Origin of the sequence: Paenibacillus glucanolyticus, assembly GCF_037333485.1 — a bacterium.
GTDB lineage: Bacteria > Bacillota > Bacilli > Paenibacillales > Paenibacillaceae > Paenibacillus_AQ > Paenibacillus_AQ glucanolyticus.
Map to the genome: position 1 here is coordinate 5,122,844 of NZ_CP147845.1, position 57,671 is coordinate 5,180,514.

The 57,671-nt window shown below is 49.1% G+C and carries 51 protein-coding genes, 1 pseudogene and 1 riboswitch (2 of these 53 running past the window's edge); of the genes and pseudogenes, 21 read left to right on the forward strand and 31 right to left on the reverse strand.

What is annotated here, in order from left to right; genetic code table 11:
* On the reverse strand, positions 1 to 263 hold the start of the coding sequence (locus tag WDY75_RS24100) for a glycosyltransferase family 4 protein (protein WP_063478836.1). 883 nt of this gene lie to the left of the window's left edge; 263 of the gene's 1,146 nt are visible here — the first part of the coding sequence; it begins with the start codon at positions 261 to 263; its stop codon lies beyond the left edge, outside the window.
* Positions 264 to 559: 296 nt separating this feature from the next.
* On the opposite strand from WDY75_RS24100, the gene WDY75_RS24105 reads away from it, so the two are divergent.
* On the forward strand, positions 560 to 1,660 hold the full coding sequence (locus WDY75_RS24105) for a YheC/YheD family protein (RefSeq protein ID WP_063478835.1): 1,101 nt from the start codon (positions 560 to 562) through the stop codon (positions 1,658 to 1,660).
* A gap of 231 nt (positions 1,661 to 1,891) precedes the next feature.
* Here WDY75_RS24105 and WDY75_RS24110 read toward each other — a convergent pair.
* The 7 genes and pseudogenes from WDY75_RS24110 to WDY75_RS24140 all read right to left on the reverse strand — a co-directional run.
* Positions 1,892 to 2,683 (reverse strand): annotated as a pseudogene (locus WDY75_RS24110) (hypothetical protein); the annotation flags it as partial.
* A 104-nt stretch (positions 2,684 to 2,787) separates the two neighbouring features.
* The gene (gene ltrA, locus WDY75_RS24115) at positions 2,788 to 4,545 is read right to left on the reverse strand and encodes a group II intron reverse transcriptase/maturase (RefSeq protein WP_152828223.1); all 1,758 of its coding nucleotides are present in this window, start codon (positions 4,543 to 4,545) and stop codon (positions 2,788 to 2,790) included.
* A 710-nt stretch (positions 4,546 to 5,255) separates the two neighbouring features.
* The gene (locus tag WDY75_RS24120) at positions 5,256 to 7,241 is read right to left on the reverse strand and encodes a DUF5704 domain-containing protein (RefSeq protein ID WP_231888028.1); all 1,986 of its coding nucleotides are present in this window, start codon (positions 7,239 to 7,241) and stop codon (positions 5,256 to 5,258) included.
* 943 nt (positions 7,242 to 8,184) lie between these two features.
* A complete protein-coding gene (locus tag WDY75_RS24125; RefSeq protein ID WP_063478834.1) occupies positions 8,185 to 9,387 on the reverse strand; it encodes an S-layer homology domain-containing protein in 1,203 nt (400 codons plus the stop codon).
* Between the two features lie 341 nt (positions 9,388 to 9,728).
* On the reverse strand, positions 9,729 to 10,127 hold the full coding sequence (locus WDY75_RS24130) for a helix-turn-helix transcriptional regulator (RefSeq protein ID WP_006208704.1): 399 nt from the start codon (positions 10,125 to 10,127) through the stop codon (positions 9,729 to 9,731).
* A 114-nt stretch (positions 10,128 to 10,241) separates the two neighbouring features.
* Positions 10,242 to 10,973, reverse strand: a complete 732-nt coding sequence (locus WDY75_RS24135) for a hypothetical protein (protein ID WP_063478833.1) — start codon at positions 10,971 to 10,973, stop codon at positions 10,242 to 10,244.
* Positions 10,974 to 11,159: 186 nt separating this feature from the next.
* Positions 11,160 to 11,327: a hypothetical protein gene (locus WDY75_RS24140; RefSeq protein ID WP_006208702.1), complete on the reverse strand. Its 168-nt coding sequence runs from the start codon at positions 11,325 to 11,327 to the stop codon at positions 11,160 to 11,162.
* A gap of 221 nt (positions 11,328 to 11,548) precedes the next feature.
* Here WDY75_RS24140 and WDY75_RS24145 point away from each other — a divergent pair, with 221 nt between their 5' ends.
* From WDY75_RS24145 to queF, 6 genes are all read left to right on the forward strand, one after another.
* Entirely contained in the window at positions 11,549 to 12,001 is a 453-nt protein-coding gene (locus tag WDY75_RS24145) for a hypothetical protein (RefSeq protein WP_006208701.1), read from the forward strand.
* A 66-nt stretch (positions 12,002 to 12,067) separates the two neighbouring features.
* Positions 12,068 to 12,772: an AIM24 family protein gene (locus tag WDY75_RS24150; protein ID WP_006208700.1), complete on the forward strand. Its 705-nt coding sequence runs from the start codon at positions 12,068 to 12,070 to the stop codon at positions 12,770 to 12,772.
* A 107-nt stretch (positions 12,773 to 12,879) separates the two neighbouring features.
* Positions 12,880 to 12,911: riboswitch (PreQ1 riboswitch) on the forward strand.
* 131 nt (positions 12,912 to 13,042) lie between these two features.
* Positions 13,043 to 13,720 carry a 7-cyano-7-deazaguanine synthase QueC gene (queC, locus tag WDY75_RS24155; protein ID WP_063478832.1) on the forward strand — a complete coding sequence of 226 codons (678 nt, stop codon included), beginning with the start codon at positions 13,043 to 13,045 and terminating at the stop codon, positions 13,718 to 13,720.
* On the forward strand, positions 13,717 to 14,208 hold the full coding sequence (gene queD, locus WDY75_RS24160) for a 6-carboxytetrahydropterin synthase QueD (RefSeq protein ID WP_063478831.1): 492 nt from the start codon (positions 13,717 to 13,719) through the stop codon (positions 14,206 to 14,208). Before queC ends, queD begins: the two co-directional genes overlap by 4 nt.
* On the forward strand, positions 14,201 to 14,995 hold the full coding sequence (gene queE, locus WDY75_RS24165; RefSeq protein WP_063478830.1) for a 7-carboxy-7-deazaguanine synthase QueE: 795 nt from the start codon (positions 14,201 to 14,203) through the stop codon (positions 14,993 to 14,995). Before queD ends, queE begins: the two co-directional genes overlap by 8 nt.
* Before the next feature lie 63 nt (positions 14,996 to 15,058).
* Positions 15,059 to 15,556: a preQ(1) synthase gene (gene queF, locus WDY75_RS24170; protein WP_036641315.1), complete on the forward strand. Its 498-nt coding sequence runs from the start codon at positions 15,059 to 15,061 to the stop codon at positions 15,554 to 15,556.
* 98 nt (positions 15,557 to 15,654) lie between these two features.
* Here the strand turns inward: queF and WDY75_RS24175 are convergent, their stop codons facing one another.
* The 3 genes from WDY75_RS24175 to WDY75_RS24185 form a co-directional block, all read right to left on the reverse strand.
* Positions 15,655 to 16,566 carry an EcsC family protein gene (locus tag WDY75_RS24175; RefSeq protein ID WP_006208695.1) on the reverse strand — a complete coding sequence of 304 codons (912 nt, stop codon included), beginning with the start codon at positions 16,564 to 16,566 and terminating at the stop codon, positions 15,655 to 15,657.
* 185 nt (positions 16,567 to 16,751) lie between these two features.
* Positions 16,752 to 17,225, reverse strand: coding sequence for a Dps family protein (locus tag WDY75_RS24180; protein WP_063478829.1), 474 nt, complete (start codon positions 17,223 to 17,225; stop codon positions 16,752 to 16,754).
* 203 nt (positions 17,226 to 17,428) lie between these two features.
* Positions 17,429 to 18,877, reverse strand: a complete 1,449-nt coding sequence (locus WDY75_RS24185) for a potassium/proton antiporter (protein ID WP_040680340.1) — start codon at positions 18,875 to 18,877, stop codon at positions 17,429 to 17,431.
* Between the two features lie 180 nt (positions 18,878 to 19,057).
* Between WDY75_RS24185 and WDY75_RS24190 the strand changes: the two genes are divergently transcribed.
* The gene (locus tag WDY75_RS24190) at positions 19,058 to 20,167 is read left to right on the forward strand and encodes a GNAT family N-acetyltransferase (protein WP_063478828.1); all 1,110 of its coding nucleotides are present in this window, start codon (positions 19,058 to 19,060) and stop codon (positions 20,165 to 20,167) included.
* Between the two features lie 219 nt (positions 20,168 to 20,386).
* Here the strand turns inward: WDY75_RS24190 and WDY75_RS24195 are convergent, their stop codons facing one another.
* Together WDY75_RS24195 and WDY75_RS24200 are read right to left on the reverse strand one after the other, a co-directional pair.
* Positions 20,387 to 20,839 carry a hypothetical protein gene (locus WDY75_RS24195; protein WP_156515047.1) on the reverse strand — a complete coding sequence of 151 codons (453 nt, stop codon included), beginning with the start codon at positions 20,837 to 20,839 and terminating at the stop codon, positions 20,387 to 20,389.
* 66 nt (positions 20,840 to 20,905) lie between these two features.
* Complete coding sequence (locus WDY75_RS24200) at positions 20,906 to 21,583, reverse strand: general stress protein (protein WP_063478827.1); 678 nt, start codon at positions 21,581 to 21,583, stop codon at positions 20,906 to 20,908.
* Between the two features lie 236 nt (positions 21,584 to 21,819).
* On the opposite strand from WDY75_RS24200, the gene WDY75_RS24205 reads away from it, so the two are divergent.
* Both WDY75_RS24205 and WDY75_RS24210 read left to right on the forward strand, forming a co-directional pair.
* The gene (locus WDY75_RS24205) at positions 21,820 to 22,773 is read left to right on the forward strand and encodes a class 1 isoprenoid biosynthesis enzyme (RefSeq protein WP_036641303.1); all 954 of its coding nucleotides are present in this window, start codon (positions 21,820 to 21,822) and stop codon (positions 22,771 to 22,773) included.
* 72 nt (positions 22,774 to 22,845) lie between these two features.
* Positions 22,846 to 23,085 carry an NHLP leader peptide family RiPP precursor gene (locus WDY75_RS24210; protein ID WP_006208688.1) on the forward strand — a complete coding sequence of 80 codons (240 nt, stop codon included), beginning with the start codon at positions 22,846 to 22,848 and terminating at the stop codon, positions 23,083 to 23,085.
* A 165-nt stretch (positions 23,086 to 23,250) separates the two neighbouring features.
* On the opposite strand, the gene WDY75_RS24215 is transcribed toward WDY75_RS24210, so the two are convergent.
* The 3 genes from WDY75_RS24215 to WDY75_RS24225 all read right to left on the reverse strand — a co-directional run bounded on the left by WDY75_RS24215 (position 23,251) and on the right by WDY75_RS24225 (position 28,973).
* On the reverse strand, positions 23,251 to 25,140 hold the full coding sequence (locus WDY75_RS24215; RefSeq protein WP_197477101.1) for a sensor histidine kinase: 1,890 nt from the start codon (positions 25,138 to 25,140) through the stop codon (positions 23,251 to 23,253).
* A 267-nt stretch (positions 25,141 to 25,407) separates the two neighbouring features.
* Positions 25,408 to 27,315 carry a sensor histidine kinase gene (locus WDY75_RS24220; RefSeq protein ID WP_063478825.1) on the reverse strand — a complete coding sequence of 636 codons (1,908 nt, stop codon included), beginning with the start codon at positions 27,313 to 27,315 and terminating at the stop codon, positions 25,408 to 25,410.
* Positions 27,316 to 27,515: 200 nt separating this feature from the next.
* A complete protein-coding gene (locus tag WDY75_RS24225) occupies positions 27,516 to 28,973 on the reverse strand; it encodes a SulP family inorganic anion transporter (RefSeq protein ID WP_036641300.1) in 1,458 nt (485 codons plus the stop codon).
* Between the two features lie 333 nt (positions 28,974 to 29,306).
* Between WDY75_RS24225 and WDY75_RS24230 the strand changes: the two genes are divergently transcribed.
* The 4 genes from WDY75_RS24230 to WDY75_RS24245 all read left to right on the forward strand — a co-directional run bounded on the left by WDY75_RS24230 (position 29,307) and on the right by WDY75_RS24245 (position 31,911).
* Positions 29,307 to 30,005, forward strand: a complete 699-nt coding sequence (locus tag WDY75_RS24230) for a hypothetical protein (protein ID WP_006208684.1) — start codon at positions 29,307 to 29,309, stop codon at positions 30,003 to 30,005.
* Between the two features lie 277 nt (positions 30,006 to 30,282).
* Complete coding sequence (locus WDY75_RS24235) at positions 30,283 to 30,459, forward strand: hypothetical protein (RefSeq protein ID WP_006208682.1); 177 nt, start codon at positions 30,283 to 30,285, stop codon at positions 30,457 to 30,459.
* 103 nt (positions 30,460 to 30,562) lie between these two features.
* Positions 30,563 to 30,955, forward strand: a complete 393-nt coding sequence (locus WDY75_RS24240) for a hypothetical protein (protein WP_063478824.1) — start codon at positions 30,563 to 30,565, stop codon at positions 30,953 to 30,955.
* Positions 30,956 to 31,191: 236 nt separating this feature from the next.
* Positions 31,192 to 31,911: a peptidylprolyl isomerase gene (locus tag WDY75_RS24245; protein ID WP_063478823.1), complete on the forward strand. Its 720-nt coding sequence runs from the start codon at positions 31,192 to 31,194 to the stop codon at positions 31,909 to 31,911.
* A gap of 102 nt (positions 31,912 to 32,013) precedes the next feature.
* On the opposite strand, the gene WDY75_RS24250 is transcribed toward WDY75_RS24245, so the two are convergent.
* Complete coding sequence (locus tag WDY75_RS24250) at positions 32,014 to 34,146, reverse strand: class I SAM-dependent methyltransferase (protein WP_063478822.1); 2,133 nt, start codon at positions 34,144 to 34,146, stop codon at positions 32,014 to 32,016.
* A 183-nt stretch (positions 34,147 to 34,329) separates the two neighbouring features.
* Here WDY75_RS24250 and WDY75_RS24255 point away from each other — a divergent pair, with 183 nt between their 5' ends.
* From WDY75_RS24255 to WDY75_RS24265, 3 genes are all read left to right on the forward strand, one after another.
* Positions 34,330 to 35,049, forward strand: coding sequence for a 3-ketoacyl-ACP reductase (locus WDY75_RS24255; protein WP_006208678.1), 720 nt, complete (start codon positions 34,330 to 34,332; stop codon positions 35,047 to 35,049).
* A 251-nt stretch (positions 35,050 to 35,300) separates the two neighbouring features.
* Positions 35,301 to 36,224 (forward strand): AEC family transporter, encoded by a 924-nt coding sequence (locus tag WDY75_RS24260; protein WP_036641293.1) that lies wholly within the window; start codon positions 35,301 to 35,303, stop codon positions 36,222 to 36,224.
* 35 nt (positions 36,225 to 36,259) lie between these two features.
* A complete protein-coding gene (locus WDY75_RS24265; protein ID WP_063478821.1) occupies positions 36,260 to 37,441 on the forward strand; it encodes a MalY/PatB family protein in 1,182 nt (393 codons plus the stop codon).
* 266 nt (positions 37,442 to 37,707) lie between these two features.
* Here the strand turns inward: WDY75_RS24265 and WDY75_RS24270 are convergent, their stop codons facing one another.
* The 8 genes from WDY75_RS24270 to WDY75_RS24305 all read right to left on the reverse strand — a co-directional run bounded on the left by WDY75_RS24270 (position 37,708) and on the right by WDY75_RS24305 (position 46,713).
* Positions 37,708 to 39,627 carry a DUF4855 domain-containing protein gene (locus tag WDY75_RS24270; RefSeq protein WP_063478820.1) on the reverse strand — a complete coding sequence of 640 codons (1,920 nt, stop codon included), beginning with the start codon at positions 39,625 to 39,627 and terminating at the stop codon, positions 37,708 to 37,710.
* A 179-nt stretch (positions 39,628 to 39,806) separates the two neighbouring features.
* Positions 39,807 to 40,493: an N-acetylmannosamine-6-phosphate 2-epimerase gene (locus tag WDY75_RS24275; protein WP_040680339.1), complete on the reverse strand. Its 687-nt coding sequence runs from the start codon at positions 40,491 to 40,493 to the stop codon at positions 39,807 to 39,809.
* A gap of 46 nt (positions 40,494 to 40,539) precedes the next feature.
* Positions 40,540 to 41,373 carry a carbohydrate ABC transporter permease gene (locus WDY75_RS24280; RefSeq protein WP_006208673.1) on the reverse strand — a complete coding sequence of 278 codons (834 nt, stop codon included), beginning with the start codon at positions 41,371 to 41,373 and terminating at the stop codon, positions 40,540 to 40,542.
* The gene (locus WDY75_RS24285) at positions 41,373 to 42,302 is read right to left on the reverse strand and encodes a carbohydrate ABC transporter permease (protein ID WP_063478819.1); all 930 of its coding nucleotides are present in this window, start codon (positions 42,300 to 42,302) and stop codon (positions 41,373 to 41,375) included. Before WDY75_RS24285 ends, WDY75_RS24280 begins: the two co-directional genes overlap by 1 nt.
* 94 nt (positions 42,303 to 42,396) lie before the next feature.
* Positions 42,397 to 43,713: an ABC transporter substrate-binding protein gene (locus tag WDY75_RS24290; protein ID WP_036641285.1), complete on the reverse strand. Its 1,317-nt coding sequence runs from the start codon at positions 43,711 to 43,713 to the stop codon at positions 42,397 to 42,399.
* 252 nt (positions 43,714 to 43,965) lie between these two features.
* The gene (locus tag WDY75_RS24295) at positions 43,966 to 44,928 is read right to left on the reverse strand and encodes an ROK family protein (protein ID WP_338841036.1); all 963 of its coding nucleotides are present in this window, start codon (positions 44,926 to 44,928) and stop codon (positions 43,966 to 43,968) included.
* Between the two features lie 106 nt (positions 44,929 to 45,034).
* A complete protein-coding gene (locus WDY75_RS24300; protein ID WP_006208669.1) occupies positions 45,035 to 45,904 on the reverse strand; it encodes a MurR/RpiR family transcriptional regulator in 870 nt (289 codons plus the stop codon).
* Between the two features lie 281 nt (positions 45,905 to 46,185).
* On the reverse strand, positions 46,186 to 46,713 hold the full coding sequence (locus WDY75_RS24305; RefSeq protein ID WP_063478818.1) for a hypothetical protein: 528 nt from the start codon (positions 46,711 to 46,713) through the stop codon (positions 46,186 to 46,188).
* A 195-nt stretch (positions 46,714 to 46,908) separates the two neighbouring features.
* On the opposite strand from WDY75_RS24305, the gene WDY75_RS24310 reads away from it, so the two are divergent.
* From WDY75_RS24310 to WDY75_RS24325, 4 genes are all read left to right on the forward strand, one after another.
* Positions 46,909 to 47,505 (forward strand): M15 family metallopeptidase, encoded by a 597-nt coding sequence (locus WDY75_RS24310; RefSeq protein ID WP_063478817.1) that lies wholly within the window; start codon positions 46,909 to 46,911, stop codon positions 47,503 to 47,505.
* 177 nt (positions 47,506 to 47,682) lie between these two features.
* Positions 47,683 to 48,069 carry a GntR family transcriptional regulator gene (locus tag WDY75_RS24315; protein WP_006208666.1) on the forward strand — a complete coding sequence of 129 codons (387 nt, stop codon included), beginning with the start codon at positions 47,683 to 47,685 and terminating at the stop codon, positions 48,067 to 48,069.
* On the forward strand, positions 48,059 to 48,937 hold the full coding sequence (locus WDY75_RS24320; protein WP_063478816.1) for an ATP-binding cassette domain-containing protein: 879 nt from the start codon (positions 48,059 to 48,061) through the stop codon (positions 48,935 to 48,937). The genes WDY75_RS24315 and WDY75_RS24320 overlap by 11 nt, the downstream gene beginning before the upstream one ends.
* Positions 48,934 to 49,662, forward strand: a complete 729-nt coding sequence (locus WDY75_RS24325) for a hypothetical protein (protein ID WP_063478815.1) — start codon at positions 48,934 to 48,936, stop codon at positions 49,660 to 49,662. Before WDY75_RS24320 ends, WDY75_RS24325 begins: the two co-directional genes overlap by 4 nt.
* Positions 49,663 to 49,750: 88 nt before the next feature.
* On the opposite strand, the gene mmsB is transcribed toward WDY75_RS24325, so the two are convergent.
* The 6 genes from mmsB to WDY75_RS24355 all read right to left on the reverse strand — a co-directional run.
* The gene (gene mmsB, locus WDY75_RS24330) at positions 49,751 to 50,917 is read right to left on the reverse strand and encodes a multiple monosaccharide ABC transporter permease (RefSeq protein ID WP_036641275.1); all 1,167 of its coding nucleotides are present in this window, start codon (positions 50,915 to 50,917) and stop codon (positions 49,751 to 49,753) included.
* Between the two features lie 2 nt (positions 50,918 to 50,919).
* A complete protein-coding gene (mmsA, locus tag WDY75_RS24335) occupies positions 50,920 to 52,452 on the reverse strand; it encodes a multiple monosaccharide ABC transporter ATP-binding protein (protein WP_063478814.1) in 1,533 nt (510 codons plus the stop codon).
* A 47-nt stretch (positions 52,453 to 52,499) separates the two neighbouring features.
* Entirely contained in the window at positions 52,500 to 53,585 is a 1,086-nt protein-coding gene (chvE, locus tag WDY75_RS24340; protein ID WP_006208662.1) for a multiple monosaccharide ABC transporter substrate-binding protein, read from the reverse strand.
* Between the two features lie 346 nt (positions 53,586 to 53,931).
* Positions 53,932 to 55,146: a response regulator gene (locus tag WDY75_RS24345; RefSeq protein WP_036641232.1), complete on the reverse strand. Its 1,215-nt coding sequence runs from the start codon at positions 55,144 to 55,146 to the stop codon at positions 53,932 to 53,934.
* A complete protein-coding gene (locus tag WDY75_RS24350; protein ID WP_197477100.1) occupies positions 55,143 to 57,086 on the reverse strand; it encodes a sensor histidine kinase in 1,944 nt (647 codons plus the stop codon). The genes WDY75_RS24345 and WDY75_RS24350 overlap by 4 nt, the downstream gene beginning before the upstream one ends.
* Positions 57,067 to 57,671, reverse strand: partial view of a substrate-binding domain-containing protein gene (locus WDY75_RS24355; protein ID WP_006208659.1) — the 3' portion only. It continues 403 nt past the right edge of the window; 605 of the gene's 1,008 nt are visible here — the last part of the coding sequence; its start codon lies beyond the right edge, outside the window; it ends in the stop codon at positions 57,067 to 57,069. The genes WDY75_RS24350 and WDY75_RS24355 overlap by 20 nt, the downstream gene beginning before the upstream one ends.

Consider the following 57,671-nt stretch of genomic DNA (forward strand, 5'->3'; position numbering starts at 1 on the left):
TCGATAATATCCGGTCTCCATTTTTGAAGCCTGCGCAGCAAGGAAGGATAGTAGTTCGCTCCAGACGGAAGTCGATAACACGGTACACCGTTGATCGCGTCCTTGGACGGAAGCCCTTTTCCCAACACTCCGAATATGCGCACATCCATGGCTTCCTGTGCCAAGGGAATGGTCTGCTCCACCACACGCTCCACGGAGCTGCTCCTCCCCGATGGAATAACAAACGACCCCGGCGTCACAACCGCCACCTTCCGCAAACTCATAACTCCACACCCTTCTCACAACTTAGCTATATGAAAAAACCTCTGCTGATTGATTTCAAAGGAGACCCTGGCTCTATAGCCGTCGTGTTTGTATGCTGTCTCCAAAAAGGCGCACTCCTCCGTCATTTGTATGGCCTAATACCTTAACATATACCGGATAAGGGGCTGTTGGTGACTAATATTAATAATAAAGAATAGGCCAACCACGGGCGACACCCGTCCATCCGGGACAATCTTCCTTATGCATACGATGTGGTACAAAGACTACATGATCTATGGTAACAAGGAGGATGACCATGCATCCGGAATTTGTCGGCATTCTGCTCAACAACAACACGTATCGCAGAATTTCCAGCGGGAGAATCGGCACTGAATCACTGGCTAACTATGAAGAAGCCGCTGCCATGTACGGGCTGGTTCCTTGTTTTTTTACCATTCATCATATTTCACGGGATACCGGAAAGGTGACAGGATACATCCCGATTTCATCCGGATACACCAAAGTGCATATTCCCATTCCCCGTGCGATCCATATGCGAGCCATATACAACAGACGTGAACTCAAGCTGATCGATCACCTGATTCAACAAGGAATCTATGTGTTTAACGGGCGCACCCGCTATGGTAAAGACAAGATTCACCATGTGCTGGAGCAGGATCCTGAATTGGCCCACGCCTTGCCCCATACGGTAAAAGCTACTCCTCTCTCGATTCGGTCCATGCTGAGTCAGCACGGTGACCTCGTCTTAAAGCCGTGCAGCGGAAGTGTCGGAGTTGGGATTATGCGGTTAAAAAGGAGCCCTGGACGCACCCATCTGACCTATTCCCGTTCCTTGCCTTCTGCAAGAGGCTGGAGAACGGTAGCGTTGGCTGAAGGGAGACTTCATCCTCTGATATACCAGAGGATCAGGCGCGCGCCCTTTCTAGCGCAGCAGCGAATCCCCCTGGCAGAATACAGGGGACGTCCTTTTGACATCAGGGTCACTGTGCAGCGGGGAGGCAGCGGCGGCTGGGAGATTGCTGGCATGTTCGCCAAAACCTCACCGCCCCAAACCTTTGTCTCCAACATTGCTCAAGGAGGCTCAGCCTATCAGGTGCCTGATATACTGACCCGCTGTATGCCTCATGCACCTGTAGGAGCTACCCTTGAGCGTATCTCCGAATTTTCTCTGCATATCGCCCGCATCCTGTCCTTGTTTATTCCATATGCAGCCGATTTTGGACTGGACATTGGCATCACGGAAGATGAAAGACTCTATTTCATTGAATGCAACGGCTGCGATCAACGGTATGGCTTCCTGGAGGCAGGTATGGGAGAAGCGTGGAAAAACTCATACCGCAATCCGATGGCTTTTGTCCGCTATCTGTATGACAATGCGGGATGGCCCCCGTATTGAAAAAGGGACTGAATGCGATGCCTGTTATGGTCCATTCGCTTCCTATAGGAGGGGGAAATCCTGCAAATTGGATGAGAGCATACAGCCATGCTTCACAGGTCGTTCACCTCAATGCAGCGGTAACCTGTGAAGGGAATGAATTTTCATCAGTGGAACAGCATAAAAACCAGCCGCTGCCCAGAGAAATCGGGCAATGGCTGGTTTTTAGATGTTATTGAAGTGTGGGTTGGATCAGTGAGGAACCTGAGATTTGAAATCTCCTTTACTGGACTGATCCGCATGATAGAATACAACATCCCCGTCTGTCAGGTTGAATCTCTTCCCGTAGGGATCCGTATGTGTATTGCTATACCCTTCGAGCTGCCACTGATTCATGAGTGGGCCATGAATGTATTGCAAATGCGGCTTGGCCGTATTGCCGTTTCGGATCGTCTCCAGGTTGAAATTCACCACAATATACCCTTTTTTCAGGAATATCGCCGATTTCTCATCCAGACGATTCGCCCGTCCGTACGCCGCCAAATCGGTTCCCTTCTTCACGACATATACGTCGGCAGGCAGACTGTATTCACCGTACCAGCGCTGAATGGCAGCGTTGGCACGCTCGGTGTCAACGGAGGCAGGTAAACCTGCCTTGGGCCCGATCAGTGTTCGTATGCCGGAAGGAAGCAGCATCCAATCCAGCCTTCCCACCCAGGTTTTGCTCTTGCTAATTTTCTCCATATACTGCTTCGCATAGGTCGCTGCACTCATCCCCGCCGGGGCACCGCCATGGTTATACAGATAAGCGGCGGTATCCTGCAGTTCGTCTTGCGGAACATGGCGCAGCCTTTCATTCAAAACAACGTACCGCTTCTCCGTATCCTGCGGCGAACCGATGCGAATGAACTTCCGGTTCCCGCTGTGATAATACAAGTCAACCTCCTGGCGTCCGCTGCCATCTTTATTTACATAATAAAAACTCGGTGTGATCGAAATGCCATCTTGGGTGCCAAACATATTGCCCTTGGTCTTCAAATCGAATTATTGGAATAGGTAAGGGTTTGATATTATCTCCACCTTTTCCCCTCCTCCACACCGTGCATGCAATTTTCACCGCACACGGCGTTCCACCTTATATGCTAAAGTTATATGCTCACAAGTTTACATGCTTTGCGATAGAGATTGATTTTATCAATCATAGCGTCGGTAAGTTGTAGGATACTTTTGTAATGTTCAATCGTTTTATCTTCTGTGGCATGTACTAACCTGTGTACATCGCTGTGAATAATGCATAGGTTATTGTACTTATCTGTGCCACCCAGGGATAGAGGTTCGTAGTGATGACAATGAACCTCTTCTGCCTGTAAGAATAAACCCGTGACTTCGCATAATCCCTGAACTCCTGAGTACCTTGAAAGCCGATTGTCGGAATATTCAAGAGTCCTATCCCAGACGTCCGATCGAATTAGTTTCGATAACTCTACTTGGACGTGAAACTTGAGATTTACGTGAATGCTTTCTCTGGCTTCAGCATTATACGGGGTTGATTCCTGGCTGAAGTTTAGTGGTTTACTTTTAGAAATGTCCTGTAAAGGGAAGAGTAGCGTTCCTGCAACCTCCCAAGTTTTATTATTATTTTTATAAAACTTAGAGTATGTTGGAGGCGGCCGTTTTGGTCTTCCGTATCTACTGATGGATTTGAGACGATTGAACATAAATCGACTTTTGCGAAAGGCAATTTCCTGAAAGTCCATGCTTACATGTGATGCGAATTTGAAATAGTTATGTAGGCCAAGGACAAAGCTATTCCATTGTGAGATCGTTTTTGGAGTAGGAGATAGCTTAATTTCAGTGATCAATTTATTTATTCGTTTCTTGATCTGATCCTTCTTCTTATCAGAGATGAAACTATGAGCAACATGCTTTTTGCCTTTAGGAACGGCCTTAAACTTAAAGCCCAAGAAATTGGATGATTTCTTGCGCAGATTTATGACCATTGATTTCTCTGGAGAGACATCTAGTTTAAGTCGTTCTTTAAGGTATTGTTTTACTGCATGGTACCATTTATAGGCGTCTTGTGAGGTTCTGGCAAAGATCTTAAAGTCATCAGCATACCTTACGATAAAGCCCTCTTTGAGTTTTGTCCTCTTCAGGGCGGCATATTTATTTCTTTGTGTGTAAGGATGTTTGGTTTTAAAATTTTCCCATTGCCCTGCAACCCAGTGATCCAAGTCATTAAGTACTATGTTGGATAATAAGGGAGAGAGAATTCCACCTTGCGGTGTACCTTTACGAGGTATTCCTTCCTTTTCAATGGGTGCCTTCAACATTTTTCCTATAATGGCCAGTACTCTCCGGTCTTTAATCCCTATATTCCAAAGTTGTTTAAGAAGCAGTGTATGGTTTACGTTATCAAAGAAGCCTTTTATATCGATATCAACAACAAAGTGGAGTTGGGCGTTGTTAATTAATGTATCGCATCTTGACTTTGCATGATGCGTGCTTCTTAGAGGCCTGAATCCATAACTATGCTTATAAAACTTTGCTTCACAGATAGGTTCTAAAACTTGCTTGACCATTTGCTGTATTAATCTGTCCAGCATACTAGGAATACCTAATGGTCGTTTATCGCCATTGGGTTTCGGGATGAAGACACGTCTGACTAGTTTCGGTTTATAGTGATCAAGTGTTTTACGAATCGTATTGATGAATTCATCCTGACTGTAGCTATTGAAATCATCAATGCTAAATTGATCAGTGCCTTGAGTCTTTGATCCTTTGTTGCTTTTAATCATTCGATAGGCTAGAAGTATATTATTATCAGAAGTAATCAGTTCATATAGCCTGTTAAACGAGCAACCTTCTTTACTTTTAAGGTAAAGAGTATCAAAGATCGATTGCATCCCGTAGTATTCAGCGTATCGCAAATATGTGATGATTGTGGACAACTCCTTGAAAAGTTGTTTCCCACTTTCTTACCTGACCGATCATCTGCAACTTGAGTAATTTAACTTAAATTTATAAGGCTTGGGGCTATCCCTCCGGAATGTTTCCATTCTTTCATAGGTACTGTGCCCCTACTCTCACAAGAGTAAATCATGTTGCCATGAACCATTCCCTTGATAGAGGTTTAACAACGGAGTTGTATAAATGTCTCTTGCTTTCCACGTTCCGATTATTCTAGCTATCCATGCGCGTTTTAGGTGGCGACTATAAGCCTGTAAACCTTATACCCTCTTTGTTAGGTATCCCGAATTTCATAACTTCAAATCTTACTTTTCGGTAGTTTACGCTGCTAGTGCAGCACAATTCTTTCGAATTGTTATACCTCTAGACCCGTACATTCATCGCTTGGTCAGTTACTTGTGTAACATTCTCACCATGACGCGCTTTTCAGCACCCCGACCTATTTCAGACCATATTTCTCAAAGAGAAACTTAGGCCCGATTCAGCCGACTTCACCTAGCTTCAAACAGAGACAAGCTATCTCTTGTTTCTGCTTGTAGGAGTATTAGGTAGGAAGTTTAAGCTCAACATGAAGGCTTTCATTCCTTCCTTCGAATAATCAGTTGTTATTCTTTTTATTTGATAAGAACCCACTCTTTTCATACCATTAGGCACTTATAGAGTAACGTGTCGCACTGAAATGGTAGCCTGTCTTCACTGCTGCATTCTTATATCCCTGCACTGGATGCTTACCCGGTGCGATGGGAAGTGTGTAGGGCATCACATTCCCGCGTACTCCGCCGTCAATGTCGCGCAGTCCTGTCCAGTAGGATACGCCGCTTGGTGCGGCATTCCCCTTTTGCTTGCGGAAGACAGTCTCCCAGTTATAGTCGGCAACATCTGTGATGTGAAAATCATATACGCGCCCGATCACATCAACCGGCTCCATATCGGTAGCCACATGATGGGCCAGATCAAGGTTTGCACCGGGCTGTGTCGTAAAATCGGTCGGGGCGTTCTCCGCAATCGTACGGAAGTATACCTCATAATTCCCTTCATCCACCCAGACCGGCAGGAAAAATTCCGTATCCAACTGCGGTGTCGGGATTGTGATCCAGGTGCCCTTTGGATAAAAGATGCTCTTGTCACTGCTGTAAACATCGAACGGAAAATATACCTGCTTCGATCTTACATACTTGGCATAGTCACGGTCTCCGTATCCGTGAATGTTCCGGTGCTGGCCCGAAGTCGGAATGCGGACCGTAAATGGCCGATCCAGGATGAAGGCCGAGCGGTTCGGATTCGGCGTTGTCTTCTGGTTATGCGCCTGATCATCCGTCACGGAGGCGTAGTTGACGACAGGGGTATGCACGGTGACCGTATTGATGGCGTTGACAGGATATGTTTTATTGGAGCCGCCATTGATATTTCCAGGTATGAGTTCATAATCAATCGTGCCTGTACTCGTGGTATTTGCCTTATTCAACAGCGTACTGCTGATGAGATAATTTTTGCCGTACAGGACATCCCTTTGGATCGTTGTTGCCGGAGGTATTATTCCTGGTGTCGGTGCGGTTCCCTGAGCCCAGCTGTCACTCATGACAGTAGACCCGTTAAACAGGACACGGTCGTTCTTGACCTGATTTTGGCCTACTGCCGATTCGGCTGCCGAAGTAAAATCCGGGGTTGGTACAGAAGGTCTGCTCGAGCCGCCGGAAACGGTCTCCGTACCCAAGTCAACTTCTTCACAGGAAGCAGGCTCCACATGATCGTCCACACTCGCGTTGTGTTCAGATGTAAGAACAGGGGGTGTGTAGCCGGCAGGAGTCAGATTAACCGTACCGCCAGGTAAGGCGTAATTGCTGACGGATGATCTGGCTAGCCTGTAGACTTCCAGATTATCGATTTGCCAATATGAATACGGCCGGGTTATCGTGACTTGTTCTTCTACCGGGACTTCTTCTTCCATCGGTTCGTCCGGCGTACCGGGGTCATTCGGTCCTGTGCTGGGCGTTCCCGGTATGGTCCAGGTTAGAATATAGGTCTTCTTCACGGGAACCGTATAGGTGATTTCCCCGGTCATGTTGGCCCATTGATTCTGGTATAAATAATTGAGTCCAAATACGTTCACGTACAAGGATTCAGAAGTAGGTATCCCGTCCAGCACATCAAACTTCTCGGAGTCCCGATCGTCAGCTTTCACTACCCCGGTTGCCACAGGGTCCATAACCGTATGTGATGATACGGTCCCTTTACTCGCCGTACCAATTTGAATCCCGCAAGTATTAGGTGGACCACCTGGATCTACCCCTCCGTTATTCCCGCAAGAGGAGCCTGTCCCAACCTGGATTGTGGCATCGTCCGATTCATCCAAAGCCTGAGCCGCATCCTTAAAGTGAGCTGTAATCGTAGCTTGTCCTGTTGCCGCCACGGCTGTAACTGCACCTGAAGCGCTGACGGACATGACGCTGCTATCCGAACTTCGCCATGTCAGCTTGTCGTGCCTTTGCAGATTGTATGTACTACCATCTATCTTCGTTAATTTCGCGGTAAGCTGGATCGTACCGGCTGGTGCTACACATGTCGGTCCAGTGATCTCTAAGCTTGATGTTCCATCAGCGAAGGTAGCTCGAAGGAGTTTGTCTTTGTACATATATGTATAGGAATCAAAGTCTACGAAAAATTTCGAGAAGTACCAAACTTGTTTGGCTCCAGGATTAGCCCAATATCGATTATAGGTGTCGTTGTTGAAAGTCTGAGAAAAGTGAATAACTATCACATCTAGATCGCTATTATTATTTTCTACCTTTGCGACTTCTCCCCCGACAGTACTCGGGTCTGTTCTGCCAGCTGTTCCATGAACATCTGGAATTAATGTTCTAAAATCTATTTCTATATTAGATGCTCTTAATTGATCGGATATCGCACTACCACGAATCCATGTACCGCTTAAAGGGTTACCTGGTTCGAGTATTAAAAAGGCTTCCGTACGATTGATTTTTGCCTCTAGTTTGGGATCTGTGCACCCTGGGTATTTAGGCAGTTGACGTCCTTGAATAGTTTCTTTCTCCACACTAACGTTACATCTCGGATCACTGTTGTCCATAATCAATCCTGTGGTACTAGAAGCCTTCCAAAGCTGTCCGTAGCCATTTCCAGCATCGCTCACAGACCATCTATCCCAATAATATACTCCTCCATAATTGGTATTCCCTTGAGACCTCACGTTCAATTTTGTTCCGCTCAAGGTATCCTTCCCAGCCCAAGTCGTTGAACCTGGAGTAAAACCGTTAATTGATCTAATTGGTGTATTGGTTGCTTTATTGACCCATTCAAGTTTTTTAATTACCTTTCCTGCAGGCGCATTTACAGTAATTCTTTGCGTTTCTAATTCATTTTTTGCTGAAAACTTATAACCGCTATAATCATAATCTTTAGAATCTACTATAAATTCATAGCTAACGTCCTGAGTAACATCGTTGGCTGCAAATACTGTTTGTACAATAGGTATATAGCAAGATAGCAAGAATATCAAACAGAGATTAATTAGTATAATATAATACTTCGGGTTCTTCTTTATCATGATTCTAATCTCCTTATCTGATTAGAATCGATCTAGAAAGAGTACTTTGGTAAACCCGTGCTCCAGCCGCTATAGTCTCCACTATAACATTCAAATTACCCCTTGTGCTAAACCCTGTTTTTGGAATAACTAGACCATTTACCTGTCTTTTGGGATCTTTTGATTCAATCGGATAAGGTATATTCAAATTAGAACCATTGGGCTTACCGTTATATCCCAAAATATTTAAACTCAATCGATCAATTGGATATGACTTAGGTTGTTTATTTACTAAATAGTGAGATTTTAAAATAATAACGTAAGCCTGCAAGTCATCTGTAAATACATTAGACTTCGCTCCAAAAACCCAAACCAACTTATCTCTACTTGGTAACAGTTTGCGGTTCGGATCTTTAGGATCATTCCAGTCAATTGCAATAAGCTCATCTACTTGAGCAACAACGGAACCATCCGTTGCACCGAACTGCAACTTAGACATCTTCCATGAATCAATACCAACATTTTTATTGTTATTATCCGGCCCATTAAAAATCTCCGGTGCCACCGAGAAAATATTTGTCTTATGCCAATAAACTTCTGCTGCGGCTACGGCATATTTATCAACGGGAAGTTCCTTGCCATTCTTGACTTGAAGCAATCTCTCAATGACCACGATGGCCTGAGCTCTTGTGGTAGTTCCCTGTGGCGAGATCGCCCCTGGAGCAGTGCCCGATATGATGCCATCTTTGGATGCAAGGTACATCCACTGCTTGTCTTCCACATCCTTGTATCCCAAAGCCTTTACCGCAAGCTTGGACATCTCTTCGCGCGTCATGCGCTGCGTGAGCTGATTGTTGGCAAAATCCCCAGCCTTATATATACCTGCCGACTCGGCCGCTTTAACATACGGAGTATACCAAGAGCCTGAACTTGAGGAACCCAGCTCGATGTCCATGGCTGACACAGCCATTTTTATAAATTCTGCTCTGGAGACCTGATGATTCGGCAGAAACCTTCCGTCCGGATAACCATCAACATAACCGCGTTGGATCGCATCATTAATCGCAGCTTGAGCCCAGTGTCCTTGAATATCCCTGAAATTTTTATTAACAGTCTCTCGGGATTCCGCTTTCTCTTCAACACTGGCATCTGCTTGCGCAGCCTCCACCGGGTTCAAGGCCAAACTTGCTAGTAAGACAGAAATTGCCGTTAATACACTAATCGAGATTTTCTTCATAACGATCCTCCTAAATACAAGTAGTAGAATAAAACCTATGAAATTGCTTCATATCTCCTTCCTACGCCCTTGCTTAGGGACATCAGCCGTCATCTCTCACAATTACACAATAATTACATTTTTGTATTGAGAAGAGAAATTGTAGTTAGTTTATCATAAATCCTGAGGTATTGGTATAATATTCCTATCCTGATTCTGTTCTACTAGATACATTCGCATCTTCGCACGTGACGGCTGATTCGTGTCTCTGGTCATGCCTAGATATGATAAAACCTCGAACGACAGCCACATAAAAATATGTGCTCTCGATCGAGGTTTAATGGTTACACCTAGCGGTGTCGTTACAGATTCGGGGAGGACTCATCCCGGTCCCCTGCCTGAAATTCGGCTTTTTCTGCAGTTTGCTTATATACAGCCGCCAACACTTTCTCATAAGCGCTTTCAAATTCCTCAGGCAGCATTGGCTTGATATCCTCCAATACGGACAGCAGTTTAAATAATGCTTGCACCTCGTCTTCCGTCAATCCAAGCGGGTACATGGCAAAGTGTCCAATAAATGTGTAGCCGCGTCCTCGGCCTTGATGAGTAATGGGAATATGCATGGCACTGAGGGCATCCATATCCCGATAAATGGTTCTCTCACTCGTTCCACAACGTTCGGCAAGCTCTCTAGCCAGGATCCCAGGTCTTGCTTGTACAAGGGTAATGATTCTCATTAGTCGGATCAGTCGGTCTGTCATATGGCATTCTCCCTATCTTTCTAGTAAATTAGACATATATTTCTTGACTGCTAAGTAGTACATTCGACCCTGAAATCATTTTTCCTTTTTTATATAAAGATTCTCAATTACCGGTTAATTTTTAAGTCTAAAGTCCCTTTTGCTGTTCGCATTTCCAGACTGGGATTGCCGATATGTATCCATATACAAACTACTTAGTTTATAAAGGGCCTCTGCCTCCTTCAAATAATCCGCATCCCGAAATCGGGTTGCATATACAAGCATCTCATCTGCCTGTCTACGAATCAGATCTTCCCCTTCAGCCAAATTGCCCTGTTCCAGCTCGCCTCTTGCTTGCTCCAGTATCGATGCATTCTGGTATAACTTCAGGACCTTCTCAACACGATAATCTGGATTTCGATATTTCAATGCCGTATGATTGCTGAATTGAAGCGGGATCGTGCGGGAAGGCTGCAATACGACCTTCTGCTTCAGAACATCTACATAAGTCCATAAAGCGGTAATAATGGGATACACACCGGATGACCGGGAGCCCACGCTTAGTTCTAGAAGCAATTGTTTGGATTTTCCTTCGAATAAAGAGCCTAAAGACAACGAAATATTACGATCATTTAATACCTCACCTTGACACCCATACATATGTACCAATTGGACGCGCTCACCCAACTGAAGATGCAGCTGGACTTCTTCAGCAATATGCTGATTAAAGCCTTTGGACTGCGTTTTTGGCCTTAGGACACCAGCCCTCCACTCGATCAGCAGAAAGACTTGACTAGTGCCGCCAGCTGATACATGGCTGTGGCTCCATGTAAAATCCGAATACAAGCCTGACTGCAACACATCCACCTCTTTCCTCTTCTTCTAATAATGTACCAATACAGATGGACATCTTACTGTCACGGAACATATGTTCTGATTGTGTTTACGACAAAAAAAGACCACAGCCCTATTCGCTGCGGTCTTTTGGATATTTTTTTATTTGTCACTTTTTTGACAAGGAAATCTTTTACTCTTCGTGAAATGGAGATTCTATCACCCTATTGCTGCTGCTCTGGAGAGGGAAACCGACTTGATGTCCCCCATATCGCCTCCCGCACGTTGAATCGGGGCATAGGTTACTTTATCGATTAACAAACCGTTGCCTACCGGCTTTCCGTTCACTGTAATCATAATTTTTTTCACGTTATTGTCATTCATCATGATCGTCTTCTCCTTTTTATCTGTTCATTCATTTATGAAAAATCTCGTATGGGATCACTTCATTGCGCTTGCCTGAATTCATTACCCTCCATAAGAACAAGTTAAACAGCTCAGCCGGCGGATAGATTCACATCTGCCACGAAAGTGGGTAATATATTAATAGAAACCTGTCGGAATCTGATTCGTATTTACTATAATTAATCGAATGGTGGTGATCCCTCATGCGCAAGCCGACAAAATCCAAGCTGATCCGACTTTCACTCTTGCTGCTGGTGGCAGGGATCTCGTTGCCAGCCGGAGGCAAAACAGTCAGCGCCAATTATTTCAACAATCTGTATGATAATATCCAGCAATTCTCCGGACTGCCTGAAGAAATCAATCAGCTCAAGAACAACTATAACCAGGCTTTGCAAGAACTTGATAAAGCAAGAATCGCGTCCGAGCAGCTGCAGCAGCAAAATGTAAATCTGGCAGAACAGAACTCCAATCTTTCGGAGCAGAATCAGCAATTGACCCAAATGGTAGGTCAGCTGCAAGAGGCGGAAGCCGCGCGCAAAAGGGGAGCCGAACGCTTGAAGACGGTAGCCATAACCGCCGTGGCCTTAGCTGCCGGATACTTTGTTATCATACGTGTCCTTCGATTCGGTATGCGCCGGACAAACCGCTTGAAATAGGACAAGCTCCATATCTCTTACACCATCCATATCCTATAGACCATACAGAACAAAGGAGGCGCGGCCTTGATTATCCGAATGGAAGATGCAGCGGGCAGCGGAGCCGGACAAGCGGTGACCTTCTCCCTGACTGACGGAGACACAGTCCATGTTCTGCATCCTGAGCAGATCGTTGCCTATCGTGGTCCCTCCTCCGGGCGCAGCGATCGTCTGATGAATGTGAAGGGTATCTATCGCAAGAAAAAATGGATTCGTGCCGACATTGCCGGTCCAAGCCAATTCACGGCAGCACTTCCCCCTGGCTTTAACATGCATGAGATTCAGCTGGAAGGTGAACAGGACATGCTTTATGATTTTCGGCATGTTTTCTTTTATACCAAACAAGTTACGATGCAGACACGGATACTAAAGATCAAGAACATGCTGGTAACGCGGGATGCCATTAAGATGAAGTTTTCCGGAAATGGCAGCATCGGCATCTTGACCCAGGGTCCTGTCTGCAAAGTCAAGCTGCATCCCACCGAACCGTTGTACGTAGACGCCGGGAGCATCATCGCATATCCCGAAGCAGCTAAGCTGGACCTGACCGTTTACGGCAATCATCTGGCAAGCCAGCATATGAACTACCATTGGAAGCTGACCGGTGACGGGTATGTCTTGTTTCAGGCGGGACGCCAGAATCAGCGGCTCGTTAACGAACTTAACGACGAAGGAATAATTAAGCGGTTTTTACGGGAAGCAATTCCCTTCGGCGGAGTGTTTATCAAATAATCAGGCCGTGCTATAATGGAAGGCGTAGTTAGAGCCGCAGGATATTCAACCAGAAGCGGTCGCAAGGACAACAGAAGACAATCCATGCCCCGTTAACGGTGTATGGGAGAGGTTCGTGAACTCCCTCTATAAAAAACTATCGTGTCTTATTCGGTGTAAACCCTAAGAATAAGGCTTGTTTTTTTACGGATTCAGTTCAATGAACTTCTCTTTCTTCTACGGGATCAGCCTTCGGCTGCTCTTAATTTATGAAGGATGAGAGGTTTTTTTATGCTTAAAAATGAAAAAGCGGTTGTTGTTTTCAGCGGTGGCCAAGACAGCACCACCTGCCTGTTCTGGGGGAAGGAACGCTTTGCCGAAGTCGAGACTGTAACCTTTGATTATGGCCAACGCCATAAACTCGAAATAGAATGTGCTGCACAGATTGCCAAGGAGCAAGGCGTGAAGCAGACGGTGCTCGATATGAGCCTGCTCAATCAGCTGGCACCCAACGCGCTGACACGGAGCGATATTGAAATCGCAGAAGGTGACGGCTTGCCGACCACTTTTGTGGATGGACGGAACCTGTTGTTCCTCAGCTTTGCCGCTGTGCTTGCCAAGGGCGCCGGAGCCAAACATCTGATCACAGGCGTGTGTGAGACGGATTTCAGCGGTTATCCCGATTGCCGGGACAGCTTTATTAAATCACTCAACGTTACACTGAACTTAGCCATGGACTACCCGTTTGTCATTCATACGCCGCTGATGTGGCTCGACAAATCGGAAACCTGGGAGCTTGCCGACCAGATGAACGCACTGGAATACGTTCGTGACCACACGTTAACCTGCTACAACGGCATCAAGGGAGACGGCTGCGGGGAATGCCCTGCATGCAAATTAAGAAAAGCCGGTCTCGACAACTATATGTTGCGCCGTAACCGTGTATCTGAAGGGGGGCGCCTGGTATGAGCCGCGAGCCCGGGACTTTCCGCATTGTAGAGCACCTGCAGAAGCTTGGAGAAGACATCGATGCCGGAAGCCTGCGTTACCACCGGAAGCGGGTGCTTGTCTCGAAAGAGTTTACCTTTGATGCTGCCCATCATCTGCATTGTTATGAAGGAAAGTGCAAGAACCTGCACGGCCACACGTACAAAGTGGTCTTTGGTATCAGCGGTATTCCCAATGAAGTCGGTATTACCGTGGACTTTGGCGACATTAAAGATTGCTGGAAAACGGATATCGAACCTTATCTGGATCACCGTTACTTAAACGAGACCCTACCGCCAATGAACACAACAGCGGAAAACATGGTGGTCTGGCTGTTTGAAAAAATGGAGGACGCCCTCCGCAGCAAAGAGTCGCACGAGCAACAAGGCACACGAACCGAATTCGTTCGCCTGTTCGAGACGCCGACCAGCTACGCCGAGGTCAGACGGGAGTGGATGATCCATGAATGATCAGCATGTTACAACCGCGAACGATCCGGGCCGCGGCTCCGCCGCCGCCGCAACGGTGGACCGGCCGATTCCCGTCATGGAAATCTTCGGTCCCACCGTTCAAGGTGAAGGCATGGTCGTAGGCCGCAAGACGATGTTCGTACGTACGGCAGGCTGCGACTATCGCTGCTCCTGGTGCGATTCCGCCTTTACGTGGGACGGGTCCGCCAAGGATTCCATTTCGCACATGAGTGCGGACGACATCTGGCAGGAGCTCTATCGCTTGGGCGGAGAGCGCTTTGATCACGTCACGCTCTCCGGCGGGAATCCTGCTCTTCTCTCCCAGCTTGGCTCCCTTGTGAATGAATTGCATCGGCATGGAATCACCGTTGCCGTGGAGACACAGGGTTCACGCTGGCAGGATTGGCTGAACGAGGTTGACGAAGTCACCATTTCGCCGAAGCCGCCAAGCTCCGGAATGGCTACGGACTGGGGCAAGCTGGATGATATCATCTCCCGCTTGTCCGGACGTCCGCCCGGCAGATCCTTCAGCCTGAAGGTTGTGGTGTTTGACGATCACGATCTGGCTTATGCGGAGACGGTGCACGAACGTTATCCGAATGTGCCATTCTACCTGCAGACCGGCAACCCCGATGTAGGCACTGGCGATACAACCACGCTTGTCTCGCATCTGCTGGATCGGTATGAGCAGCTTGTTGAGGCTGTCATGTTATCCGACCGCTTGAACGATGTGCGTGTATTGCCGCAATTGCACACGCTCGTATGGGGGAATAAGCGCGGAGTATAACCGTCTGTAAGTATCAGCTTGATTAAGATGAAGAATACAAATAGTGATAAGGAGTTTTCGTTCATGGCTGGAAGAAAAAAAGAAGAGATGCAAGACGTTACCCTGCTCGGCAACCAAGGCACTAAATATACATTTGAATATGATCCCAGCATTCTGGAGAGCTTTGACAACAAACATGCCTACCGGGATTACTTCGTCAAATTCAACTGCCCCGAATTTACCAGCCTGTGCCCGATTACAGGCCAGCCGGACTTTGCGACCATCTACATCAGCTATATTCCGGATATCAAAATGGTCGAGAGCAAGTCTCTGAAGCTGTATCTGTTCAGCTTCCGCAACCATGGCGATTTCCATGAGGACTGCATGAACATCATCATGAATGACCTCATCAAACTGATGGATCCGAGATACATCGAAGTGTGGGGCAAATTTACCCCGCGCGGCGGCATTTCCATCGATCCGTATTGCAATTACGGTCGTCCGGGAACCAAATACGAAGACATCGCTGCAAACCGCCTGATGAACCACGACTTATATCCGGAGACAGTGGATAACCGTTAGAATGCTGCTTGTGAAAATTCAATATGTACCAAAAAAAGGGCTGCCCAAGCACGATAAGCGGGCAACCCTTTTTGTCACAAGAATAATCGAATATATACCTACAAGGAAGATTCCATATTCCGCAGGCGGCAGCTAAGACGGCGCTTCTTGTAGAGCATTTTTCCGGCTTCGGCCACATCGCTGATGGTCCCCTTATTGCTGATCGATCCAAATACGATTCCGGCAATCGGAATCAGCTGAAACAGCTTTTTCATTCCGAAGTTGTCGGTATAGGACAGGACCACTTCACGCCAGCCCTGCAGTTGGGAGAATACCTGCTCCGTCGCCTGCTCCTCATCAAAACGGGCAAGCTCTTCAAGCACGGCCTTCTTCCCCACGATGTCTGCGGATGAGAATTGCAAGCATTTTACAATGAACACCCGCTCCCGCGGATCGTTCGGATCATAACCGTAGCAGAGTGCCATCTCCTGCAGCACCTTGAGCGACTGACCCAGCACCATCGGCAGATCTGCAGCGATCGTAAACACGCCGCCGATTCCCGTTGCTGCCCCTTGCGCTGCGGCGAATTTGACACGCTTGACTGTTAGCGTATCCGCAGCGGTATCCATCACGTGGAGTGGCAATGCTGCGGCAGATGCCAGAGTCAGCTCCTCTGTCCCCGTCCTTTTCTCATCCCCGTCCTCAAACTCGCTAGCCGATTTCCTGTGATCGGATTTCACGGATGAGCTGGAAGCTGCCTCCGAAACATCCAATCCCGCGGTTTGAGCCAGTACGTTCAACACCGTCTTCTCGCGAACAAGATGCTTTCCACCGTTCTGAATAAATCCGCCAACCTCATTCAGGGCACTGCCGATTTTCTCTTGAACTGCCTTGGGGGTGAGGCGATCCAGCAGCATAAAGGGAATTCTTCCGAGCTTCTCCCAGAACATGACATCCTTCTGCTCTTTCTCCCATTTCAATATCTCTTGAAGCTGCGACTCCAGCTGTTGCCGTGATTCCATCTCCGTCATTCTCACTATCTCCTCTACCCACTATTAAAAATAACTATAGGGTGTATACGCAGCAAAACGCCAAAAAGACGCAACAAATTTAAAATTCTCTTATCAGTATTCGCAAAAAAAAGAGGCCAACCCCTTATTCAGGTTAACCTCTCTCCTCTATTCTTCAGTCTATGCCATGTTACACCTGGATCATTTTATTTCCCTAAGTATGCGTTCAGCATCCAGGTATGCTTCTGAACATCGCTCACCATACCAGTCAACAGATCAGCAGTAGCATCGTCACCCTCTTGATTGGCTGCATCGATTCCGGCTTTCAGTTCCACGGCAAGCTGCTCGAAATCTGCAACCAGCTGACCCACCATCTGCTCGGCACTCTTCTCATTCGAAGCTTCCTGAAGTGTGGCGAGTTTCAAGTACTGTGACATCGTTGCTGCCGGTTTGGCGCCAATGGCCAGCATCCGTTCTGCCAGCTCATCTACATAACCTGCCGCTGCGTTGTACAACTCCTCAAACTTCTCATGCAGCACATAGAATTGGGGACCTTTGACAAACCAGTGATGATGGTGCAGCTTAACGCCAAGCAGGCTCCAGTTGGCTACCTGTGTATTCAAAATCTGCTGAAGTTCATCCGTTGTAGTTCCTTGCGTATTATGGGTTAAGTTACTCATCTATATCGTCTCCTTTTATTGTATTTAGACTTATTCTAAATCCTTGTATTAATCATACCAGATTACTCTCTCATTTGCAAAGGATATCGAAACTTATCAGATGAAGATAGGATGAAGAAATCCCCAGCTATTTATACTCTATCCTAATTTATTTTTCCATCCGCCTGCAGTGACAGGCATCATATGGCCTAACCTCACAACGCTTACGATAATCCCAGTATGGCCTTCATTTCCTTTCGCTTTTGTTTTGAATTCATCACATATAAAGTGTCCCCGGCCTCAATTACAGTATTGCCTTTGGGCGTAATAATACGCTTCTGCCGAATTATGGCCGTAAACAGGATGTCATCCGGCAGACCCAGCTCCTGAATCTCCTTACCGATAATGGGCATCTCCCCGTCCACAACGATGTGGTTAATCTCGGAATCTGCTTTGCCCAGCGCCATTAACTCCAATAAAGACGGAGCTTTGGCCTTGTCTCTCTCCACCAATGAAAGCTTCTGGGTTAGAGGGGAAATTGTCGTGCCCTGAATTACCGCGGAGGTCAGCACAACAAAGAAAACCACATTAAAAAACAGCTCCCCCTGCTGGACTCCCGCCAGAACAGGATATGTAGCCAGCACGATCGGCACAGCTCCGCGGAGTCCGGCCCATGATATCAATATCTTCTCACGCACGGCAAACTTGGTGAACAGCAAGCTGGCGAACACGCCAATCGGCCGGGCAATGAATATTAGAATCAGAGACAACAGCAGCCCTTCCCATACAATCCCCGACAGCTCATTTGGGAACACAAGAAGTCCCAGTAGCACAAACATCACGATCTGCATCATCCAGGCAAATCCCTGATTAAATGCTTGAATCGTCTTGCGGTAAGTCAACTCGGCATTGCCAAGCAGCAGCGCCATGACGTATACAGCCAGCAATCCGCTGGCTCCGAGCCAGGCGGCGGATGCATAAGTCATCACGGCAAACCCCAATGCCGTAACGGGGTACAAGCCAGAGGAATCAAAATTGATGCGGTTAATTACATATACAGCCAGCATTCCCAAGAGCACACCCACGACCAAACCGAGCCCCATCTCCATGACAAAAGAAAAAATCAGACCGAGCAAATTCATCTCCGGACGTTCTATCCATTCGATTAACGACACGGTTAAAAAAACCGCCATCGGATCATTGCTTCCGGATTCCGCTTCCAGTGTCATCCGAATCCGCCTCTTCAGATTCGTTCCGCCTAGAACCGAGAATACGGCAGCTGCATCCGTCGAGCCTACAATCGCTCCGATTAATAGTCCCTCTTTTAAGGAAATATCCAGAATAAAGGCTGCGCATACTCCAACGACAACGGTGGTCAGTAAAACCCCAATCGTTGCAAGGGAAACAGCGGGTCCAAGCACCGGTTTGATCTCTTTGAAATCGGTCTGCATCCCTCCTTGAAACAAAATAACGATCAGAGCAAATATTCCGACCAGCTGCGTAAGCTCCGCATTATCGTAATAGATGAATCGGCTGAGAATCATGCCAATTGCGATAAACAGCACCAGGGCAGGCATACCGAAACGGGAAGAGAACTTTGTGGTCAGGACGCTTGTCAGAAGCAAAGCGCCGCATAGCAGAATCATGGAATCAACAAAACTTGGCAAGCTCATCCCTCCGGTGTCAGATCAAGTTAAACTATATTACCCTAATAACATGTTCTTTCCGCATCAAGGCAGTTGGAATGTGCCTTGGAAACCCAATTCTGACGGGAAGCAAACGTTTACTGGAAATTTCGCACCCAATGACTTTATACTGGTAATTAGCGACATGCATAGGGAGGTCTCAATCGAGTGAACATTTCTATTATGAAAGGCGATCAGTTACATCATGCAGTTGAACTGTCCGACCGTATTTTTCTTAAGCAGCCCGAACAGCCTTCTATGGGAGTATCTTTCCCTCCGATATTCTCGCCGGGCATCAGCCATTCTTACGGAGCCTGGGATCAAGACAAACTGGTTTCCTTTATGGGATTTGTACCTTTTTCCATACAAATTCGTGGTGCGAAGCTAAACATTTATTCCATCGGCTCCGTTTGTACAGATCCCGACTATCGGGGTCAGCGACTTGCCGGCACACTTCTGGAACAATGCATCCACCATGCCGAAGCTTCAGCAGCATCCTTAATTCTGATCTCTGGCGGCCGATCCCTATATACCCGGGCAGGCAGCCGTTTGTTCGGCCGGGCATACCGGTTCCGTCTATCTCCGGCCGTCATAGAGCCATTACGCACGGCAACCGGTAAACAGGTGAACATCCGGGCTATGCAGCCACAGGATCTGTTCGATGTGCACCGACTGATGGAGCAGCGAGATGCTGGATATGTTACCACTGCCTCAGAGCTTAACAAACTGCTTGATGCAAGTGCATACTCCAACGTGATCCGCCTGGAACAGCAGGTGCTTGTGGCTGAAGAAGGCGGCGTATTGACTGCATTTGCGATTATTGCCGTACCAGGAACCGTCATGACTCCTTCCAGAGAATCCACCCTTGTGGAATGGGGCGGAAGCCCTGAAGCAGCTGCACTGTTGATAGCAGGCGCTATCCAGTCCTTCAATCTCACAGAGCTGACCGTTCCTCTGCCATGGCAGGATAACGAGCTCGCTGCACTCATCCAATCTGCTGGTGTCACACCTGAAAATATACGAAATGACGGAACCGTGTATCTGGTCAGCGGCCCCCGATTGCTTCGCCAATTGGCGCCTCTGCTGCCCGATGGTTTAATTCAAGCAGAGGGCGAACATGGTCCGTACCGCCTGACGCTGAACAATGAAGCATTGGTGCTCGATGATGAGGGACTGCTCTCGCTCTTGTTTGATCCGGAGTCATCATATCGGACGAACGGGAGCGTAACCTTTGACCCTATACCTCTTCCGTATACAGCAGGTCTTCAATATATTTAGCGTTTTATATGAAGGTGCACATGTTCCTTCCTCTTATGGGGGAAGAGCATATGTGCCTTTTTTTTCAATTAAGAGTCTTAGGTGCGCTACACACCTGTTATTAACAGGCCTCCACGTATAATGATTCACATGTGTACACCCCACCTGACGAATGGCCGTCCGCCTATTTTTGACTAGATAAGTGCCCTTCTTCTCCGCTTCTACATAGGATGAGGTAACCTACCTGATAGAAAGAGGTGCATGGCTTGAGTCACCATCATAAAAGAGGACTTCAAACCCAAACAAGCCTTGGTATCCCGGGTCTGATCCCCGGATATCCGTACTATCCTTATCCATACTATCCACCGTATTATCCAATCTATCCTTATCCACCATTCCCTCCAGGTTATCCGGGCGGCGGACCTGGATATCCTGGGCCGGGGCCGTGGCATCCGGGCGGACCTGGGCATGGACCTGGGCCGGGGCCTTGGCATCCGGGCGGACCTGGACATGGACCTGGACCCGGCCCGTGGCATCCGGGCGGACCTGGACATGGACCTGGTCCCGGTGGACCCGGACATGGACCTGGTCCCGGCGGACCGGGACATGGGCCGAGGGAAACGCGAGCACAACGCAGCAAGCGATAATCAATAACACGGAAGAAATATTACAAGAATGCAGATTATCGCGCACAAGCAAACCGCCCGGGGAACCGGGCGGTTTTTGTTATCCTGTATCACATATACATAGAGATAGTACTTATCGTCTCTTTCTTGTTTCTTCCCGATCCGGACTTACAATATCAGGACTCACCGCACCGCCGTTGCCATCACCATAGCCTTGATACAGGTTAGGATCCGGAACGGCATCCTCGGTAGCAGCCGCTGCTTCGGAACGGGAATCCACCGGAGCGCCTGTTCCGCTGTATGTGCCTTCTTCACGGTAATGATGCTCATTCAGCGCGCTGTGACTCCGAAATATATCATATACCCGGCCGCCATTGGATTCATCCGCATCCACCATCACCAGAATATGGCCTTCGTTCACGTATCCTCCATACTCCTCTGCTTGCTCTTCCGGAATACCCAGACCAATCAAGCCGCCAACCAATCCACCCGCGCCGGCTCCTACGGCAGCTCCTGTAAGGGTTGCTGCGATAGGACCCGCGGCGATAATTGGCCCAATGCCCGGAATGGCCAATGCACCTAATCCAGCAAGCAATCCGGTTACACCGCCCAGCACACCACCCGTTGCTGCTCCGGAAGCCAGCCCTTCAGGTGCCTTGGTGCCTGTCTCCTCCTGAATATTGGAAGATTCACCTCGATCTTTAGCAATGACAGAGATTTCATCGGCTCCGAATCCTTGCCGCTTTAGCTCCTCAATAGCCCGGGTTGCTTCTTGTTCCGTCCTAAAGGCTCCAACAATTTTCTGAGTCATATGAATTACCTCCTGGTTTGTCATTTTCGGTTATCGCTGTACATTCCTAACTTAAACGCCAGCCGCCATAATCAAACATTGTAACCAAAATACATATTTGACCAAAACCCTATACTGGCGGGAAAGTTCCACATTTGTCCAAATTCCAGACTGGTAATATTTAACTAATGTTTCATTCATGCTAATATAGCAAGTAAGCACTTTGTACTTTAAAAATTGAATAGGTTGGTGATCCCATGAATTGGTTCAAACCATTCGAGGACGATCTTGCTGCAGCATTCTCAGCGTGCGAAGCAAGGCTAGGGGAGTTACCTGCTCCCCTGAACGAGATCGGACTATCGTATTTGAAGAAATTTGATGTATTCGAGCAGGATAGTTCCAAAAATTACATTTGTTATCTTCTTCCCTTCTGGATGAAAGAACTGACCGCACTCCCCGGCGATGTATATCGTCGTCTCTCAACCGCTAACATCATCGGCATGTTATACTACTTCATTCAAGATGACATAATGGATTCACCCCATGACAGTCAGTCTCCGATAGATCCAAAACACCATCTCGCCCTTGCCAACCTGTTGTATTATGAATTTCTAACATCCTATCAGCCATACTTCCCAGCTGAATCCAGCTTTTGGTCCTATCTCAAAACATACACGCGAGAATGGTCGGAAGGTGTCATGCATGAGACTGGAGATGATTACTTTAAGGACAATCCGATCCTGGTTGCCAAAAAAGCGGCACCGGTCAAACTCGGCAGTACCGCCGCATTGCTGCTCTCTGATCAGGCCGATCTGATCCCCCGTACAAATGACGCCATGAATCATGTCTTGCTGACCTTGCAAATGATGGACGACTGGACCGATTGGAAGCAGGATCTTGCCGATGGCAGCTACAATTGCCTGTTGTCGCTCATTAAATCTGAACAAGGGATGCCAAGTGATGCGCCTCTGACGCTATCGGAAGTACAAGAAGCACTCTATATCCACAATATACTGAAGCCCTATGCAGAGATTGCTGCAGCAACTCACGCTCATCTCTTAACGATAGAGATCGACGCCCCTCATCTCATGTCGTTCCACCAAACGATTGTAGATGAACTTCATGTCGAGGCGGAAAATATCGAAAACAGTAAAAAAACACTTTCGTTTGGCGGGTTAAACTATTATTTGTCTATACTGAACAAAAAATAATAGATTTTATATTTATTCCATGGTATTCTTTAAGAGTAAAAAATAACCAATTTATTTGAAAGGGTGATTCTAATGACGACAGAAGCCATCTTTCAAACACAATTGATTCAAAAAGCCTGGGAGGATCCTAGCTTTAAGGCAAAATTGCTCAGCGATCCTAAATCCGCCATCAAGGAAGTCCTTGGCGTACGGATTCCAGACCACATCGAGATTCGAACTCTTGAAGAAAATCCCGGCGAGCTGTATCTGGTCATTCCTCCGAATCCAACGGGCGTGATCAAATCTGAAGCCAAAGAAAGAGCCATCTGGTAAAGACTACATAACAGCAGGGGAATTTCATAAATAGATTCACAAGAAAAACATCAATCAACGTGCTTCCTTAGAAGGACAAACCACGTTGAGAAGATGTTTTTCTTGCGATTATCGGTAAAAAGAGTGGGAACGACAGCCGTCCATCGCTACCGCAGCTCTGGCGAATCATTCGCAAGCTGCGGGAAGCGTAATGATGGCATCCGTCCCCACTCCTTTTCTGCTTGTAAAAAAGATATCTCCGTCCATCGCCTCGATAATTCGGAATGTTACCATCAAACCAAGACCGGTTCCTTTGGTTTTGTTGGAGAAATAAGGTTCTCCAAGCCGAGCTATTACATCCGCCCCCATCCCCTCTCCATTATCAACAACATGGATAAACACTTGATTCTGCTGCCGGTAACAACGGATATGAACCACCCCTTCTTCTCCCAGTGCCTCAATGCTGTTCTTGATAATATTGATGAAAGCCTGCTTGAATTTGGAGGAGTTTCCCCGAATGGTAATATCCTCTGGAATATCCACAGTGATCCTGCCTCCCTGCAGATGGGCGAGAGGGGCAAGTATGCCTTCGATATGCTTGAATTCTTCGGAAATCTGAAGCAGCGTGTCTTTGCCGAATTCCGGTTTGGCAAAGGTTAAGAAATCCGTAATAATACCGGAAGCACGGTCCAGCTCCACCAGAGCCAAATCCAAATATTCGCGTTCGGCAGCCTCCGCCTTTCCAGTAAGCAGCTGCAGGAACCCCCGCGTAACCTGAAGCGGATTGCGAACCTCGTGTGCGACCGATGCTGCCAGCTCACTGATGATCTCCATCTTCTCCGAACGCTGCAGCTCATTGTTGAACATCTCAAGCTCTTTGGAGTATTGAAGAATCTGCTCATGATTTTTGGCAAAATGCCGCCCAAGGATAACAATCAATGCAATAATGAAGCTGACAATCCCCCACTTCCAGAGGAACAGATTGTAGCTGCCCCGGGTCATGAAAAATTGCAGCAGCTCTCCCAAACCTATAACGGCAAACACAGCAAAACCTGCATTGAAAATGACGGCATCCCTATTGCCCCTGAGGGCATAAAACATCGAGCTTCCAATCAGCAATATGAACTGAATGATCATCACAAACCCCATGACTTGCACGGAAAAGAAATAATACAAATCAAACCATTGATTGGAAGCCAATTGATTGACCACCAGAAACAGCCCGCAAAACAGCGAATAAACCACCTGAAATTTACGGAGTTTATGCAGCATATTTTTCCAACCGAGCCCGAATATTTTTTCAAAAAAGAGACTGAACGAAGGGAGTAGAATAAACAAAGAAATGTCGTATAAGTGAGTGTAGATATGTCCATATTCATCAAAAATCGTATAAAGAAACGGGGAGTATGTAAAAACAAGTATGCCTACAGATAAAACAATAAAGGACAGCGATAATACGGCAATCAAATATTTTCTGTTAAGGAAAATAGCGCAGATCAGCATAACAAAAGCAATAAAAACAAAGGCGCTTCCTAGAATGATATCCACCAAATTCGACTTAACAAACTGGTTTAGCAGATCATGATATTCGCCGACAAGGATCTTACCTTCAATCGTCACATGATCCCTCGCGGTTTCCAGCCAAATGTGAAGGTCCTTGCCAAGCAGCTCCTTATCCAAAGGAAGCAGGATGTGGTTCAACTCATAATTGTACGCTCTTGTAGATTCGTAAACCTTCACATGATCGGCATAAACTGCAACCTGCTGTCCATGCAGCTTTTCGATCAAAATCCCCGGAGACGCAGCTGTAATCTCAGGAATTTTCATATGAATCCATGCGGATGTCTTGGCATGCGGCTTCGATGGCTCTGAAGCACCAGCTGAAGTCTCCGTCCAGTCTTCCCTATGTGCGGGTACACTCTCCGGTATTCCTCCGGACTCGGACCAGAGGATTCTCCACTCTTTAATCGCTGCCCGTGCTGCCGTTTCTTCGGTGGCAAAGACAAGCCTGGGGTAGCCCTGGCTTAAAGCAATAACGATGATCAGGAACACAGCGATTCTCCATCCAGACCTCATTGACGCACCTCAAACATTATAATGAGTGAATACCTTTACTGAGTTATTCGATGCAGCAAAACCTTCCACCTTCTAAATTTCGGAAAAATGATAAAATTTCCTATTCATTATGTAAAAAAGCGGAAACAAACCGTAAAATAAGAATGGCGGTGCCAGGATATTATCCCTTTAGCACCGCCATGTCTCTGTAATTCATTTTAGATGGGTGAGGTAAGGCTGTTCGTCCAGTGAGCAAATCTGCTTTTGGGACATCTCCTCATGGTGCAGCTACTCTGGTTGCGATACATTCGCAGCCGGAAACCGGATAACAGCCTCGGTTCCACTCCCCTTTTCGCTCATAAAATGGATGGTCCCACGCATCGCTTCAATGATCCGGAAGGTAACCATCAATCCAAGCCCCGTCCCTTTGGACTTATTCGAGAAATAAGCCTCACCGAGTCTTTCCAGATCACGGTCGTCCATGCCAATTCCATTATCCTTAATGTGAATCACGACTTCTTCCGACTCGGCATACGCCCAGATGCGAATAATCCCCTCTTCATCCAATGCCTCTATGCTGTTCTTGACGATGTTAATCATCGCCTGCTTCAATTTGGAAGAGTTGCCGTTAATATATAAATCCTTGGTATCATCAAGCTTGATTGTCCCCCCACTAAGATTCGCAAGCGGAAGCAGGATTCCTTTCACGTGCTTAAGCTCCTCATACACATTCAGCTTGACCTCATGCTCCAATTCAGGCTTGGCAAAGGTGAGGAAATCCGTGATGATGGCGGACGCCCGGTCCAGCTCCTTCAGCGCCAAGCCAAAGTACTCCTTCTCGGTCTCCTTGGAGTTTTGTGACAAAAGCTGCATGAAGCCGCGCGTCACTTGCAGCGGATTGCGAACCTCGTGTGCAACCGAGGCGGCCAGTTCACTGATGATCTCCATTTTCTCCGAACGCTGGAGTTCGTTATTAAACATCTCGAGCTTCCGGGAATATTGGACCACTTGCTCATGACTGCGAACAAATTTGCGGCCAAGCATAACGATCAGGGAAACAATCAGCGCGATAACGCCCCATTTCCATAGAAAAAAATCATATTTCTGGTCTTTATAATAGAAGGCCAGCAAATCTCCCAGCGTTGTTAACGCCATGATACCAAAGCCAAATGAAAAGATATAAGCATCCTTGTTCCGCTTGGAAGCATAGAGAATCGTGGTTCCAACCAGCAGCAGGAGCTGCAGAATAATCAGGACGCCGAGAATTTGCACCGAGACGAGATAATAAATGTCATAGAACTGATTGCCGCTAAGCAAGTTCACGACAAGGAATATAACACAAGCCAGGGAATAGATCATCTGGAACCTTCGGCAATATCGAATCAGACGATAAGGACCGGAACCATATATTTTTTCGAAATAATAATACATCGCCGGCAGCACCGTTAAAAGCGCAACATCAAATGCCGTAACCCACACATTTCCGAGATCACCGTAGAAGGTATACAAGAAAGGGGAGTACGTAATAAGCAAGGCCCCACTTGCCAGTATCACCACACTAAGTGCAAGCCAGCTGGATACCGTATGCTTCGGAAGAAACAGGCAGCAGCAGAACATCACCACGGCAATAAACAGAAATGAGCTCCCCAATATGAAATCTTCCAGGTCGTTCTTGATGAACGCTCCCCGCAGTTGGTCATATTCGCCAAGTCTGACGTTGCTGTCAATGCCCAGCGTTATATCACTGACGCCGCTCATCCATAGGTAAATGGTCTTTCCGGCGTCCTCCGGATGAATGGGGAGAAGCAGCGAATGGTTTGTATACATATAGTCTCGCTTGGCTTCGTATAACAGCTCATTCTCCAGAAAAACTATAACATTCTGTCCCTTAATGCGATCAATCATGATAGCGGACTGGCTCCACGGAAACTTGGGCAAGGTAAAACGATTCCATGCCGAATATACCCCATCTGACTTTGGGGGCCCCGTTTCATCTGGTCTTCCCTCTACCCATCTCCCTGGATCCTGGATATTGGCTGGCGAAACGACGTCCTGTGGTTCCAGATCCCGCATATACTGCCAGTCGGGGATCAAGATTTGAGCATCGTATGCGTCCGCTTGTTCCGGTGACATCATGGATATAAACAGCAGCAGCGGCAGCACCAGCAGGAATATGTATTTGGGCATATCCTTCATCTAGTCAGCACCTCTAACCGTTATCATAGTCAATAAAAATGCGTTGCCTTCCTCGCTATGTCTAATTCGACAAACTTCGTGTCCATTTACAATCAATATAACATGAAACGGGTGTTGCGTTCGTAAAATTTTATTACCATATGGCAAAATAAAAAGGGACTGCCCGTAACCTAAAGGTTTAAGAGCAGTCCCTTGCATCATTAGTGCGCAGAGCTCGAGGCAAGACCAACTTTATCAACCATCCGCTGGCTTTCCTCATTAAGACCAACCAGGGTGGTTTCTTTTCCAGCTTCCTTGTATTTGTTCACTACCTTGGAAATGGCGTTCGTAGCTGACTGATCCCAGACATGGGACTTGGAGAAATCAATCACAACACATTCCGGATCCTCATTCACATTAAACAGGTCTACGAAATACATCATCGTTCCAAAAAATAGCTGCCCCCGGATCTCATATACCTTCGTTCCATTCGGCTGCGTGTGCGGAACCGCATGAATACGGGCCATCTTCCAGCCGAAATTCAGTGCGCTTAAAATAATGCCAATCATGACCCCGATTGCCAGGTTATGTGTTGCAACGACAATGATCACTGTTGCCAGCATGACAATGGCATCCCCTAAGGGCACCCGATGAAGCGTGCGGAGAGATCCCCATTCAAACGTACCGATCGAAACCATGAACATCACGCCCACAAGAGCGGCCATAGGAATCTGCTTCACAACATCCCCCAGTACAATGATGAGGAATAGCAGGAACACACCGGATACCAAAGTAGACAATCGGGTGCGCCCTCCCGATTTTACATTAATGACGGTCTGCCCAATCATGGCGCATCCTGCCATACCGCCGAAAAATCCAGTAATCACATTAGAGAGACCTTGACCACGAATTTCACGATTCTTATCACTGCCCGTCTCCGTCATCTCATCCACGAGTGAAGCCGTCAGAAGCGATTCCGTTATCCCGACTACCGCAAGTGCAAGAGAGATAGGCAGTATCGTCAGGATCATATCCAAACTGATGCTTACATTCGGTAAATGAAAGAACGGAAGGGTCTGCGTAATGTTGCCCATGTCTCCCACCGTTTGGACAGGCGCTCCGGACCAAACGGCGATGATCGTCATCACGATAATGGCAACAAGTGCGGATGGAACGGCTTTGGTCACCAGCGGCAGCAGATAAATAATGAGCAGCGTTCCGACCACCATCAAGTACATGGGCCACGATTCCCCTTTGAAATTCGGAAGCTGGGCCAGAAAAATAATGATTGCCAGCGAGTTCACAAATCCGGTAATGACCGGCTGGGGAACAAATGTGATAAAACGTCCGAATTTGAGCGCTCCCATCACCATCTGCAAGAGCCCAGTGAGAATGGTTGCCGCGTATAAATACTCAATCCCGTGTTGAACCACAAGCGGTCCCATCAACGATGCCATGGCCCCTGTCGCCGCAGAAATCATGCCTGGACGCCCGCCAAAAAACGAAATGCTGACAGCAATCACGAAGGAGGCATAGAGCCCCACCATAGGATCCACGCCCGCCATGATCGAGAACGCAATCGCTTCGGGTATGAGCGCAAATGCTACCGTCAATCCGGATAAAATATCTTTGCGCGAGTTGCCAAAGAAGCCTTGTTTAATCCATTGAAACAAAGTCATAATCACTTCCATTCTATTGTAATGGTTGACAATCCACTCTCAGAATTGTCGGGGCCGTTAATCACTTTTTTGATTATAGCGGGATCAATTATAAAATTCATTATGCAATTAAGCGCATATACCCCATAAAATCCTTTATTTCCTCCTGCTTAGCTACTCTTTCGTCCATTTTCCTATTCTGAGGATTTTCATAATACGCGGAATGACAGGGCATGCTAACACTTACTTGGTCCACCATAACCTGGACGTTTCGGGATTCATTCTTGTTTCAGCGGGTAAAGTCGAAGTATAGAAAAATTATTTCATATGGATTGAAGGAAGGAGCTGTGCAACATGCGAGATGAAAACAATCGTAATACGCTAGCGGATTTGACATATTTGGAATTTGAGGCCAGTCGAAGAGTAGAGGATGCGGACATGATTCCGAAGGATGATCTGAGGGATGTGAACACCTACACGGAGCAAAGTCTTAGCAGTGAGCATGCGGATCATATCGCATACGATCTGAATGAAGCAGCTCCTGCGGACGCGAAACCCGAGGAACGTTTGAATCCCGATCGCAGCGCCATCGATGCGTGGGAGGCTACCGGTGCTGAGCCCGATCAGCGGACGATTGCCGGCGAGAGGATCTCTTCGTCTGCGGGAATCAAAGAAACGGACCGACTGCAGGCGGATCGATCAGTCCACGAAACCGTCAACCGGGATGTCGCGGATGATGTGGCTGATCGGGAATGGCGGGCCATTGAGGCAGAGCCCCCTACTCGTCCCGGTGATGAAGTCATCGCGGAGTACGCTGGGGACAGGGAGCAGCGGGTTGCGGCCGACGCTGCATTAACCGGCAGCGGGACTGCATTTCTTAATCAGGATATATTTAAGGATTACCCCTCTGAAACGGATCAATATATGCCGCTCGAAGATATACCGGATGCGGACGCCATCTCGGCCAATAGCCCGGTGGACCCTGCAGCACCGCCAGATGAAGGCATGCACGGAATTGATCTTCTGAACGGCAGTCATGGCGAGGAGGATTAAGTAATAGCAGAAGACCCGCCTCTCCTATATGAGAAGGCGGGTCTTCTGCTATCCATCTATTTTCCGAATATGATATCCAGCCAGCCGAGAAAGGACATCCACAGCAAAATGCCGATCAGCGTGCCCCATATGAGTGCTGTTAATATATTTCCCTTTCTTTCCATGCCTATGCCTCCCATACATCCATCTTTATAGTAAACCAGTATGGGTCAAACTATCAGTTCTTATACCAGCCGCTACCTTTTTCAAAGACTTGATTTAATAGGAGGAACAGCCGATGAAGAAGCAACCTGACGAGAACAAACGTTTAGTGACCGAACGCGACATTGATGAGGAATTTGGTCTGTTTAAGGAAGATTCATACCCGGACAGCATTCCCATTCCTGACAGCATCAAACACGAGAAACCCGATGGCAGTGAAACCAGTAACCGCGGAAACGACTCCTCATCCTAAAACTTTATGATCAACATGATGGAAACGTGAATCTCTTCTTTCACCCCTGCCATACCTTCCAACATACACTACACCATACGACCCTGGAAGGATGATGATTAAGATGAAAGGATTGCCGATCCATCATGGAGGACATAAAATCACGCTGCAGCAGCGACTGGCTTCCTTAACCGGACATCTGGTAGAGATCAACGCTCCCCATACCGGGTTAGAGCCCGGGCGATTGCAGCGGGTATTCCCGAAAAATTTTGTTAAGGTACAAGGTGAGCTCTTCGTGCCCTCCAGTCTCAATTCGATCCGGGTATTTGACGTCAAACCGCCAATGAGAACGGTACTTGTGGGGGTACGGACCACCTTCCCTACCCGCGGCGCCTTTAATCGGATCCGGCTTGTCAGAATCGGAGCCGATTTTATTGAGCTGCTCGCCAAGGACAAAAACCGTTCGCGAATTCTGCTTCCCTTAAACAAAGTGGAGGGCATATTCCCGGCAAAATAAGCGCTTATCCCTTCCAGCTTCTCTTGCGAGAGCCTCCGGACTGATGCCAAGTCCCGAGGCTCTTATTTTAAGTTGCAGAAAACAAAGGGTCTGTGTTCCGTGAAGATTTGCCGATAAATGCTTCTCTAATGTATACTCTATGTTTTCGATTTTCAGTACTTGTCCAACCTGTGTTAAGATATGATTCAGATGAAATATTTAAGGCTTGATTAGGAATAGCACAGGAGGAGTCAAAGATGTTGAAACGTAGAACACGCTGGATGCCCGCTCTATTTGTAGTACTTGCATTACTGCTCGTAATGACGGCATGCGGCCAGAATGACAAGGGTACCGAAGGTGGCGCTGCGGGCGGCACCGGCACCTCGAACGGGGCAGCTCCCGAAACGGAGCCGCCGAAGGAGACGGAAGTTAAGCAGAACGTTCCTGACCCGAACGCCAGTCATCCCATCGTCACAATTGAGATGGAGAACGGCAAAACGATAAAGCTGGAGCTTTATCCTGAAGTTGCACCGAATACGGTAAACAATTTCATCTCGCTGGTGGAACAAGGCTTCTATGACGGGACAGGCTTCCACCGCGTCATCCCCGGCTTTATGATTCAGGGGGGCGACCCGGATGGAAATGGAACAGGCGGACCCGATTACGAGATTGCCGGAGAATTCACATCCAACGGATTTCAGAATGACCTGAAGCATACAACAGGCGTCCTGTCCATGGCACGAGCACAGGATCCAAACTCCGCCGGCTCGCAATTCTTCATCATGGTGGCGGATGCGCCATCCCTGGATGCGGAGTACGCTTCCTTCGGAAAGGTTATTGAAGGAATGGAGGTTGCAGAGGAAATCGTGGGCTTGGAGCGGGATCAGATGGACAAACCGCTGGAGGTTCCCGTCATGAAAAAAGTGACGGTAGATACACTCGGCAAGGACTATCCGGAACCTAAGAAGCAGGAATAGAGATCTCCCTTCCAGTCCTGCCATAAACAAACGGAATAGGACCCGACGCATTCATTATGCGTACGGGTCCTGTTTTTTTAGGTCGCCACCCGTAATCAGCTGTTACGAATGGGCTGGTTTCTCTATGACATACAGGCAGGTGCTGTCGGGCAGCTTCACCGGCTGACCTTCCTCGTCCATGAACACAATACGATCGGCCAATGCTTCCGCATACCCTTCCTGCAGATAATGCTGCTGGACCCGGATAATCGCTTCTTCTCCTAATGTCTTACGTATACATTCTTCGTACTGTGAAGGCGTGAAATAGCCAAACTGCTCCTGCACCTCATGAACATAAGCTTCGGCTCCCCAAGTATAGGTGTACAAAAATTCCATCGCATCGTTCACAGGCAAACGCACTTCATCCTGAGCCAGCTGCTCGTAAACAATCTCTCGTCCCTTGAAGTCGGACGCATACCGAAGCAGCCATTCCAGACCATCCGCTTCCCGGAAACGGATCCTTTTCATCGTATCCACCGGCTCGGTCATAATCCCGTCCCGGATAATGATGCGGCCGCCAGGTCTAAGCACCTCGTAGGCACTGAATAATGCCGCCTCTACCGTAGCCCTATTGAAACGGAAGCCGTCCATCTCAATGTAGGAGTACAGCTCATGAATGATCGAGGAGAAGATTACAGTGTCGACACTGCCCGGCTCCACATATTCCCTAAGACGAAGCGCATCTCCCTTCAGTACCTCCCATGGCTTATGCTCCAGACGTTTGCGTTTCTCCAAAGCTTCAATCACATTCGAGGATATGTCGATCCCGACCGGACGCACATGCGGCAGCTGTTCCTCCATCAGATCCAGCAGCACGCCGCCGCCAGGACCAATATCAAGCACAACCTCTCCCGTGATATAATCCAGAATCACTTTCTTGTAATCGCCTGTACTGTTCATATCGTTCAAGTAACTCTCTTCATTATGAAACCGGTCATACGCATCCCGGCGCAACCCGAACAGGTCGAACAGCAGCAGCACCGCCTTCTCATAGAGTGGAGACTTCTCCGCTTCGATGCAGAACTCGATTAATTTCTCGGCCGCACGAGAGAATTCAAAGGTAAAGAATACCGTGTCCGGCAGCTCCGGCTTCCGTTCAATCCGGTGACTCAGATGAGGATTGACGGTAGCTGGCCCATGAAGGCAAGTATTCCAATCCATTTGGCGCAAATATTGCTCAATCATTCTTTTCTTGTATACGTTCAGCTTCTTAACGCCTTTATAATCGTAATACATATCGTTCATCAACGGTTCGAAGCTTAAGTGGCTCACAGAACCCGGATTCACCTCCTCCTGCTGCCTCTCCAATCCCTGGTCTTCCCTGTACAACTTCTTCGGGTGAAGGGCAAGCAGAAGAACCTTCATAAACTCTTCCAGTGAGTAATCCTGCAATGCGGCTTCGACATACCAGAGCGTCATATTCTGAAATCCGTGAAGCGCATGCGTCAAATCCGTCTGCTGACGGATCTGACTCAGCTGCCGGTCGAAGTCCTCGCCCCGGGCAATGGAGGCGGTTCGAAGACGGCGCAGGCGGTCCTCATACGTCCACCTATTCGGCTGCGTCCCAGTTGCGAGACGGCGAATGAGCGCCGTGACTTCTTCCTGAACGGAATGCCAAAGCTCTTCCGATACGGCACCGACGATGCAGTGGTTTAGAGGGATCAGCAGCCGGATCAGCTCATCCGCTGTCAGTTGTCCCTGTTCCACCAACTGAAGCAGGGGCAGGTTTTCCTCAAAAGGCACCTCTCCCCGAATGTGTTGACCCACCAGTCCATGGGTAAGAATGAGTGTGTGGACCATCTCTTCATGCGGGGTCATGACGCCTCCGGTATCCCGGATATGTCTCTCATACAGCTGGGCAGACCCGATATTATGCAGGAACAAATTGACCCCTGACTGCTGCCAGCGAAGGCGATCCCGCATGGTTCCGCCCTTGGCGGTTTCAGCCCACATCAGCACTTCCTCCAGCAGTTCCTTGATCCAATAGGACACAGGCAGTGAATCCAGTATCTTTAACGTGCGTTCTACGTAATCCAGCACAGGGTTTGCCGCTGCCAATTGTCCGATGGATGTAATTCGTTCCAGGTTCACGATTCTTTCTTCAGCCGATACCAGCTTCATCAGCCACGAATGAGGCTTTGCAGCCGTCTCATCCCCCTGACGAATAGCGGTAATGGCATCCAGTGCGTGCAGCATAGTTGATCCTCCACTTCCTGTATTCCTGTAATCAAATGAACGGTTATATATTTCATGCTTTCATGCTGCTACGATTATAACAAATTCCCAGTCGATGGATCGCCACATTTGGTAGTTGGTATAGGATCAGGGTATACTGGTCAACGAAACCATATTTTTTATTTATGTGAAGGAGTGAAGGTCATGAGCCTAAAAAATAAAACAGCCCTGATAACGGGTGCAGGTAAAGGGATCGGCCGCGCCCTAGCCATCGCTCTTGCCAAGGAAGGCGTGCATGTTGGGCTCGTTGCCCGCACTGCCTCGGACCTGGAGCCGCTTAGCGCCCTGATTGTAGAACAATATGGCGTCAGAGCGGTAGCTGCTGTTGCCGATGTTTCTGTGCAAAGTGAGGCAGAGGCAGCTTTTGCCGCGGTGAACATGGAGCTGGGCTCGGTGGACATTCTGATTAACAATGCGGGGATTGCCCAGTTTGGGAATCTGCTGGATATGGAGCCGGAAGCATGGAAACGCATCGTTGATGTCAATCTGATGGGCACTTATTATATGCTGCGCGCAGCGCTGCCTGGCATGATTGAGCACAACAAGGGAGATATCGTCAACATCTCCTCCACGGCCGGAGAGCGTGGTTTTGCCACAGGCTCTGCTTACAACGCTTCTAAATTTGCCGTTATGGGACTGACTGAAGCCGTACTGCAGGAGGTACGCAAACATAACATCCGTGTAACCGCCCTGACCCCAAGCACCGTCAACACGGATCTTGCCGTTAACGCCGGTCTTAAGATTGGGGACGAGGACCGGATGATGCAGCCGGAAGATGTGGCCGAGCTTGTGCTGGCGGCACTCAAGCTGCCGCAGCGGGTATTTGTCAAATCCGCCGGGATTTGGACAACAAACCCGCAATAAAGACGCGCTGAGGCTGGCGTTATATTGCTATATTGATTCAAGGGTGTTTCCTGGCCACTGGCCACGGGAGCACCCTTTTTGCGTAATGCGAACATAACTAGCGATGGTCATAGGTTGGTGGAATCCCGATTCTGTTTTCCATACGGAATCAAGTGTCAACACTGCAAGGTCATGATATAATGACATGGTCTAACACGAACAGCCGGATATTCACCTTAAGGTAACACTCATGGAAAGAAGATGACTACAGCATGATCGCCGACATTTTACTCGAAGTGGTTCTCCCCATCTTTGTCCTGATAGGCTTTGGCATCATTATGCAATATGCCTTTAAGCTCGATTTGTACACACTCGCGAAGATCAACTTTTATTACATTACGCCTGCAGCCGTATTTATGAGTATGTATGAATCCAAGATGTCGCCGCAGCTGCTGGGCATGGTGGCCTTGTTCTATGCGCTCTATATCGGTGTCCTCTACCTGATCAGCACGCTGGTTGCCAAACAGCGCAGGTTCAATCGGGGTATGAAGGCTGCGTTTACCAATAGCCTGCTGCTGGACAACTCGGGCAATTACGGCCTTCCGATCAATGATCTGGCCTTCAAGGGCGATCCGATGGCCGGCTCGGTTCAAGCGCTCATCATGTCCTTTCAGAGCCTCCTTACGTTCACGTACGGAGTTATTTCCATTCAAGGCGCCAAGACGGAAGGGTTATACAAACAAGCCATTATCGGCTTCTTGAAAATGCCCGTACCCTATGCCCTTGTCATCGGAATTCTGCTGCATGCCCTGGCTCTGCCGCTCCCGGTCTTTATATCACAGCCGCTTACGTATGCGGACCAATCCATGGTGGCAATCGCTCTGCTGACGCTGGGCGCACAGATTATCAAATATCCGCTTCGCCTGCGCCGCCTTGATGTATATCTGAGCGTTCTGCTGCGTCTTCTGGTTGCGCCTGCGATCGGCATTCTGATTGTACTGCTCCTCGGGCTCAAAGGCATCCCGGCTCAAGCGCTCATTATCGCCTCCGGCATGCCGGTCGGGGTAAATTCATCCATTCTGGCGGAAGAATATCAAAATGAACCTGATTTTGCTGCACAAACCGTCCTGATATCGACCATACTAAACGTAATTACGATTACCGGCTTAATCACATTAGCCAAATTTATAGCTTAACCGCTAATTCAGCTCTGACTAGGAGGAAATTACATATGAACTTTGATCTTGCTATTGACCGTAACCGAACCGCCTGTGAGAAATGGGATAACGTTCCCACCGTCTTCGGCGCGCCCGATGTGCTCCCGATGTGGGTGGCGGACATGGATTTTTCAGCACCGCCGGCTGTCATTGAGGCACTCCATAAACGGGTGGAACACGGTGTGTTCGGATACACCTTCCCGACCGAGTCGTACCGGGGGGCCATTGCTGATTGGATGAAGAACCGCCACAGCTGGACGATCCAGCAGGAATGGATTCAATTCTGTCCGGGTGTGGTTCCGGCACTCAGCCTCATCGTGGATGCATTCACCGAGCCAGGTGACCAAGTCGTCATCCAGACACCGGTTTATCCGCCGTTCTACCGGGTCGTACAGGAGCATGGGCGTGAGCTTATACATAATCCGCTTCGCCTGAGCGAAGATGGGGATTACTCGATGGATTTTGAGGATCTGGAGAACAGCTTCTCTACCGGCAATGTCAAAATGATCATTCTGTGCAGTCCGCACAACCCGGTGGGCCGGGTGTGGAGCAAAGAGGAATTGGAGCGTCTGGCCTCCCTGTGCCAGCAATATGATGTACTCGTTGTATCCGATGAGATCCATGCGGACCTTGTATTCGAGCAAGGCGGCCATACACCATTCGCAGCTCTATCGGAGGATGCCGAGGGGCGTTCCATCATCTGCACCGCACCGAGCAAGACGTTTAATATCGCTGGCCTGAATACGGCGAACATGATCATTCCGAATGCCCAGCTGCGCAGCAAGTTCCGTAAAATACTGAACCGATACTCCATCGGCTCTATCACACCAATGGGTGCTGCTGCCACCGAGGCCGCTTATCGTGAGGGCGAACCATGGCTGGATGAGCTCCTGGTATACATTCGCGGGAACATGGAGCTTGTTCGGAATTACGCACAAGAGCACCTGCCTGAGCTGAAGGTATTTATGCCGGAAGCTACTTACCTGCTATGGATCGATTTCCGGCAGATGGGCTTGTCCCACGAAGAGCTGACCCGCTTCCTGGTTCACGAGGCCAAGCTTGGATTAAACAGCGGCGCTTCCTTCGGCAAGGATGGCGAGGGCTTTATGCGCATGAACTTGGCTTGTACGCGCGCCACCGTTCAAGAGGCACTGTCTCGCCTGCATCAAGCCATCGAGGTTTGGCGGAAAGCGTAAAATCAATTAGCGATCTAACGATAAACAGGGGCCGTCCCAGTCACTTGACCTGAGGGCGACCCCTTTGTCTGTTATAAGGACGCTGCGAGACGAAGATTCTTCCGATCGCTGTTGACGGCGAATATCCTGATTTATCTTAAAGGAGCCCACGGCCATTAACCCTGAATACCTTGGGCTCCCTTCACATCATTCCCGGCTAAAAGCGGAAATTTCTGCCGCTTCCCCATGCATGCTCGCTTGGCATCAAACATATTTTCCGTCAAAGGCTACTGCAAATGCTTTGCCAAATACTCGCCGTTTGCCTTTAGCAAGGGATAGGCTCTGGCCGATACCGCCCCACTCTGCTTATGGCTATCCAGCAATTTCATAAAGCCGTCCAAATGGTGGGCTGCCTGCTTCTTGTTCCCTTTCTCTTCGAAGCGGATGACCGAATCCAACTTTGCAACCAGCGAACGGGCAGCCCCTTGGTTCGCAAATTCACCTGCCTGCTCCAGTTGATCCACCAGCCCTTTCAGGTGCAGAGAACCGGTATTTTCCAGCTGGTACGTCCCTTTAACAAACTGATACAGCCAGTCATACATCATTCGGATATCCGGATCCTGGCTTGTCGCCGCATCTCTCAACACCGGACCGGAGCCCATGTAATACGCTTTGAACGCATCCTTCATATACCCGTACTTTACGCCTCCGTCCAGATATTCCTTATACCGGTTACGGAATACTTGATCGCTCAACATCCGTCCGTCAAATTCGATCTCAACGCCCATTCCGAACCGTTTGGCTGTGTAGGCCGCATCGTCCAGACGCTCATTACCCATGTCTTCGAAGAAATAGTTCGGCTGGAATGCCACCGCATCAAATCCGACCTCATCCCACATATAACTCTTATAAGCCAAGAAATGAGGGATCCAGAAAGACTTCAGTCCTTCGTCATGAATTTGGCCATTCACATATTTCAGCATATCCGGTCCGGAAGCGCTTGTGCTTACCTGTTCGGACAACCAGTATAAACCGACCAGCTCCAGGTTCGAGTATTGGTTAGTGTCCCAACGCTGCAGCACTTCGTCCATCCACCAGCGGATCGCCTTTTGCCTGTTCGCCATGGCCGACTCCTCGCCAATAGCCCCGCCATTAAAGTTTTCGGAGATTCCATCTCCGTCCACGTCACCAAAGTCGGTTTGATACTCACCTGTATCCGGGATCATTACAACGACTTTGGTTTTGTGGTCAGGCTGTCCCAGCTTGACTCCTACCTCCTTGGTGGCTTCATTGAGCTGGTACATCTCACCATCCGCGTCAAACGTTTTGTCAAGGTACCAATTCCAGTCCTTCAGGTTCGCGCCGCCGCCATAGTCACGCCCATCCGGCGATATCAACCCGAGCGTAAGAACCCCGTCAAAGAGCCAATCCACCGGTTCTCCATCCTGGTTCACGTAACTGATCTGGGGAATGATCTCCTCCTTGCTCCAGTCACCTTCCCCATTCGCATACTGTCCATTGTACAAGAGGGACAGATTATGAATGCCCGCAGTTGCCTCTCCCGGCTGCAAATAGTTGAAGTCTTGCGCCGGAAGCTGGACCGCGCCGGAAGCTTTGCCATCCGTACCGGTGATCTCGATTTCATCGATGAAGGTCCAGGCTCTTGTATGCATAGAGAAGGTCACCTTCACATAACGCGCATAAGCGAACTCCACCTCATCAAAACCGGGTACACCATCTGCTTGACTATCCCAAGCGTAAGTTTCATCTACAGGCGGACCATCCACCCATAATGTCTGTGTTGCTTTATTCGTCAAGTTCGCCCAGTGAACATTATCGTCCGAGACGTACATCGATACCGTTAAGGGAAACAGAATCGCTGAACCCGGCCAATCCTGCAAAAAACGCGCGTTAATGCCCGAGATGGATTTGGGTTCGCCCAGATCAAACACGACCTCCCGCGTTTTTTTGCGAAGATGCCCGACCCATGCAGGATCAAGCACGTTGCGAGTTCCGTGTATTCCGTCATTCAGCTTGTTTCCCGGATCGGGATAAGCACTTTCGGGAGCTTCCGACCAAGTGTAGGTTGCATCTCTTGCCAGATTTCGAACTCCCGATTGAGCCTCGTCTGCATACGTTAAGGGAACAATCGAGAACATCATGACCAACATCATGGCTAAGGATATCCGCTGTTTTATAGAACGCATATTGAATTACCCTCCTCATATCAATCTTCCTGATCGCTCACCACTCTTCATCGTGCCGGACTATTTCATTCTCCCTATATCCTTGCCGGCACAGCAGGCTCACTCCGTTACGTCATCTCACCTCCTTACATGCCTTCAAGTATCTTTATCTTTGCTGTGTTACTCCCCCTGCGCTTTCCCTAGTTCAAATCCACTGCAGCTTCAATCGACTTCCGATAACGCTCGGTAATGTCCTGGGGGCGTGTAATCGCACTGCCGACCACAACAAACCTGGCACCGGCATTGAGAGCCTGAATCATCTCATCTGCGCTGGTAAACCTGCCCTCCGCTATAACGGGGAGCCGCGTTTCCTGCACCAGCCGGGCAACCAATCCGATATCCGGTTTATGGGTGTCGAGACTGTACGAGGTGTACCCCGACAACGTCGTGGAAATATAGTGAACGCCTAAATCGGCAGCATATAACCCCTCTTCCAAAGTGGATACATCTGCCATCACATGGATCCCCTGACCCATCAGTTCCTCCACAACCTCTTTCAGTGTTCTTCCATCCGGTCTCGGCCTCCGCGTCCCGTCCATGGCCACGATATCGGCGCCTGCCTCATGGACAGCAAGGGCATCCTCCAGAGTCGGCGTGATGTAAACAGGATAATCTTCGACCTGCCGTTTCAGCAGGCCGATAACCGGAACGTTAACAGCCGCTTTAATCGCGGAAATATCGGCCGTCCCATTGGCCCGAATGCCAATTGCGCCGCCGAGCACGGCTGCTTTCGCCATTTCGGCCATATGCAGAGGCCCAAACAGCGGCTCACCCTCATATGCCTGACAAGACACCACTAATCCTCTATCTGTAATCATTCGCCTCATAATTAGCTCCTACATCTGTTTTAGAATGAAATGTGTGATCGATCGCTTACTTCAGCCCCGTAATGGTAATACCTTCGATAAACTTCTTCTGAACGAAGAAATACAGGATGATGATCGGAATCGTAAACAGCGTAGCGGCTGCCATTAATGGCCCCCATGCCACCCCATTCTCCCGAATAAACTGCTTAAGCCCGATAGACAGTGTCCATGTCTCCTGGTCGTTAAGATAGATCAACGCTCCCTGGAAATCGCCCCATGCGGCCAGAAACGTAAACAGTCCGATTGTCAGAAGGGCCGGCTTGGCAAGGGGCATCACAATTTGGGCATAGATGCGAAACTCCGACGCACCGTCGATTTTGGCAGATTCGGTAAGCTCCATCGGAATGCCGTTAAAAAACTGCCGGATCAAAAACACATTGTATGCCATTCCCGTACCGAACCACGCGGACAGCACCAGGGGCCAGTTGGAATTCAGCAGATTAACTTTGTTGAATACAACATACAGCGGTATCATGGTTACCTGCATGGGAAGCATCAGCGTGCTGAGCATCAGGATAAACAGCAGGTTTCGGCCTTTAAATTGAATTCGCGAAAAGCCGTACGCCACCAGCGGTGACAACAGGACCACGCCGGCAACACTCATCAAGGCAATCACGACGGTGTTCCAGGTGTATTTAATGAACGGGATCATGCTGACCGCATTCACGTAGTTATCCCATATCCATTCCTTGGGGATCCATTGTATCGGAATGACAAAGATTTCATCCTCCGTCTTGAAGGTCGTCAGCAGCAGCCACGCAAAGGGTGCCAGAAACAGCAGACCAACGATGATCAATAGCAAATGCGGGAGGATCTTTCTGCCGATGGATGCCGTGTTCATTATTTTTCACCTCCATAGAAAACCCACCTGCTGGATGTCTTGAAGATTAACAGGGTCAGCAGCAGGACAATCACAAACAATATCCATGCCATGGCTGAAGCGTACCCCATCTTCAGGAACATAAAGGCATTTTGGAACAAATAAATCGCATAGAACAAAATCGAGTTCCCCGGTCCGCCAATGGCCTGGTTGCTTGATTCCGCAAACACATAGCCTTGGGAGAAATATTGGAAGGAGCCGATGAGCCCCATAATGAGCTGAAAGAAGGTCATGGGCGAGATGGCGGGCAATGTGATATGCCAGAACTTGTGCCATTTGTTCGCTCCATCAATGGAAGCGGCCTCATAATACATCCTGGGCACTTCCTGCAGTGCCGCCAAATACATGATCGTAATGGTTCCGGTCCCCCAAAAACCCATCAAAATCAGCGAAGGCTTGGTCCAGTTCTCGTCCATCAGCCAGTTCGGCTCCGGCAGGCCGATCGCACCCAGCATCTGATTGACCAGACCGTACTGCGCGTTCAGCAGCCAAATCCACAGCAATGACCCCGCTACAGCCGGGACAAGTGTGGGCAGGAAATAAATCGTCCGATACAGGGACAGTCCTTTTACGCTTTGATTCAACAGCAGAGCAATGCCCAGTGCGTACGCAAGCTGCGGAAAGAATCCGAACAAAGCCATGAATGCGGTATTGTACAGAGATGAGAGCATCTTGCCGTCTTGGGCCATATCCGCATAATTATCCAGTCCGACCCACTGAGGCGAGGTAAACAGGTTGTACTCCGTGAAGCTGTAATACAATGACGTGATGATCGGATAGAGCTGGAAGAGCAGGAAGCCGAATATCCAGGGACTTAAAAATAAAAGTCCGATGAACAGCCGTTTCCTTTCCCTGCTTCTCATACCGCTCCGGGGTTCCAAACGTTCCATGTGACATTCACCTCCAAGTGAAAAAACAACAGCATGCAAAAGGAGCGGCTTGCTTGCTAAACCATCGTGCTCACCGCTCCTTGCATCATCAGGATTATTTCTTGTCTGCGATCGGCTGCATTTTGTTCACGACATTATCCATTGCTTCCTGGGCCGTTATCTGCCCTTTGAGTGCCTTCTCCGTCTCTTCGTTCAAGGTCTGCAAGTATTCGTTAATGTAGATGCTGTTCGGGAAGCCCTTCAAATTCGGGTTTTTAGCGCTTTCATAATAATCCCACAGTTCCTTCACCTCTTGATTCTCCGTAAGCTTCGGATTATCGAGTGCTTTCGTTAGAACCGGGATGGAACCGAACTCAATGCTGTATTCAATCTGAACGTCCTCACCGAGCAGGTACTGCATCACCTTCCATGCCTCATCCTGATGCTTCGCCTTGGACGGAATGAACATGGCAATCGGACTGACCATGCCGGAGCCTTTGAGCTCAGGGTTCGCCGCCGGATACGGGAATGGTGCTACTCCCACTTCCTTATCCTCGCCGCGATGCTCCACATACCAGTTCTCCCAGCCGATAATCATGGACAGCTTGCCGGTCAGGATCGGATCCTGCGGAGTCTCGAGGCCGCCCATGCCCGATTTGAATTTATCGATGCTCTCCTGCCCGAATTCCCGATAATAATTCATTTGATAATCGATGGCCTTCACATTCGCTTCCTGGTTCGCCGTCAGCTTCCCGCTGCCGTCATCCCATGAACCGTTGAAGATGATCGGCCAGAAGACATTATCGATCCAAGGGTAATCCGGTATAAAGCCCATTTGCGTGATGTTTCCTTTAGCATCCTTCTTGGTCAGTTTCTTCGCATATGCGAACAGCTCTTCAAGCGTCTCCGGCGGAGCTGTCAGCCCTGCTTCCTCAAACGCTTGTTTGTTGTAGAACAATTTGTTGGCCATGCTCATAGAGATCGGTAGACCGAATATCTCATGATTGACCTTCATGCGATCCAGCGCCGCAGGAATGATCTGACTGGTGTCATAACCGTCGCGCTTGATGAATTCTTCTAGGGACTGTACCGCACCGGCAGCGGACCACGGCCCGATATTATTCCACTGCGTTACGATGATATCCGGAGCACTGCCCCCTGAAATCGCGGTTAATTGTTTCTGATGATCCTGGTTGCTGAGTGTCTTGACTACGATGTCGTCCTGGCTTTCATTGAATTTCGCTATAGCATTCTCAATCGGCTTCGCGTTTTCTGCTGTAGCAGAGCTCCATAACTGAATTTCCACCTTACCGCCCTCGCCGGGTTTTCCGGCAGTGCCGCCAGCTCCGGAACATGCGCTCAATACGGTCGTGAAAGCTAACAATAACAGGAGCATAACGTGAAACGTCTTCTTTCTATAGTGCCTCTTCAAATGACTCACCCTCCAACATGTCATGGATTTTACAATTCATTTTGAAGAAAAAATCCTTCTAAACAAAAATTAATGGATATTTTCTCTTTAGTCAATCCTTAATTTTCTAATTTATATTTTTATAAAAACGCAAAAAGAGCAAGGATTATCAAAATAATCCTTGCCCCGCATATGATTTCACGTTTCAATGGCATACCCGTAATCAAAAAATAAATATTTATTTAATAATAAAATTATGGAGTAATAATTCTTTTATATCATATACTGCGAACAAGATGACTCTCCGTAATGCCATACTTGAGCGGCTGCTCCGATCACACCTGCGTCACTTCCAAAGTTAGCCGGAATCAGACGACAGCACCCCCTCATATATGAAGAAGTTCTTGCGTTGACTTCCTGATCGAGTGCCTGCAAGAAACGGGGACCGGACTGCGCCACGCCACCGCCGACAACAACAGCCTCCGGATTAAATGTATGTATATACCCTGCAATAGCGGAACCGAGTGCCCGAATGACGATTCTCATCACTTGCGTTGCAGACGGATCATGCTGATGCCAAGCCTGAATAATGTCCCGGGCATTAGGCCTCCACGCATATGAAGCGCTTCCATTACGCTGCATCTCAAGACCCAGTCTGGCAATCCCGCTGCCTGATGCATACAACTCAACGCATCCATTGTTCCCGCAGCTGCAGCGGGGACCATTAATATCAATACTGACATGACCCAGCTCGGCCGCTCCACCAAAGACACCTCGAATAAGACGGCCCGCTTCCATGACTGCACCGCCAATTCCCGTGCCCAGCGCAAGACATACAAAATGGTCGCAATCCTTGCCAACACCGTACATCTTCTCGGCAATCGCAATGACATTAACATCATTGTCAACATAAACCGAAGTGTTGTAGCGACGGGCGATCATTTCTTTAATGGCTGTCCCCGTCCAGTCCGGCAGCGTATCTCCCGTATATCGAACGGTCCCTTCCCGGTAATCGATTTGACCGGCGCTACCGATGCCGATGCCCTGAATCTCTTCTTCTTGATCAATGGATTCCATCATCATGTCGATGCCAAGCAGCACTTTGTTCATAAGCTGCTCCGGTCCTTTATTCGCCTCGGTTGGCACCCGATGTCGGTTCGTTATATTCCCTTCTCTATCGATGACGGCAAACTGGACCTTCGTCCCCCCAATATCAACGCCGATCGCGTAACTCATCGCCAGGAAACACTCCCTTCACTCCCTTTTATGATCAAAAATCCAATAGCTCCTTCTGTCCGGCACCCCTAAGCGCGTATGTGAATCGATTCCGGGGATCGATTCACTAGTACAGCTTATCTACAACCGACCTCGCGGTTTTCTCCAGCGACTCTGAGGCATCCACCTTTTTCATCGTTAAGAGCGTGGTCAGAATGTTCAGCATATACGTCTGCATGAATTTTGTCGCCAGCGCCCCGCCCTCCGTCGGCATTTCGCGTGAAGACACCAGAAGAACCGTGTCGGCGTAAGTGGCAATCGGAGAACGGAGATGACCGGTCAAGCAGATGACATCCGCGCCATTCTTCTTCGCTTCCTTCACTGGATCGACCAGATCGCGCGTACTGCCTGAAGTCGAAATCGCAAAAACCAGATCCCCTTTCTTCAGCAAAGAAGCCGACATCGCAATAATGTGCGAGTCCCGGTGCGCTTCCACATTCAGCCCCAGTCTCATCAGCTGATAGTGCAAATCCAGGGCCGTTATACCGGATGAACCCACGCCATAGACATACACTTTGTTTGCGGCTAACAGCTTATCCACCGCCATTTTCAGATTATCCGTATTGACCAGATCCAGCGTGTTCTTCAGCAGAATCTCATGCTGCAACGTCAGCTTGCGGGCAACGGTCATCATGTCATCCTGCTCATCGATGGAGGTATCGATCACAGACGGAGGGCGATCCACCAGATCCTGCGCCACCGAGAGCTTAAACTCATGAAAGCCCCTGAATCCTAATTTGCGGCAAAATCGGATGACGGAGGTCTCGCCAACTCCCGCTTTCTCGGACAAATCCGTTACAGTTGCCAGTACCGTTTCTTCCGGATAAGCTTTTACATAATCAGCTACTTTCTTCTCCGTCTTGGTCAGAGAAGAATAGATGCTGGATATCATCAGCAGTGTATTGGATTGATTCAGTCTCGGGCCTACTCTTGCCATTCCACGTCCCTCATTTCTCTCTAAACTAACACAAAAAGAATATTTTCTCCTTAATTATATATTAAAAAAGAGTTTTCTTTCAATCCTAAAAAAAAGAAGCTGCCAGTATCCTGTGGCAGGATCTGCAGCTTTACTGGAGAACACTCTTTCCAGAATTCAGCGGTTAACGCACTCGCTCTTATCGCAATTCGGGTCCTAAACTCTCCGCAGGACATGACATGCGGATACCTTCCAAATCTGCAGCACGGGGACACACTCTTTCGCGTGCAGTCCGCTCTCTCTTACATCATGGCTCCACCCTCGTCTGTACCAAGGGTCAAATCCTCACTCTGGACGGCTCCGTTCAGAGTGTCACCAGCCATCGCTCCCCGCTCGAGCTGATATCCCGTATCCAGCATCGATCCATCCAGCTGATGGAGATGCTGGCTGACTTCATCCATCTGCTTAAACGCCAGACGATATTGATAGGCTTGCGAATATTCGCTTTGTTGAGCGGCCTCATCCAGCTGCTCAAACACCGTTTTGTTCTCGCCCAGCACCTGCCGATACTGCTCCGCCGTAGCAGTTCGGATATCCTGCACAGCATCCATCATGCCGTGCAGCACGATACGACAATTCACCAGCTCCTGCCGGGCGGAGGAAGAGGTTTCAGGTGTAACCGCAGCCTGTAAGTTCTGAAGCTCGGTGTAGATCTGGCTGAGCTCGCTGACAATCAACCCAACTTCATCCAAACGGCCGTTCTGCCCTGCAGCGGTCAATTGACTGGATAGCTGGTTAAGTCTCATGGACATGTTTTGAATATGACTCATCACGATTCCCCTTTTTTCGGATAGCCTCCGTTTTACGAATAGAATGTGTTCAACCATGAATTTCTATTCATGTTGATATATGGTCATCAGGCAGGTCTGCTGGATCACAGGGCGGGATGCCGATATAATAGAGGATGACTGAAGTTACGAGTGACCTTACGCCAAGCACGAAAGTAGGTAGATTAAAGAATCCGCATGATTAAACGCAAAAAAACGACACTATTCCTTATTGTTGCCCTATTACTTGCCATATTTTATATGCAGCTGCAAACCTCGATACCGGGAATTTTCAACGATCTCGATTTTGATTTTAATCATAAAGAAACCCCTAAAGTTACCCAGCTCCACCCCTACGTGTTACAGCAAAAGAACGAACTCGTCCGTCTCACCAAGGAAAAAGGAATTACGATCGTCATTACCGATGGGTACCGAAGCCATGAGGAACAGACCCGAATTTACAATCAGGGCCGCAGTACAGCGGGCAATATAGTGACCAACGCCAAGGCAGGCGAATCACTGCATAATTATGGCTTAGCTATTGATTTTGCGCTGAAGCAAAAGGACGGCAGCGTCATCTGGGACATGGAATATGACGGGAACGGAAACGGCAAGGCTGACTGGATGGAGGTTGTGGAGATTGCAAAACATTTAGGCTTCCAGTGGGGCGGCGATTGGGCCAACTTTCCCGATTATCCGCATCTGCAAATCGATTTCGGACTGACGATACGGGATTTGAAACGGGGCAAGCTCCCTCCTGTGGAATCCCATGAATATTTGGAAGCGATAAAATGAGAAATACAAAAATAAGAGGGTATCGATAGAAGGCTCATGTATTGAACATGGGTCTTCTTTTTTTTGTTCAACGATATTTCGCAGGCGTGCTTGACATCCCATTCACATTCTGGTTATATAGTTATATATATAAGCATATAACCTTAACAGGCCATGAAAGCAAGGCGGTGATTCTTATTGAGCGGTACCGTACATCCGGATAACAAGCCCCTGTTCATCCAAATCAAGGAGAAGATCGAGGACCAGATCGTAAACGATCAATTGCTTGAAGGTGAGCAGGTTCCCTCCACAACGCAGCTGTCCCAATTTTACAAAATCAATCACATCACAGTGCTGAAAGGGATCAACCTCCTCGTTGATTCCGGACTTATTTACAAAAAGCGAGGTGTCGGCATGTTTGTTGCAGAAGGAGCGAAAGAGAAGCTGCTCCAAACGAGGATGAGCGCATTTGCAGATGATTTTGTATTGCCCATGGTGCAGGAAGCAGACAAACTCGGTTTGTCCACGGATGAGCTTTTTCAAATCATAACCCAGTTAAAAGGAAGTGACCCCCATGAATCTTGATGTACAGTTTGACCGCGTATCGGTGGCATACGGCGGCGTCGAAGCCGTCCGGGATGTTTCCTTCTCTCTCCCGGCAGGCAAAATTTACGGTCTCCTCGGGCGCAATGGCGCAGGTAAAACCTCGCTTCTGTCCGTCCTGGCTTCCTATCGCACGCCCTCCTCGGGATCGGTTACGATTGGCGGCGAGGTGCCCTTCGAAAATGCAAACATGATGAAGGAAATCTCCTTCATCTACGATGTTGACTATAAAGACGAGTCGGACAAAATAAAATCAACATTTGAATCGATAGCCAGATACCGGCCTCACTTTGATATCGATTACGGCCTTGAGCTTGCCCGTAAATTCAATTTGCCCCTGAATAAACAGCTGAAGCAGCTCTCCAAAGGGATGCAATCCGCCTTTAACGTATGCATCGGTCTCGCCAGCCGATCGCCCGTTACCATTCTGGACGAAGTTTATCTCGGAATGGATGCGCCGACTCGTGAAATTTTTTACCGGGAGCTGTTGGAGGATCAAGCGCGTCACCCTCGGACGTTCATCCTCTCCACCCACCTGGTCTCTGAAATGGACTATTTGTTTGAAGAAGTCATTATCATTCATAAAGGCCGATTGGTGCTGCATGAGGACTACGAAAGCCTCACATCCAGGGGCGTATCCATTACAGGTATGGCGGCAAAAGTGGATGAATTCATCCGGGGCATGAACGTGCTCAACGTACAGCAGCTCGGCTCTACGAAATCCGTCATGATCTACGGGGAGTTAAGCGAGGAATCTCTAATCGCCGCACGCCGTGCTGGACTTGAGCTCGGTCCGATCTCGCTCCAGGACTTGTTTATCCATCTTACGGGGGAGGAATACACCGCATGAATAAGACGTCTTCGGCCGTAACCAAAGTAGCGAGAGATATGTTTGTGCAGCAAGGCAGCTGGGCGTTGGGATTTCTATCTATTGTGCTGCTAATCTATTTTGGAGTCGGCATCGGCTCCAGCATCGGTGTCAATGTTCGCGAAGGATTCGCGGAGGAGGACTTCTTCTCCATCGCTTACCGCTCAACCAAAGGATTTATGCTCGTTATCGGCATTATTTCGGCCTACAGCTTTCTTAGCTATTACGTAAGACACGGGATTACGCGCAAGGAATTCTTTAATGGAGCTGCCTTGGCGGCCGTCTATCTATCCCTGGCATTTCCGGTTGTCACAGCTCTGATTCAGCAGATTGCCTTGATGTTTGCATCGCAAGATGCGGGAAGTACTTCGCTGCTGCAGACGTTTGATAACAGCTGGCTGCTGACACTTGTCTCCTTCGGCGTGCAAATCTTGATCTATTATCTGATGGGATGGATGATCGGATCCGGATTTTACCGGTTTGGCTGGATTCGCGGCTTGGGGATGATCGCCGTAGCCCTCGTGTTGATCAGCTTCATGGATGCATTGTGGCAATTCGAGCTCTCTTCCATATGGGAACAGTGGCTGCCGGTCACAACAGACCTTTCCGTCACGCTGCCAGTTTCTCTTATTGGCTCCCTCGTTGTCATTCTGATAACGCTTATTCTGATCCGACTGATAACCCGAAGAGTGACAATTAAGATGTAACCTGTACGCAAAAAAATGGCTGATCCATGGGCAGCGACACTCGTCTGCCCAAGATCAGCCATTTTACGATCTGATGCCATCATTTAAATTAAGCGGCACTGCTCTTCTTTTTGTTATAGATATCGAAGGCTACTGCCGCGAGGAGAACCAAACCCTTGATGCCTTGCTGCCAGTCGATACCGAGGCCTACGAGCGACATCCCGTTATTAAGTACGCCCATAACGAGTCCTCCGATGATCGCGCCGAAGACCGTCCCGATCCCGCCGGTAGCGGAGGCTCCGCCGATGAAACTCGCTGCGATAGCATCCAGCTCAAAGTTCGTGCCCGCTCTCGGTGTCGCAGCATTCAAGCGAGCAGCAAAAATCAAACCGGAAATCGCTGCCATCACGCCCATGTTGACGAATACCCAGAACGTGACCTTCTTGGTCTTCACCCCGGACAGGGCCGCTGCCTTCTCATTGCCACCAAGCGCATAAATGTGACGGCCCATCACGGTTTTGTTCATCACGAAGGAATAGATGATAATGAGCACCAGCAGCAGAATCAGAATATTGGGCAAACCGGCGTAACTTGCCAGCATATACGTAAAGGCATTAATTACCGCTGCGATGAGCACCAGCTTCAGGAGAAACAAGCCGCTTGGCAGTACCTCGAAGTTGTATTTTTTATGCGATTTTCGCTCCCGCAGCTCATTAATCAGGAAAATAACCGTAAAGATGATGCCCGCCAGAATCGCGACTAGATTGGTACCTGTGTTGCCGAAATCCGGAATAAAGCCGGAGCTCAGCTTCTGGAAGCCTCCCGGAAACGGCGCAATGGATTGGCCCTCCAGTACAATCATCGTCAGTCCGCGGAACAAAAGCATGCCCGCCAGGGTTACGATAAACGCCGGTATCCTCACATAAGCCACCCAGAATCCCTGCCAAGCCCCGATCAGGCCGCCGACAATCAAGGATACGAGCACGGCAATGACCGGATGCAGCTGCATATCGACCATCATGATCGCTGCAACAGCTCCGACGAAGGCGGCTACCGAACCAACCGACAAATCAATATGACCCGTAATGATGACAAGCACCATACCAATGGCCAGTACGAGGATGTAGCTGTTCTGGAGAATCAGATTCGTGATGTTAATCGGCTCCAGCAGTAGCCCTCCCGTTATCATCTGAAAAAATATCATAATGACAACAAGGGCGATGATCATCCCGTATTGACGGATGTTGTTTTTAAACATTTTCTTGAGTGTCTCCATGCTTATGCCCCTCCATTCTTGGTCATGTATCTCATCAAGGTTTCCTGTGAAGCCTGCTCTCTGCTGACTTCTCCGGTCATCCGTCCCGCGCTCATGACATAGATCCGGTCGCAGATCCCCAAAATTTCGGGCAGCTCCGAGGAAATGACAAGCACGCCCTTGCCTTCATTCGCAAGCTGGTTGATGATTGCATAAATCTCGTATTTCGCCCCGACGTCAATCCCGCGGGTTGGCTCATCCAGAATAAGAATATCCGGCTCGGAATAGATCCATTTGCTCAAGACCACCTTCTGCTGGTTACCCCCGCTGAGGTTCCCCGTCTTCTGCAGAATGTTCGGCGTTTTAATCTTGAGTTTCTTCCGCATGTCCTCCGCCACAAGTATTTCTTCCCGATCATCTATGACCATGTTCCTGGCCAGCTTGGGCAATCCGGTAAGCGAGATGTTGCGCTTGATATCGTCCATCAGGATCAGGCCGTATTCTTTACGGTCCTCCGTCACGTAAGCAAAGCCGTTCTCTATCGCCTCGGTAATGGAGTGATTTCGGATATCCTTGCCGTCTTTCTGAAGTGTCCCGGTAATATTCCTGCCGTAAGCTCTGCCGAAAATACTCATCGCAAGCTCGGTCCGGCCGGAGCCCATCAGCCCGGCAATGCCCACGACTTCCCCCCGGCGGATATTCAAACTTACGTTGTCAATTACTTTTCGGCCTGGTTGCAGCTCGTGATACACCGTCCAGTCCTTAATCTCCAGGATAATTTCCCCGATCTTCGGAGTCCGCTCCGGATAACGGTTCGTCAAATCCCGGCCGACCATCCCGCGGATAATCCGGTCCTCGTCCACCTCGCCACCCTTCATATTCAGCGTTTCGATGGTTTGACCATCGCGCAGAATGGTGACAGAGTCCGAGACCTTCGATACTTCGTTCAATTTATGGGAGATGAGGATGCAGGAAATCCCCTGCCTCTTGAACTCCAGCATCAGCTCCAGCAGATTCTCGCTATCGTCCTCATTGAGCGCCGCTGTCGGCTCGTCAAGAATAAGCAGCTTCACCTTCTTGGATAAGGCCTTCGCAATTTCGACCAGCTGCTGCTTGCCGACGCCGATGCTGCCAACCTGCGTATTCGGATTCTCACTGAGCCCCACCATATCCAGCAGTTCCCTGGCTCCCGTCATGGTCTCGTTCCAGTTCATGATCCCCTTCTCGGCCCGTTCGTTGCCCAGATATATATTCTCGGCAATCGACAAATAAGGAATCAATGCAAGCTCCTGATGGATGATGACAATGCCCAGTTCCTCGCTTTGCTTGATGTCCTTGAATTCACACACCGTGCCTTGGAACAGAATGTCGCCCTCATACGTGCCGTGCGGGTATACGCCGCTCAGCACCTTCATCAGGGTCGATTTGCCTGCTCCATTCTCCCCGCACAAGGAGTGGATCTCGCCCTCGCGCACCTTCAAGTTCACATTGTCCAGCGCCTTCACACCGGGAAACGCTTTCGTAATGTTTCGCATTTCAAGAATGTACTCTGACATAAGGCTTCACCTTCCCATCGTTTTGTTTCTTCATAGCGACCCCGATACTATTTCAATCCGATTTCTTCCTTCGAGTAATATCCCGTCTCCACAACCTCTTTCTCCACGTTGGAAGCATCCACGGATACAGGCGGCAGGAGATAAGCCGGAACGACCTTAATACCGTTGTCGTACGATTCGGTATCGTTGACCTCAGCCTCTTGTCCCTTCAGCACACTCTCCGCCATCTTGACCGCCTGCTCAGCAAGCTGCCGGGTATCCTTGAACACAGTCTGCGTCTGTTCACCGGCTACAATCGACTTGATGGAGGCCAGCTCCGCATCCTGGCCCGTAATGACCGGCAGCGGCTTGCCCGTTGTTCCATAACCTACGCCTTTGAGTGAAGAGATAATACCGATGCTGATCCCGTCATAGGGTGACAGCACCGCATCCAGATTTTCGCTGGAATAGTTGGCACTGATCAGGTTATCCATCCGCGATTGGGCCAGCGCACCGTCCCAGCGCAGCGTAGCAATCTGGGCCATCGTTGTCTGCTTGCTCCGCACCACAAGCTTACCTGAGTCCATGTAGGGCTTCAGGACGGACATCGCCCCGTCATAGAAGAAGTAAGCATTGTTATCGTCCGGCGATCCGCCGAACAGCTCAATATTGAACGGCCCCTTCCCTTCCTTCAAGCCAAGCTTTTTCTCAATGTAGGAAGCTTGCTGAACCCCGACCTGAAAATTGTCAAAGGTGGCATAATAACTCAAATGCTCGGTGTTGCGGATCAGCCGGTCATATGCAATGACCTTGATTCCCTGATCATGGGCCTTCTTAATGACGTCGGTCAGCGTATTGCCATCAATGGAAGCAATCACAATAACGTCGACCCCTTTAGTAATCATGTTCTCGATTTGCGAAATCTGATTTTCAATGACGTCTTCGGCAAATTGAAGATCGGTTTTATATCCTTTTTCCTGAAAAATCCGCTCCATATTCTTCCCGTCAGCCACCCAGCGCTCGGAGGATTTGGTTGGCATGGCAAGACCGACATATCCCTTCTGAGCGTCCCCGGTTTGACTTTCGGCGAGGTTGCAGGCCGTCAGGGCCAGCAGCAGCGCCACGATAAGCCCCCCTAACATTCCTCTCTTCATCGGTGTGTTCCCCTTTCCGAAAAGTTGAATCGAGAGCGCTTACAAATCCGACTTTCCAAAGCCTCTCTGTACTAAAAAGGATACACTTCCTCAATGAAGCGGTCTTTCCACGAAAACAACCTTTTTTATAAATTTCATACTTTTGTTGCTGATAACATGAATTCGTCCCGGCCGCTTGTCTGTGAAGCTGTGCAAATCCACCCTACCTACCTACGTTGTCAGACGATAAGACGGATCATGGGCCAGGCAAACAAAAAAAAGACGACCCTGATTGGTCGTCCTTCGTGAACCCTGATCCTGCCGGAGTCGGCCTCTACACATACTGCTTCAAGACTGCAGCGTCAGCTCACTGCTCCTGAAACGCCGCTCCCTTGCGGTAGCCGTTAGGCGAAACGCCCATCACCTTCTTAAATGCCGTACTGAAATAGTGCTGGCTGTCATACCCGACCTGCTCGGCAATGTCGTGAATGCTCAGATCGGTGGAATTCAGCAGCTGGATGGCTTTTCGAATGCGTGTCTGGGTAATAAAAGCCACAAACGACGTTCCCAGCTCTTTTTTTAGAGTACGGCTTAAATAAACCGGGGAAACCTGCAGAGTATGGGCAAAAGACTCCAGGGTCAGCTCCCGCACGGCGTATTGTTCCTGGATCAGCTGCCTTGCTCGCCGCACCAGCGGAGAGAGCTGAGCCTCCCGGAATACCCCTTCCCGGCACGCCTCATAGGCAGCCGCAATCGATTCAGCTCCTTCCTGCACGGGTTCCATGTGAACATTTACCGTCAGCTTCAAGTACTTCTGAATCGTTTGCTCTGCATCGGCAGCCAGTTCAAGCGCGGGTTCTCCCCATATACAGATTCCGATCCATCCGGCATGATCGCGGAACAGAATGTGAGGGGCAGGGTGAAGCAGCTCGGATATAATATTCTCCATCGCAAACAAGTAGAGCTGCCGGTCGCTTTCCTTCATCAAGGGCTGCGGCGTATTCAGCTCCGGCCATCGTGCGATGCCGACCTGGGAGGGGCGGCAGGGCGGCAAACCGAGAAAATCAAGCTGCCCCGGCGCCTCCTCCTCATCCAGCAGGCCGTGAATCCACTCGAGGAGAAAACGCTCCCGCAGCAGCGGTATGTTCTTCTCGATCTGCTCGGATGCCTTCTTCAGATAATCCTCCTGAATCTGCCGATCGTCCAGCTCGTCCCGCACGCTTCCCAGCACCTGGACCAGATGCTGTGCATTCACGGGCTTCAATATGTAGTCCTTCACCCCGAGCCGGATCGCTTCCTGTGCATACGCGAATTCATCATGACCGGTAATAATGACGAACCGGCATTCGGGACGCTCCTTCTTCATTCGCCTCATGAGGGCAATGCCGTCCATAAACGGCATATTCATGTCAACCAGCATGATATCAATAGGCCGGCCAAGCGCCAGCTCCAGCGCTTCCTCGCCGTCCTCCGCCTCGGCTGCCACCTCCATGCCCAGTGACGCCCAATCCACAGCATCCCGGATTCCCTCTCGGATAATCGGTTCATCGTCAGCAATCAGTACCTGGTATGCCTTATTCATAAACTGTCGCTCCCATCATGCCCAGATGAAGAGGGAAGGGTATGCAGCAGCGGATGCGCAATGATCACCCTCGTCCCCTTGCCTTCTGTGCTCTCCAATGTGATTCCATACTTGTGGCCAAACGTCAGCCTGAGGCGAGCCTGAACATTCAGCATGCCGTAACTGCGACTTCGGCCAGTCCCTTGCTCTGAATGTCCCTCCATGGCCGCTACGGGATCAGCAAGCTGTTTGCGGAGCTCCGCAAGCCGCTCCGGTGCCATGCCTGCCCCGTCATCCTGAATGGATAGGAATAGAACATCTTCGCTCACCTCCGCTTTGATGCCGATGCGTCCCGGTCCTCGGCGGGCTTTTATCCCGTGGTATATCGCATTTTCCACCATCGGCTGCAGCAGCAGCTTCAGGACGTACAGCTTCTCGGCCTCAGGAGACACATACATCTCCACCTGCAGCCTGTCCCGGTAACGCGTTTTCTGGATTTGCAGGTAACTGCTGATATGCATCCATTCGTCGGGCATGGGAATGATGTCATCCCCTTTGCTGAGACCGATCCGAAACAGCCTTGACAAGGATTCCACCAGATCGGATACATCGTCCGCCCCTTTCTTGCGGGCCATCCAATGAATGGTATCCAGCGTATTGTACAGAAAATGCGGCCTAATGTGGGCCTGAAGGCTGCGAAGCTCAGCTTCCCGCTTCTGCTGTTCGCGCAGCTCGCTCAGCTTCATCAGTTTGCGGATTTGCTGCAGCATCCGGTTAAAACTTCGCCCCAGCATACCTACCTCATCCTGTCGATTTCCCCAGTAACGGATCGTCAGGTCCCCGGATTCCGCTTTTTGCATGAACGACATCAGCTGCCAGATCGGTCTTGATATCGACTGGGAGAGTGTATAGGATGCGGCGACGCCAAAGAGACACACCACAAACAAGAAACAAATCATGTAAAATCGGATTTCCCGGACCTCATACACCGATTCGCTGGTCGGGAATACGCCGATTGTCCGCCAACCGGTAAAAGAAGACGTGCCGTAAATCAATTGCAGCCGTTCTCCATTTACCTCACGAATCACCGCGCCGCCTTCCTTATCCGGGAGCCATGAAGGCGGAATGGCCGGAATTAATGAATCCTCCGGTGTGTAGATGCTTGAGCCGCCCGCTTCCGTGACCATCAAATATCCGCTTTTGCCAAGCGTGACATCCCGCACCGCTCTCGCCACGGCCCGCAGCTTCAAGTCGATCAATACCGCTCCGGTCACTTCCCTTGTATCCGGGTCCACAAACGAACGCACAACCGACACCAGCTCTTCGTCGCCATAATGAACATGGGTGGTCACCTTGCGGTCGACCGGATGTCCGAGCACCGTAAAAATTCCCTCGTTCAAAACGGCCTCCCGATACCAGGCTTCCCCGGTTAAACTCCCCGGGCTGCGGGCGTACATCTCGTTGCTGATATACTCTCCTTCGCGATTAACCAGAAGGATGGACGCGATTTCCGGATACAGCGTTGTGTAGCCTTGGAGATAGCGCTTGATTTCGTAGTTCTCCTCGTTGTCCTGCTTCACCTGAGAGGGCTGAGAAAGGGCTCTGCTTCCGCCTCCGGCTTCAGCTGCCGGTCGGTCCCCTTGAATATCACCATTCAGGAACCGCTCGATCCGCTGGTCAAACCCGATCAAATAAGTGATATTCTGAAGATTTTCCATATCATTGTCCAGAGTTTGATTGACTTTCCCGATCAATTGAATGGTATTGGAGGTGACTTGTTGGTCCACGATACGGTTGACTGTCCAATTGACCAGCACGCCCAGTGCAATCGATGGCAGAATACCAATCATGAGAAACAGGATGACCAGCTTGTATCTCAGCGGCAGGTCTCCAAATCGCAGCCAGCGCAGCAAGCCTTCTCGCCAGGACTCCATTTCATTTCTATTTCGCATAATAATCATTCACATTCTCTCGGGTCACAATCGAAATCCCGGTATCCACCCGGGTGGGAAGCGGAGAGACATCATTGCCGAGGGTCGGAGCCGGCACGGTTAGTCCGTGGTGCAGATGAAACAAATACTGCAGGGACCAATACCCCATATTCCACGTTCCCTGTGCAATCGTTGCCGCAATGGTACCATCGGAGATCCGGTCGAGTGTCCCTTTATTTGTATCGAATCCGATGATGGCGACCTCTCCGGTTTTATCCGCGCCAATCACGGCATCCGCTACCCCCATCCCGCCGCTGGCCTCCGTCACGAAGATGCCCTTGAGATTAGGGTGCTTGTCCAGCATGTCGGCGGCGGCTCCTTTGGCTACGAGCGTATCGCCCTTCCCTTCCTTGACCTCCGCTACCGTCATGGCCGGATATCTCTGGGTCAAAGTTTCCCGGAAACCCTCCGAGCGGTCATCATGATTCTGCTGTCCGGGCTGAGTGATGATCCCGACCTCTCCTTCACGGCCTAACAACTGAGCCATTTTATCCGCAGCTGCAACACCAGCCTCGTAATTGTTAGTCGCCAAAAAAGAATATGCGTTGCTGTCAG

Excerpts from the sequence above, each read along its gene's own strand:
- WDY75_RS24305 (WP_063478818.1), bottom strand. The coding sequence starts at position 46,713 with ATGAGTCATATTCAAAACATGTCCATGAGACTTAACCAGCTATCCAGT.
- WDY75_RS24120 (WP_231888028.1), bottom strand. The coding sequence starts at position 7,241 with ATGTACAAAGACAAACTCCTTCGAGCTACCTTCGCTGATGGAACATCA.
- WDY75_RS24270 (WP_063478820.1), bottom strand. The coding sequence starts at position 39,627 with ATGCGTTCTATAAAACAGCGGATATCCTTAGCCATGATGTTGGTCATG.
- WDY75_RS24185 (WP_040680340.1), bottom strand. The coding sequence starts at position 18,877 with ATGAGCTTGCCAAGTTTTGTTGATTCCATGATTCTGCTATGCGGCGCT.
- mmsB (WP_036641275.1), bottom strand. The coding sequence starts at position 50,917 with ATGGAGACACTCAAGAAAATGTTTAAAAACAACATCCGTCAATACGGG.
- WDY75_RS24215 (WP_197477101.1), bottom strand. The coding sequence starts at position 25,140 with ATGAGGTCTGGATGGAGAATCGCTGTGTTCCTGATCATCGTTATTGCT.
- WDY75_RS24140 (WP_006208702.1), bottom strand. The coding sequence starts at position 11,327 with ATGATGAATGACAATAACGTGAAAAAAATTATGATTACAGTGAACGGA.
- WDY75_RS24300 (WP_006208669.1), bottom strand. The coding sequence starts at position 45,904 with ATGGCAAGAGTAGGCCCGAGACTGAATCAATCCAATACACTGCTGATG.
- WDY75_RS24240 (WP_063478824.1), top strand. The coding sequence starts at position 30,563 with ATGAAAGGATTGCCGATCCATCATGGAGGACATAAAATCACGCTGCAG.
- WDY75_RS24260 (WP_036641293.1), top strand. The coding sequence starts at position 35,301 with ATGATCGCCGACATTTTACTCGAAGTGGTTCTCCCCATCTTTGTCCTG.
- WDY75_RS24250 (WP_063478822.1), bottom strand. The coding sequence starts at position 34,146 with ATGCTGCACGCACTGGATGCCATTACCGCTATTCGTCAGGGGGATGAG.
- chvE (WP_006208662.1), bottom strand. The coding sequence starts at position 53,585 with ATGAAGAGAGGAATGTTAGGGGGGCTTATCGTGGCGCTGCTGCTGGCC.
- WDY75_RS24265 (WP_063478821.1), top strand. The coding sequence starts at position 36,260 with ATGAACTTTGATCTTGCTATTGACCGTAACCGAACCGCCTGTGAGAAA.
- WDY75_RS24230 (WP_006208684.1), top strand. The coding sequence starts at position 29,307 with ATGCGAGATGAAAACAATCGTAATACGCTAGCGGATTTGACATATTTG.
- WDY75_RS24245 (WP_063478823.1), top strand. The coding sequence starts at position 31,192 with ATGTTGAAACGTAGAACACGCTGGATGCCCGCTCTATTTGTAGTACTT.
- queD (WP_063478831.1), top strand. The coding sequence starts at position 13,717 with ATGAGCCGCGAGCCCGGGACTTTCCGCATTGTAGAGCACCTGCAGAAG.
- WDY75_RS24225 (WP_036641300.1), bottom strand. The coding sequence starts at position 28,973 with ATGACTTTGTTTCAATGGATTAAACAAGGCTTCTTTGGCAACTCGCGC.
- WDY75_RS24130 (WP_006208704.1), bottom strand. The coding sequence starts at position 10,127 with ATGACAGACCGACTGATCCGACTAATGAGAATCATTACCCTTGTACAA.
- WDY75_RS24325 (WP_063478815.1), top strand. The coding sequence starts at position 48,934 with ATGAATAAGACGTCTTCGGCCGTAACCAAAGTAGCGAGAGATATGTTT.
- WDY75_RS24295 (WP_338841036.1), bottom strand. The coding sequence starts at position 44,928 with ATGAGTTACGCGATCGGCGTTGATATTGGGGGGACGAAGGTCCAGTTT.
- WDY75_RS24255 (WP_006208678.1), top strand. The coding sequence starts at position 34,330 with ATGAGCCTAAAAAATAAAACAGCCCTGATAACGGGTGCAGGTAAAGGG.
- queE (WP_063478830.1), top strand. The coding sequence starts at position 14,201 with ATGAATGATCAGCATGTTACAACCGCGAACGATCCGGGCCGCGGCTCC.
- WDY75_RS24350 (WP_197477100.1), bottom strand. The coding sequence starts at position 57,086 with ATGATTATTATGCGAAATAGAAATGAAATGGAGTCCTGGCGAGAAGGC.
- WDY75_RS24145 (WP_006208701.1), top strand. The coding sequence starts at position 11,549 with ATGCGCAAGCCGACAAAATCCAAGCTGATCCGACTTTCACTCTTGCTG.
- WDY75_RS24205 (WP_036641303.1), top strand. The coding sequence starts at position 21,820 with ATGAATTGGTTCAAACCATTCGAGGACGATCTTGCTGCAGCATTCTCA.
- WDY75_RS24280 (WP_006208673.1), bottom strand. The coding sequence starts at position 41,373 with ATGAACACGGCATCCATCGGCAGAAAGATCCTCCCGCATTTGCTATTG.
- WDY75_RS24345 (WP_036641232.1), bottom strand. The coding sequence starts at position 55,146 with ATGAATAAGGCATACCAGGTACTGATTGCTGACGATGAACCGATTATC.
- WDY75_RS24235 (WP_006208682.1), top strand. The coding sequence starts at position 30,283 with ATGAAGAAGCAACCTGACGAGAACAAACGTTTAGTGACCGAACGCGAC.
- WDY75_RS24105 (WP_063478835.1), top strand. The coding sequence starts at position 560 with ATGCATCCGGAATTTGTCGGCATTCTGCTCAACAACAACACGTATCGC.
- WDY75_RS24310 (WP_063478817.1), top strand. The coding sequence starts at position 46,909 with ATGATTAAACGCAAAAAAACGACACTATTCCTTATTGTTGCCCTATTA.
- mmsA (WP_063478814.1), bottom strand. The coding sequence starts at position 52,452 with ATGTCAGAGTACATTCTTGAAATGCGAAACATTACGAAAGCGTTTCCC.
- WDY75_RS24285 (WP_063478819.1), bottom strand. The coding sequence starts at position 42,302 with ATGGAACGTTTGGAACCCCGGAGCGGTATGAGAAGCAGGGAAAGGAAA.
- ltrA (WP_152828223.1), bottom strand. The coding sequence starts at position 4,545 with ATGCAATCGATCTTTGATACTCTTTACCTTAAAAGTAAAGAAGGTTGC.
- WDY75_RS24210 (WP_006208688.1), top strand. The coding sequence starts at position 22,846 with ATGACGACAGAAGCCATCTTTCAAACACAATTGATTCAAAAAGCCTGG.
- WDY75_RS24320 (WP_063478816.1), top strand. The coding sequence starts at position 48,059 with ATGAATCTTGATGTACAGTTTGACCGCGTATCGGTGGCATACGGCGGC.
- WDY75_RS24180 (WP_063478829.1), bottom strand. The coding sequence starts at position 17,225 with ATGAGTAACTTAACCCATAATACGCAAGGAACTACAACGGATGAACTT.
- WDY75_RS24175 (WP_006208695.1), bottom strand. The coding sequence starts at position 16,566 with ATGACGGAGATGGAATCACGGCAACAGCTGGAGTCGCAGCTTCAAGAG.
- queF (WP_036641315.1), top strand. The coding sequence starts at position 15,059 with ATGGCTGGAAGAAAAAAAGAAGAGATGCAAGACGTTACCCTGCTCGGC.
- WDY75_RS24275 (WP_040680339.1), bottom strand. The coding sequence starts at position 40,493 with ATGAGGCGAATGATTACAGATAGAGGATTAGTGGTGTCTTGTCAGGCA.
- WDY75_RS24220 (WP_063478825.1), bottom strand. The coding sequence starts at position 27,315 with ATGAAGGATATGCCCAAATACATATTCCTGCTGGTGCTGCCGCTGCTG.
- WDY75_RS24125 (WP_063478834.1), bottom strand. The coding sequence starts at position 9,387 with ATGAAGAAAATCTCGATTAGTGTATTAACGGCAATTTCTGTCTTACTA.
- WDY75_RS24200 (WP_063478827.1), bottom strand. The coding sequence starts at position 21,583 with ATGACTCAGAAAATTGTTGGAGCCTTTAGGACGGAACAAGAAGCAACC.
- queC (WP_063478832.1), top strand. The coding sequence starts at position 13,043 with ATGCTTAAAAATGAAAAAGCGGTTGTTGTTTTCAGCGGTGGCCAAGAC.